53 protein-coding genes, 1 tRNA gene and 1 rRNA gene (1 of these 55 running past the window's edge) are annotated in these 57,671 nt (G+C 43.4%); 47 read left to right on the top strand and 8 right to left on the bottom strand.

Going from position 1 to position 57,671, the window contains the following annotated elements; translation table 11 throughout:
* Positions 1 to 259, top strand: partial view of a 16S rRNA (cytidine(1402)-2'-O)-methyltransferase gene (rsmI, locus tag BLR82_RS20025; RefSeq protein WP_074601202.1) — the 3' end only. The gene continues 611 nt to the left of window position 1, outside the view; 259 of the gene's 870 nt are visible here — the last part of the coding sequence; the start codon falls outside the window, past its left edge; its stop codon occupies positions 257 to 259.
* Positions 260 to 297: 38 nt separating this feature from the next.
* Here the strand turns inward: rsmI and BLR82_RS20020 are convergent, their stop codons facing one another.
* Positions 298 to 576, bottom strand: a complete 279-nt coding sequence (locus tag BLR82_RS20020; protein WP_026568967.1) for a transition state genes transcriptional regulator AbrB — start codon at positions 574 to 576, stop codon at positions 298 to 300.
* A 462-nt stretch (positions 577 to 1,038) separates the two neighbouring features.
* On the opposite strand from BLR82_RS20020, the gene metG reads away from it, so the two are divergent.
* The 14 genes from metG to BLR82_RS19945 all read left to right on the top strand — a co-directional run bounded on the left by metG (position 1,039) and on the right by BLR82_RS19945 (position 15,169).
* Positions 1,039 to 2,994, top strand: coding sequence for a methionine--tRNA ligase (gene metG / locus BLR82_RS20015; protein WP_074601201.1), 1,956 nt, complete (start codon positions 1,039 to 1,041; stop codon positions 2,992 to 2,994).
* 111 nt (positions 2,995 to 3,105) lie between these two features.
* Positions 3,106 to 3,876: a TatD family hydrolase gene (locus BLR82_RS20010; protein ID WP_074601200.1), complete on the top strand. Its 771-nt coding sequence runs from the start codon at positions 3,106 to 3,108 to the stop codon at positions 3,874 to 3,876.
* 485 nt (positions 3,877 to 4,361) lie between these two features.
* Positions 4,362 to 5,597, top strand: a complete 1,236-nt coding sequence (locus BLR82_RS21530; protein WP_074601198.1) for a resuscitation-promoting factor — start codon at positions 4,362 to 4,364, stop codon at positions 5,595 to 5,597.
* Positions 5,598 to 6,001: 404 nt separating this feature from the next.
* A complete protein-coding gene (gene rnmV / locus BLR82_RS19995; RefSeq protein WP_074601197.1) occupies positions 6,002 to 6,571 on the top strand; it encodes a ribonuclease M5 in 570 nt (189 codons plus the stop codon).
* Entirely contained in the window at positions 6,564 to 7,454 is an 891-nt protein-coding gene (gene rsmA / locus BLR82_RS19990; protein WP_074601196.1) for a 16S rRNA (adenine(1518)-N(6)/adenine(1519)-N(6))-dimethyltransferase RsmA, read from the top strand. The genes rnmV and rsmA overlap by 8 nt, the downstream gene beginning before the upstream one ends.
* A 92-nt stretch (positions 7,455 to 7,546) precedes the next feature.
* Positions 7,547 to 8,422 (top strand): sporulation peptidase YabG, encoded by an 876-nt coding sequence (gene yabG, locus BLR82_RS19985; RefSeq protein ID WP_074601195.1) that lies wholly within the window; start codon positions 7,547 to 7,549, stop codon positions 8,420 to 8,422.
* 204 nt (positions 8,423 to 8,626) lie between these two features.
* Positions 8,627 to 8,893 (top strand): biofilm formation stimulator Veg, encoded by a 267-nt coding sequence (veg, locus tag BLR82_RS19980; protein ID WP_026568974.1) that lies wholly within the window; start codon positions 8,627 to 8,629, stop codon positions 8,891 to 8,893.
* A 260-nt stretch (positions 8,894 to 9,153) separates the two neighbouring features.
* Entirely contained in the window at positions 9,154 to 9,333 is a 180-nt protein-coding gene (locus BLR82_RS19975; RefSeq protein ID WP_074601194.1) for a small, acid-soluble spore protein, alpha/beta type, read from the top strand.
* A 119-nt stretch (positions 9,334 to 9,452) separates the two neighbouring features.
* Complete coding sequence (gene ispE, locus BLR82_RS19970) at positions 9,453 to 10,322, top strand: 4-(cytidine 5'-diphospho)-2-C-methyl-D-erythritol kinase (protein ID WP_074601193.1); 870 nt, start codon at positions 9,453 to 9,455, stop codon at positions 10,320 to 10,322.
* Positions 10,323 to 10,376: 54 nt separating this feature from the next.
* Positions 10,377 to 11,195 carry a pur operon repressor gene (gene purR, locus BLR82_RS19965; protein ID WP_074601192.1) on the top strand — a complete coding sequence of 273 codons (819 nt, stop codon included), beginning with the start codon at positions 10,377 to 10,379 and terminating at the stop codon, positions 11,193 to 11,195.
* Between the two features lie 149 nt (positions 11,196 to 11,344).
* Positions 11,345 to 11,635 carry a septation regulator SpoVG gene (gene spoVG / locus BLR82_RS19960; RefSeq protein ID WP_026568978.1) on the top strand — a complete coding sequence of 97 codons (291 nt, stop codon included), beginning with the start codon at positions 11,345 to 11,347 and terminating at the stop codon, positions 11,633 to 11,635.
* A 347-nt stretch (positions 11,636 to 11,982) separates the two neighbouring features.
* Positions 11,983 to 13,362, top strand: coding sequence for a bifunctional UDP-N-acetylglucosamine diphosphorylase/glucosamine-1-phosphate N-acetyltransferase GlmU (gene glmU / locus BLR82_RS19955; RefSeq protein WP_074601191.1), 1,380 nt, complete (start codon positions 11,983 to 11,985; stop codon positions 13,360 to 13,362).
* 15 nt (positions 13,363 to 13,377) lie between these two features.
* Positions 13,378 to 14,331, top strand: coding sequence for a ribose-phosphate diphosphokinase (locus BLR82_RS19950; protein ID WP_026568980.1), 954 nt, complete (start codon positions 13,378 to 13,380; stop codon positions 14,329 to 14,331).
* Between the two features lie 205 nt (positions 14,332 to 14,536).
* Positions 14,537 to 15,169 (top strand): 50S ribosomal protein L25/general stress protein Ctc, encoded by a 633-nt coding sequence (locus BLR82_RS19945; protein ID WP_074601190.1) that lies wholly within the window; start codon positions 14,537 to 14,539, stop codon positions 15,167 to 15,169.
* A gap of 50 nt (positions 15,170 to 15,219) precedes the next feature.
* Here BLR82_RS19945 and BLR82_RS19940 read toward each other — a convergent pair whose 3' ends face one another.
* Complete coding sequence (locus BLR82_RS19940) at positions 15,220 to 15,759, bottom strand: transcription repressor NadR (RefSeq protein WP_074601189.1); 540 nt, start codon at positions 15,757 to 15,759, stop codon at positions 15,220 to 15,222.
* Between the two features lie 37 nt (positions 15,760 to 15,796).
* Positions 15,797 to 16,936: an IscS subfamily cysteine desulfurase gene (locus BLR82_RS19935; protein ID WP_074601188.1), complete on the bottom strand. Its 1,140-nt coding sequence runs from the start codon at positions 16,934 to 16,936 to the stop codon at positions 15,797 to 15,799.
* Between the two features lie 551 nt (positions 16,937 to 17,487).
* Here BLR82_RS19935 and nadB point away from each other — a divergent pair.
* From nadB to BLR82_RS19875, 12 genes are all read left to right on the top strand, one after another.
* On the top strand, positions 17,488 to 19,017 hold the full coding sequence (gene nadB / locus BLR82_RS19930; protein WP_074601187.1) for an L-aspartate oxidase: 1,530 nt from the start codon (positions 17,488 to 17,490) through the stop codon (positions 19,015 to 19,017).
* Between the two features lie 14 nt (positions 19,018 to 19,031).
* Positions 19,032 to 19,943 (top strand): carboxylating nicotinate-nucleotide diphosphorylase, encoded by a 912-nt coding sequence (nadC, locus tag BLR82_RS19925; protein ID WP_083334963.1) that lies wholly within the window; start codon positions 19,032 to 19,034, stop codon positions 19,941 to 19,943.
* Entirely contained in the window at positions 19,894 to 20,991 is a 1,098-nt protein-coding gene (gene nadA, locus BLR82_RS19920; protein ID WP_074601213.1) for a quinolinate synthase NadA, read from the top strand. The genes nadC and nadA overlap by 50 nt, the downstream gene beginning before the upstream one ends.
* A gap of 199 nt (positions 20,992 to 21,190) precedes the next feature.
* On the top strand, positions 21,191 to 21,751 hold the full coding sequence (pth, locus tag BLR82_RS19915) for an aminoacyl-tRNA hydrolase (RefSeq protein WP_074601212.1): 561 nt from the start codon (positions 21,191 to 21,193) through the stop codon (positions 21,749 to 21,751).
* Between the two features lie 93 nt (positions 21,752 to 21,844).
* A complete protein-coding gene (gene fin / locus BLR82_RS19910; RefSeq protein ID WP_074601186.1) occupies positions 21,845 to 22,075 on the top strand; it encodes an anti-sigma-F factor Fin in 231 nt (76 codons plus the stop codon).
* 184 nt (positions 22,076 to 22,259) lie between these two features.
* The gene (mfd, locus tag BLR82_RS19905; protein WP_074601185.1) at positions 22,260 to 25,784 is read left to right on the top strand and encodes a transcription-repair coupling factor; all 3,525 of its coding nucleotides are present in this window, start codon (positions 22,260 to 22,262) and stop codon (positions 25,782 to 25,784) included.
* A gap of 159 nt (positions 25,785 to 25,943) precedes the next feature.
* The gene (gene spoVT / locus BLR82_RS19900; protein ID WP_074601184.1) at positions 25,944 to 26,477 is read left to right on the top strand and encodes a stage V sporulation protein T; all 534 of its coding nucleotides are present in this window, start codon (positions 25,944 to 25,946) and stop codon (positions 26,475 to 26,477) included.
* Between the two features lie 190 nt (positions 26,478 to 26,667).
* Positions 26,668 to 27,507, top strand: coding sequence for a glucose PTS transporter transcription antiterminator GlcT (gene glcT, locus BLR82_RS19895; protein ID WP_074601183.1), 840 nt, complete (start codon positions 26,668 to 26,670; stop codon positions 27,505 to 27,507).
* Positions 27,508 to 27,687: 180 nt separating this feature from the next.
* Positions 27,688 to 29,730, top strand: coding sequence for a glucose-specific PTS transporter subunit IIBC (gene ptsG / locus BLR82_RS19890; RefSeq protein ID WP_074601182.1), 2,043 nt, complete (start codon positions 27,688 to 27,690; stop codon positions 29,728 to 29,730).
* A gap of 210 nt (positions 29,731 to 29,940) precedes the next feature.
* Positions 29,941 to 31,551 carry a putative polysaccharide biosynthesis protein gene (locus tag BLR82_RS19885; protein WP_074601181.1) on the top strand — a complete coding sequence of 537 codons (1,611 nt, stop codon included), beginning with the start codon at positions 29,941 to 29,943 and terminating at the stop codon, positions 31,549 to 31,551.
* The gene (gene yabN, locus BLR82_RS19880; RefSeq protein WP_074601180.1) at positions 31,535 to 32,980 is read left to right on the top strand and encodes a bifunctional methyltransferase/pyrophosphohydrolase YabN; all 1,446 of its coding nucleotides are present in this window, start codon (positions 31,535 to 31,537) and stop codon (positions 32,978 to 32,980) included. Before BLR82_RS19885 ends, yabN begins: the two co-directional genes overlap by 17 nt.
* A 29-nt stretch (positions 32,981 to 33,009) precedes the next feature.
* Positions 33,010 to 33,267: an RNA-binding S4 domain-containing protein gene (locus tag BLR82_RS19875; protein WP_074601179.1), complete on the top strand. Its 258-nt coding sequence runs from the start codon at positions 33,010 to 33,012 to the stop codon at positions 33,265 to 33,267.
* Positions 33,268 to 33,318: 51 nt separating this feature from the next.
* Here BLR82_RS19875 and BLR82_RS19870 read toward each other — a convergent pair whose 3' ends face one another.
* Positions 33,319 to 33,978 carry a type 1 glutamine amidotransferase domain-containing protein gene (locus BLR82_RS19870; protein WP_074601178.1) on the bottom strand — a complete coding sequence of 220 codons (660 nt, stop codon included), beginning with the start codon at positions 33,976 to 33,978 and terminating at the stop codon, positions 33,319 to 33,321.
* 272 nt (positions 33,979 to 34,250) lie between these two features.
* Here BLR82_RS19870 and rsgA point away from each other — a divergent pair, with 272 nt between their 5' ends.
* The gene (gene rsgA / locus BLR82_RS19865; protein ID WP_139187018.1) at positions 34,251 to 35,297 is read left to right on the top strand and encodes a ribosome small subunit-dependent GTPase A; all 1,047 of its coding nucleotides are present in this window, start codon (positions 34,251 to 34,253) and stop codon (positions 35,295 to 35,297) included.
* A gap of 376 nt (positions 35,298 to 35,673) precedes the next feature.
* Here the strand turns inward: rsgA and BLR82_RS19860 are convergent, their stop codons facing one another.
* Complete coding sequence (locus BLR82_RS19860; protein WP_074601177.1) at positions 35,674 to 36,228, bottom strand: DUF4871 domain-containing protein; 555 nt, start codon at positions 36,226 to 36,228, stop codon at positions 35,674 to 35,676.
* A 285-nt stretch (positions 36,229 to 36,513) separates the two neighbouring features.
* On the opposite strand from BLR82_RS19860, the gene yabP reads away from it, so the two are divergent.
* From yabP to BLR82_RS19840, 4 genes are all read left to right on the top strand, one after another.
* Positions 36,514 to 36,816 carry a sporulation protein YabP gene (yabP, locus tag BLR82_RS19855; RefSeq protein WP_074601176.1) on the top strand — a complete coding sequence of 101 codons (303 nt, stop codon included), beginning with the start codon at positions 36,514 to 36,516 and terminating at the stop codon, positions 36,814 to 36,816.
* Positions 36,813 to 37,412 (top strand): spore cortex biosynthesis protein YabQ, encoded by a 600-nt coding sequence (gene yabQ / locus BLR82_RS19850; protein ID WP_074601175.1) that lies wholly within the window; start codon positions 36,813 to 36,815, stop codon positions 37,410 to 37,412. Before yabP ends, yabQ begins: the two co-directional genes overlap by 4 nt.
* 8 nt (positions 37,413 to 37,420) lie before the next feature.
* Positions 37,421 to 37,801, top strand: a complete 381-nt coding sequence (locus BLR82_RS19845) for an FtsB family cell division protein (RefSeq protein WP_074601174.1) — start codon at positions 37,421 to 37,423, stop codon at positions 37,799 to 37,801.
* Positions 37,802 to 37,873: 72 nt separating this feature from the next.
* The gene (locus BLR82_RS19840) at positions 37,874 to 38,278 is read left to right on the top strand and encodes a S1 domain-containing RNA-binding protein (protein WP_074601173.1); all 405 of its coding nucleotides are present in this window, start codon (positions 37,874 to 37,876) and stop codon (positions 38,276 to 38,278) included.
* Between the two features lie 280 nt (positions 38,279 to 38,558).
* Here BLR82_RS19840 and BLR82_RS19835 read toward each other — a convergent pair.
* Positions 38,559 to 38,632: transfer RNA gene (locus BLR82_RS19835), tRNA-Met, on the bottom strand.
* Between the two features lie 158 nt (positions 38,633 to 38,790).
* Here BLR82_RS19835 and BLR82_RS19830 point away from each other — a divergent pair.
* The gene (locus BLR82_RS19830; RefSeq protein ID WP_074601172.1) at positions 38,791 to 39,369 is read left to right on the top strand and encodes a histidine phosphatase family protein; all 579 of its coding nucleotides are present in this window, start codon (positions 38,791 to 38,793) and stop codon (positions 39,367 to 39,369) included.
* 420 nt (positions 39,370 to 39,789) lie between these two features.
* Here BLR82_RS19830 and BLR82_RS19825 read toward each other — a convergent pair whose 3' ends face one another.
* Entirely contained in the window at positions 39,790 to 41,310 is a 1,521-nt protein-coding gene (locus BLR82_RS19825; RefSeq protein ID WP_083334962.1) for a DHA2 family efflux MFS transporter permease subunit, read from the bottom strand.
* Positions 41,311 to 41,312: 2 nt separating this feature from the next.
* Entirely contained in the window at positions 41,313 to 41,753 is a 441-nt protein-coding gene (locus tag BLR82_RS19820) for a MarR family winged helix-turn-helix transcriptional regulator (RefSeq protein ID WP_074601170.1), read from the bottom strand.
* Between the two features lie 414 nt (positions 41,754 to 42,167).
* On the opposite strand from BLR82_RS19820, the gene spoIIE reads away from it, so the two are divergent.
* The 14 genes from spoIIE to BLR82_RS19750 form a co-directional block, all read left to right on the top strand.
* Positions 42,168 to 44,612, top strand: coding sequence for a stage II sporulation protein E (spoIIE, locus tag BLR82_RS19815; RefSeq protein ID WP_074601169.1), 2,445 nt, complete (start codon positions 42,168 to 42,170; stop codon positions 44,610 to 44,612).
* Positions 44,613 to 44,745: 133 nt separating this feature from the next.
* Positions 44,746 to 45,480 (top strand): VWA domain-containing protein, encoded by a 735-nt coding sequence (locus BLR82_RS19810; protein WP_074601168.1) that lies wholly within the window; start codon positions 44,746 to 44,748, stop codon positions 45,478 to 45,480.
* Complete coding sequence (locus BLR82_RS19805; RefSeq protein ID WP_074601167.1) at positions 45,449 to 46,402, top strand: protein kinase domain-containing protein; 954 nt, start codon at positions 45,449 to 45,451, stop codon at positions 46,400 to 46,402. Before BLR82_RS19810 ends, BLR82_RS19805 begins: the two co-directional genes overlap by 32 nt.
* 127 nt (positions 46,403 to 46,529) lie before the next feature.
* The gene (gene tilS, locus BLR82_RS19800; protein ID WP_074601166.1) at positions 46,530 to 47,921 is read left to right on the top strand and encodes a tRNA lysidine(34) synthetase TilS; all 1,392 of its coding nucleotides are present in this window, start codon (positions 46,530 to 46,532) and stop codon (positions 47,919 to 47,921) included.
* Positions 47,922 to 47,932: 11 nt separating this feature from the next.
* Positions 47,933 to 48,475: a hypoxanthine phosphoribosyltransferase gene (gene hpt, locus BLR82_RS19795; RefSeq protein WP_074601165.1), complete on the top strand. Its 543-nt coding sequence runs from the start codon at positions 47,933 to 47,935 to the stop codon at positions 48,473 to 48,475.
* A gap of 125 nt (positions 48,476 to 48,600) precedes the next feature.
* Positions 48,601 to 50,574, top strand: coding sequence for an ATP-dependent zinc metalloprotease FtsH (gene ftsH, locus BLR82_RS19790; RefSeq protein ID WP_074601164.1), 1,974 nt, complete (start codon positions 48,601 to 48,603; stop codon positions 50,572 to 50,574).
* Positions 50,575 to 50,997: 423 nt separating this feature from the next.
* Positions 50,998 to 51,873 carry an Hsp33 family molecular chaperone HslO gene (hslO, locus tag BLR82_RS19785; protein WP_074601163.1) on the top strand — a complete coding sequence of 292 codons (876 nt, stop codon included), beginning with the start codon at positions 50,998 to 51,000 and terminating at the stop codon, positions 51,871 to 51,873.
* Between the two features lie 310 nt (positions 51,874 to 52,183).
* Positions 52,184 to 53,113: a cysteine synthase A gene (gene cysK, locus BLR82_RS19780; RefSeq protein ID WP_074601162.1), complete on the top strand. Its 930-nt coding sequence runs from the start codon at positions 52,184 to 52,186 to the stop codon at positions 53,111 to 53,113.
* A 139-nt stretch (positions 53,114 to 53,252) separates the two neighbouring features.
* On the top strand, positions 53,253 to 54,092 hold the full coding sequence (folP, locus tag BLR82_RS19775; RefSeq protein ID WP_074601161.1) for a dihydropteroate synthase: 840 nt from the start codon (positions 53,253 to 53,255) through the stop codon (positions 54,090 to 54,092).
* Positions 54,085 to 54,447, top strand: a complete 363-nt coding sequence (folB, locus tag BLR82_RS19770; RefSeq protein WP_074601160.1) for a dihydroneopterin aldolase — start codon at positions 54,085 to 54,087, stop codon at positions 54,445 to 54,447. Before folP ends, folB begins: the two co-directional genes overlap by 8 nt.
* The gene (folK, locus tag BLR82_RS19765) at positions 54,444 to 54,959 is read left to right on the top strand and encodes a 2-amino-4-hydroxy-6-hydroxymethyldihydropteridine diphosphokinase (RefSeq protein ID WP_425440916.1); all 516 of its coding nucleotides are present in this window, start codon (positions 54,444 to 54,446) and stop codon (positions 54,957 to 54,959) included. Before folB ends, folK begins: the two co-directional genes overlap by 4 nt.
* Positions 54,929 to 55,177, top strand: a complete 249-nt coding sequence (locus tag BLR82_RS19760; protein ID WP_074601158.1) for a helix-turn-helix domain-containing protein — start codon at positions 54,929 to 54,931, stop codon at positions 55,175 to 55,177. The genes folK and BLR82_RS19760 overlap by 31 nt, the downstream gene beginning before the upstream one ends.
* A 346-nt stretch (positions 55,178 to 55,523) precedes the next feature.
* A complete protein-coding gene (lysS, locus tag BLR82_RS19755) occupies positions 55,524 to 57,008 on the top strand; it encodes a lysine--tRNA ligase (protein WP_074601157.1) in 1,485 nt (494 codons plus the stop codon).
* A gap of 405 nt (positions 57,009 to 57,413) precedes the next feature.
* Positions 57,414 to 57,671: ribosomal RNA gene (locus tag BLR82_RS19750) — 16S ribosomal RNA — on the top strand; the annotation flags it as partial.

Genomic DNA, 57,671 nt, shown 5'->3' with positions numbered 1-57,671 from the left:
AGAATATATTCGAGGGACAGCTCAGGAAGTGTTGCAATGGGCAGAAGAAAAACAAATAAAGGGAGAATTTTGTATTGTGGTCGAAGGTGGCACAGAAACTGCCCAGGCAGACAATGATTGGTGGGAGGACTGGACGCTTAAGGAGCATGTGGCTTATTACATGGAGCAAGGAGAAAGCAGCAAGGATGCAATCAAACAAACAGCAATCGACAGGAAAATGCCGAAACGGGACGTTTATCAGGCTTTTCATGTGGAATAAAAAAAGGCCTCTATGCAAAGATAGGGGCCTTGGATCTATTACTTATCCAGACGGGATTGTATCTCTTTCAATAACTCCTGTGCACCTTCAGGGCTCAGGACTAACTTGCCGTTGGCCAATGAAAGATTATCATCAGAGATTTCTCCAGTGATATGGCATGTCATATTTGGCTTGTACTTCTTCAAGATAATTCGATCATCATCCACATAAATCTCCAAAGCATCTTTTTCATTGATTCCAAGGGTACGACGAAGCTCAATTGGAATAACAACGCGACCTAACTCATCCACCTTACGGACAATTCCAGTAGATTTCATAAATTTTTCTCCCCTCATTTCGTCAGAATTCGACAACTGTTTAGCAATAGCGTACCAGTCATTTACATAAGTGTCAATTAATTTTTTCTAGAAAATGACTATTTTGTCCAAACACTAATATATTCCCCTTTTTAGAGGGATGGATATAGGTGATTGGACCGATAAAAAAACCATAATTTACATACAGAATGGACCAGATAGCTTGCTTTTTACGACATTTTTCGACATTAATTGTTCACAGATTCGACAAATTGGTGTGCAGATTTTTAATGGATGAAATTATAACGGCAGGCCACTACTTGCCTGAACGATGTTCAGAATGGAAAAAATCCTGTAAAATAGTCTACAATGTAAACATATTGGTTTTTATTCATCAATTCGGTAATACCTCGAGCGTTATGTAGGTTCGAAGGGAATACCGGTGAAAATAATGAAGAAAGCTTGAAAGAGGAGGTTCCCCGGATGACAAGGGAAAAGAAGACTTTTTACATCACAACGCCGATCTACTACCCAAGCGGAAACTTACACATAGGGCATGCTTATACGACAGTGGCAGGAGATGCGATGGCCCGCTACAAGCGGTTGCGTGGTTATGATGTCATGTATTTGACTGGGACAGATGAACACGGCCAGAAAATCCAGAAGAAAGCCGATGAAAAAGGGGTTTCCCCTCAGGTCTATGTCGATGAAATCGTCAGCGGCATCAAAGATCTATGGAAACGACTTGATATCTCGTATGTTGATTTTATTCGGACTACCGAAGAACGCCACAAACAAACAGTGGAGAAGATTTTTGCTCGTTTGCTGGAGCAGGGTGACATTTACTTAGATGAATACGAAGGATGGTATTGTACTTCCTGCGAGTCTTTCTTTACAGAACGTCAATTGGAAGACGGACATTGCCCGGACTGTGGCGGACCGGTGGAAAAAGTAAAAGAAGAATCCTATTTCTTCAAAATGAGTAAGTACGTTGACCGGCTGTTGGCGTACTATGAAGAAAATCCAGACTTTATCCAGCCTGCGAGCCGTAAAAATGAAATGATTAACAATTTTATTAAACCAGGCTTGGAAGATTTGGCTGTATCCAGGACTACTTTCGACTGGGGAATCAAGGTACCGGGAGATCCAAAACACGTCATTTACGTTTGGATCGACGCATTATCGAATTATATTACCGCGCTAGGATATGGAACAGATGAGGACGAGCGGTATCAGAAATACTGGCCGGCAGATGTTCACTTGATGAGTAAGGAGATTGTTCGTTTTCATACGATTTATTGGCCGATTATGCTGATGGCACTCGATTTGCCTCTTCCAAAAAAGGTATTTGCGCACGGCTGGATCCTCATGAAGGACGGAAAGATGTCGAAGTCCAAAGGGAATGTCGTGGATCCTATCCAATTAACGGAACGTTACGGCTTGGATGCTCTGCGTTATTATCTTCTGCGTGAAGTTCCTTTTGGTTCAGACGGGGTGTTTACGCCTGAAGGGTTCGTCGAAAGAACGAACTATGATTTAGCGAATGATTTAGGCAATTTGCTGAACCGGACCGTAGCCATGGTCGATAAATACTTTGATGGGGTACTTCCTGCTTATAAAGCTGGTGAGGACCAATTCGATGTCCAGTTGGAGAATTTGGCTGGGGAGACAGTCGAAAGAGTAGAAGAGGCGATGGAAAACATGGAGTTTTCGGTAGCATTGTCGACTATCTGGCAGTTTATCAGCCGTACCAACAAATATATCGATGAAACACAGCCATGGATTTTAGCAAAGGATGAGGCGAAAAAGCAACGTCTTGGAAATGTCATGGCCCATTTGGCAGAATCATTGCGCAAGGCTTCGGTACTGTTAAGACCTTTCTTGACAGAGACACCTGATAGTATTTTCAGCCAACTGGGAATTCAGGAACAATCGCTAAAAGAATGGGACAGCTTAAAACAGAATGGTCTGATTCAAGCAGGGACGAAAGTGCAGAAACAGGATCCGATTTTCCCTCGTCTCGATGCTGAAAAAGAAGTACAAGTTATCAAGGATATGATGAAAAAGCCGGAAGTGAAGGAAGAGAAAAAGGAAGCCCAAAACACAGAGGCAGACGAAATCACGTATGATGACTTCATGAAGCTGGACTTGCGTGTTGCTGAGGTAGTTCGTGCGGAAAAAATGGAGAAGGCGGACAAGCTACTGAAACTGCAACTTGATCTCGGGACGGAACGTCGTCAAGTCGTTTCGGGCATAGCTGAGCATTACCTTGCAGAAGATCTGGTTGGCCGGAAAGTGATTTGTGTCACGAACCTCAAGCCGGTCAAGTTGAGAGGCGAAATGTCACAGGGAATGATTTTGTCAGGTGAGGACGAAAGTGGGAAGCTTTCCCTCGCAACTGTCGGAGATGATCTTCCAAATGGTTCAAAAGTGAAGTAATGCTGAATCTTTTCATAAAGGGAAAAAACGCTTATCATGTAAATGGATAGGCGTTTTTTCTTTGATGAAGATGAAAAAATCGGAGAAAGTATTACCAGGAGGTAGATTACCGTGTTGTTTGATACACATGTACATGTAAACATCGACCAATTTGATGAAGACCGGGAAGAAGTATTGCAACGTGCTAAAGAAGCAGGTGTCGAGTATATGGTAGTTGTCGGTTTTGACAGGGAAACCATTCCCAAAGCATTGGAATTGGCTGAAAAAAATCCTGCTATTTATGCGGCCGTAGGTTGGCATCCAGTAGATGCCATTGATATGGAAGATAAAGATTTAGAGTGGATAGAAGAATTGGCTAGCCATCCAAAGGTCGTCGCTATCGGAGAAATGGGTTTGGACTATCATTGGGATAAGTCGCCAAAAGAAACCCAAAAAGAAGTGCTTCGCAAACAAATTCATCTGGCGAAACGTGTCGGGTTACCGATTATAATCCATAACCGGGAAGCAACCGGGGATATTATTGAAATATTGAGGGAAGAGAATGCCGCGGAGGTTGGCGGAATCATGCATTGTTATAATGATTCAGCTGATTTTGTCCAGGAATGTTTGGATATGAACTTTTACATTTCTCTAGGTGGGCCGGTTACCTTCAAAAATGCCACGGACCCTAAGGAAGTAGCCAAAATTGTCCCGCTTGATCGGCTGCTGGTGGAAACAGACTGTCCGTTTTTGGCGCCACACCCAAACCGCGGAAAACGAAACGAGCCCGCTTATGTTAAATTAGTCGCCGAAAAAATTGCCGAACTGAAAGAAATTTCGTTCGAGGAAGTTAGCGATGCAACTACAAATAATGCCTTTAAATTATTTAAAATAAATTCGTAGCAGGACATGCTTCCGGGAGGATTGACGCTACATGCCATTGCTTGTATGGATATGTCGCAATTTTTGAGTTTAAATCTGGATAAGCAGCGTTCATAATGAGAGAGCCAGTACTAGTCTGGTTCTCTTTTTTCGCTTCGAGATGAACACAGCAAAAATCAACGCTGTATCGAGGAGCATGGCTGACTATGGCTATACCTGCGCAGGTTCTAAAAAGTCAGAAGAAGGAAGGGGAAATGCCAAGTTTTCCGTAAAATGGGACATGGCATAATCAGTCTGGGAAAGGACAGCATTATCATACATTACAAATTGATTAAATGCCGTCCACCTCTGTAACTTACTTTTAATATATTTGAAACATTGCTGGTTCATGCATCCTTTGTTGTTGTAACAGCAAGGATTAGGGGACTTTTGCACCTTGACTGGACGGTTTGACAGGGAAAAACGTTGTTTATATAATACTACGGGTATAAAGGAGGCAAGCGAGCATGAAATTATTTTCACAGCTATTGTCCGCTTTTAGAACGAAGCCAGTCATTTATGCAGCCAGCATTGCAGTACTGTTTCTAGCGGGTATTTTTACATTTCAAGTAACGAAAGCCCAAGTCACTGTGAGTGCAGACGGAGAAACAACGACCGTTCGCACACATGCTGATACTGTAGGCGACGTTTTGGAAGAACTAAACATCGAATTGGGAGAACACGATAAGATCTCTCATGACCCAGAAGAAAAACTTACATCGGGAATGAAAATCAATTACACAAAGGCTATCGAAGTAGTAGTGACTACTGATGGAGACGATAAAACATATTATACAACTGCTGACACCGTCGGAGAAGTTTTGGAAGAAAACAACATCGACATCAGCGAACATGATCAAGTAGCTCCCGCCCCATCTGAGTCGGTATCAGAAGGATTGCAGGTAAACATTGATAAAGCTTTTCAAGTAACGGTCAATGACGGCGGCGAGAAAGAAAAGTATTGGACAGTCGGTGCCACCGTGGAAGATTTATTGAAGCAGGAAGAAATAGAACTAGGCAAGCTGGACCGAATCAACCTGAAAATGGAGGATGAAGTCAGCAAGGATGCACCAATCGAAATCACACGTGTGGAAAAGGTAACTGACATCGTCAAAGAAAAAACCGATTATTCTGTTGTGACCAGACAGGATGACGACCTTGAAAAAGGAAAGGAAGAGGTTGTTTCTCCTGGCGAAGAGGGGATTGTTGCCAAACATTTCGAAGTCACTCTTGAGAACGGAGAAGAGGTCGACCGGAAATTGGTAAAAGAAGAAGTAGAGAAAGAAAGCGAGAAACGAATTGTAGCAGTTGGAACAAAAGTCGAAAGGCAGGAGTCAAAACCGGTCGTGACGACTACCGCTGCAAATTCGTCCGCTGAAACGGTCTCCCGAGGCGGGGATGGAAAAGAATCCTCCAAAACGTATTACATGCATACTACGGCGTATTCGGCCAGCTGCAGTGGCTGTTCGGGCGTCACGGCGACCGGAATTAACTTGAAGGATAATCCCAATGCCAAGGTGATTGCTGTTGATCCAAATGTGATTCCACTGGGAAGCAAAGTATGGGTGGAAGGCTATGGAACGGCGATTGCCGGTGATACTGGCGGGAATGTATCCGGCAACCGGATCGACGTCCATGTGTCTTCCCCAAGTGAAGCACACCGATTCGGCAGTAAAAAAGTAAAAGTAAAAGTACTCGATTAATTAAAAAGCAGGGCTTGTCTCCCTATTAGAGGCAGGTTCTGCTTTTTTTAAATGGATTCTGGACGGTGTGAAGGCTTTTCCTGACATCGCCCTTATTTTCATACTGCAACTCTTTCGGTCGTGCTGTTTGTGGTTCCTCCTCCTCTTTCGTTCATTACATAATGAAAAGCAATAATAATCGAGGAACATAAAAAAATTCCTTTGAGAGCTCGAATACACGCAGACTGTGTATTCAGGCTTCAGCCATTGGAACGATCAGTTTCCAGGGAGAAATTACGATTTAGTACCAAAATGCTGATAAGCTGTGTGAGAAAGCAAAGATGCACAGGCTTGGCTTTATTCGGGAAACAAATTAAGATAGAGTAGTTATAGACATAAACCGTTCAGGTAAGCGGAGGATGAAGATGAAAAAGTTAAAAGTTAAGGAAATCATTGTGGTGGAAGGAAAAGATGACACAGCAAAAATAAAACAATCGGTGGATGCAGATACCATTGAAACGAATGGATCGGCAGTCAACCAGTCGATCATTGAACAAGTCAGACATGCCCAGTCAAAGCGGGGCGTTATTATATTTACGGATCCAGACTATCCCGGGGAAAGAATTAGACACATCGTCTCGAAGGCCGTACCAGGCTGCAAGCATGCATTTTTGACACGGGCCGAAGCAAAAGCCAAGCACGATAAGGGGTTGGGGATAGAACACGCTTCAAAAGATGCGATACGTCAGGCCTTGGCAAACGTGTACGAAATAGAAGAAGTCAGCGAGAGTGACATTGATAAATCCGATTTATTCCAATATGGACTTCTCGGTGGCAGCAGAGCGAAAGAGCGTCGGGAAAAGTTAGGAGCAGTCCTGAAAATTGGTTATGCTAATGGGAAACAACTATTAAAACGACTGCACATGTTTCAAATATCCAGGCAAACGTTCGTTGACAGCATGGAAAAAATCTTGAAGGAGGAAGAAGATGAATAACCAAAAAGCAATCGCAACTCCTCTGAAAACAAAAGAAATCCTGGCGAAGTATGGTTTTTCTTTTAAAAAAAGCCTGGGGCAAAATTTTCTAATCGATGTGAATATATTGGAGCGGATTATCGCTTATGCAGGTATCGATAAACAGACTGGCACGATAGAAATAGGCCCGGGGATGGGTGCACTGACCGAGCAACTGGCCATCCATTCGAACCAAGTGGTAGCTTTTGAAATCGATCAGCGGCTCGTGCCGATACTAACAGAAACGCTCGGCAATTATGATAATGTTACCATCATCAATCAAGACATTTTACAGGCGGACATTACCCGAGTGATTGAAGAAAACTTTCAACAAGGACAAAAAATCAAAGTAGCGGCTAATCTCCCTTATTATATTACGACGCCCATTCTGATGAAACTGCTGATGGAGAAATTGCCTGTTGAAAGCTTTACCGTCATGATTCAGAAAGAGGTAGCCGACCGTATGGCAGCCAAGCCGAATACCAAAAGCTATGGCTCGTTGACGATAGCCGTCCAGTACTATACAGAGGCCAGGATTGCGATGACAGTACCTAAAACCGTATTCATGCCGCAGCCAAATGTGGAATCTGCTGTTCTTCATTTGACAGTCAGGGGTGAGCCGCCTGTTGAAGTACAAAACGAGGCCTTTTTCTTTGATTTGGTACAGGCCTCCTTTGGTCAGAGACGAAAGACGTTAAGAAACAATCTAGCCCGACATTTTGCTGCCGAGTTGACAAAAGAAACGATTGAAACGCTCTTAGCTCAGGCGGAAATAGATGGGACAAGACGCGGTGAATCACTGACAATGGAGGAATTTGCCCGTTTGGCCAATACGTTTTATCCGAAAGCTGGACAGGCGAAATAGTCATCTGGAGGGTGTTAGACACATCTTTTTGTTCCTCACATAGGCTAGTTAGTAACGAATGGTTACCTATACGGCTATGATGAGGTGAAAGCATGAATGTTACCATAGGAGAGTTAGTTACTCGTAACTCCTATCATAACGATATACTGTTTCGGGTCATCCATACTACTGAGGATCATGTCCTTCTTCATGGAGAGGATGTACGATTGGCGGCAGATGCCGATCCAGCGGACTTGCAAATCGTAGAAAAAAGAGACCTGGAGCGCTATAGAAAAAAGGAAAAGGAAAAAGAGGATTATTCCTATCGATTATTTCGTCAGGACTATCAGTTGATGAAAGAAAAGAGAGAATATGAATCGACAGAGGGATACCATCAGGATTCCAGTTATTTTCAAATTCCTGCCCGTGTTTTGCATTTAGACGGAGACCGTCTTTATTTGAAAAAATGCATTGATGTGTACCAACGTATTGGTCTTCAAGTTCACGGTGTCCATCTAAGTGAAAAAGACATGCCATTGGAAATCGCTGGTCTGGTAAGGAAAATTCAGCCGGATATCATCATTATTACCGGACATGATGCCTATTCAAGGAATAAAGGAATGAAAAGCGATATTTCCGCATACCGGCATTCTAAGTTTTTCGCGGAAACGGTGCGGGAAGCTAGACAGGTAGTTCCCCATTTGGACCAACTGGTTATTTTCGCCGGAGCGTGCCAATCGCATTTTGAGTCATTGATCAGAGCTGGAGCCAATTTTGCAAGCTCTCCTTCCCGAATCAATATCCATGCTCTTGATCCTGTCTATATTGCTGCTAAAATTGCTTATACACCGTTCATGGAAAAGGTCAGTGTCTGGGAAGCCCTCCGAAACACCATGACAGGCGCAAAGGGGCTCGGAGGAGTGGAGACCCGGGGATTGTTACGAACAGGTATGCCTTACTTAAAGGAAGAGGAAACAGAAGAGTATTGAGCATGTAAAAAACACTTCTACACATTTGTGGTAAGAAGTGTTTTTTATTTACATAATTTATCGGTAACTAGATAAAATAAAAAGTAATTAAGGAAAAAGCGATTTTTCTTGTTGACAGTAATTTTATTATGCTGTTATAATATAAGATTTTATTTGACTTAAGAACAAGCTTATGGTATAGTAAAAACAGTGAGGTGGAGTGCATTGGCTAAAACATTGGTGGAAATTAAACAAGGTTTAGACGGGCAAATTGGTAAACGCCTGAAGCTGAAAGCAAATGGCGGAAGGAGAAAAACCATTGAACGGTTTGGTACTCTGGCTGAAACGTATCCCTCGGTGTTTATTGTCGAGTTGGATCAGGACGAGAATGCGTTTGAGCGAGTGTCTTACAGCTACGCAGATGTATTAACGGAAACTGTAGAATTGAATTTCATCGATGATATGAGCAAAATGGTTGTTGGGGAGCAGTAAACATTCGTTTACTGCTTTTTTATGTCAACTTTTGCTGCTGCTATACAAAAGACAGCCTGATGCGGCATCATCTCGGAAGGTTCTCCAGTTGCGGGAGGCTCATCAAATGCCCGCGAAAAATCCACGTTTCCGGTGTCTCCGCAAACACCGCTTTTAAAAAAATTTCCATTTTTGTGTACAAAAAAACAGGGTAGGCCGTTGCTATAAGGTTACAATATAAATGTCGTAAAAATGCTTACTTTGAAAGGGGCTGTTCTTTCATGGGCAGGCGTAGAGGAATCATGTCAGACCAATTGAAAGAGGAAATTGCAAAGGAATTAGGTTTTTACGACACAGTGCAACAAGAAGGCTGGGGAGGAATCAAGGCGCGTGATGCCGGAAATATGGTCAAGCGCGCAGTTGAGATGGCCGAACAGCAGCTTCAAAGGGACAAATCCTGAAACAAAGGGGTTTGTCCCCTTTTTATCCTAAACCTTAACTAGACGTCGGTATCTTGGTGATAAAGCACTATGGTATGATACTATTTATAAAATAAATATCAACAAAAGCAGGTGGTACGATGCAATTACTTGAAAAAGCACCGGCGAAAATTAACTTGAGCCTGGATGTTCTTTATAAACGGCCAGATAATTACCATGAAATCGAAATGGTGATGACCACGATCGATTTAGCAGACCGGATAGGACTGACGGAACTCCCATCCGATAAAATAATCATCGATTCAGAAAACCAGTTTGTCCCGAATGATGAACGGAATCTAGCTTATCGGGCAGCGAAATTGATGAAGGATACATACGATGTAAAGAAAGGGATCAATATTTTTATCGAAAAGAACATTCCGGTTGCCGCTGGACTGGCAGGAGGCAGCAGTGATGCTGCAGCAGTGATCCGTGGCTTGAACAGGTTGTGGCGTCTAGGCATGTCCGTAAGGGAAATGGCGGAATTAGGAGCGAAGATAGGTTCGGATGTATCATTTTGTGTTTATAATACAACTGCTTTGGCTAAAGGGAGAGGGGAGTTAATCGAAGAACTGCCTGCACCGCCGTCCTGCTGGGTCGTATTGGCAAAACCAGCGATCGGTGTTTCGACTCAAACCATTTACCAAAACTTCTCGCCGGATGGCGTAGAACACCCAGACACACAGGGAATGATCAGGGCGCTTCAGACCGAGGATTTTGAGGCTATGTGCGGGAAAGTGGGGAACGTTCTTGAATCCGTCACATTGCCGATGTATCCGGAGGTAAGACAAATTAAACGACAGATGGAACTTGCAGGGGCAGATGCTGTATTAATGAGTGGAAGTGGTCCGACTGTCTTCTCCCTGGCCCATCAGGAATCACGTGCATATCGCATCTATAACAGTCTTAGAGGCTTTTGCGACGAAGTCTATGTAGTAAGGATGCTTGGTTATCACCAGTTACTTGATTGAACACGTACATAAGTGTTATATTTAATGAAAATATTCGGCTTTTGAGGTGCAAACATGAAAAGAAGTGACCGTTTGGTGGCAATGACAAATTATTTGGTGGAACATCCGTCCCAACTTGTCTCCCTCCCGTTTTTTTCTGCGGAGTTTGATTCTGCTAAATCTTCCATCAGTGAGGATTTAGCAATTATAAACCAGAACCTTCAAAACTTGGGAATTGGTTATTTGGAATCCGTTTCCGGTGCAGCGGGAGGAGTAAAATACATCCCGGAATATTCCCAGGAAAACAGTGAAAGGTTCGTCGATGAACTGTGTGAGGAGCTGGAAGATCCGAATCGACTGCTTCCAGGTGGGTATTTATACATGAGTGATATCCTGGGAGAGCCTTCCAAGGTAAGAAACATTGGCAGGTTGTTTGCCAGTGCATTCGCCAGTGCAGAAATCGATGTAGTCGTCACTGTGGCCACCAAGGGAATTCCGCTTGCCTATGCAGTTGCCTCCTTTTTGAATGTTCCGGTAGTAATCGTCCGCCGTGATCCTAAGGTGACAGAAGGATCGACCGTGAGCATTAATTACGTTTCTGGTTCTTCAAGGAAAATCCAAACAATGGTGCTTTCGAAGCGAAGTCTTCAGGAGGGTTCCAGAGTTTGTATTATCGATGACTTTATGAAAGCCGGCGGAACGGTCAATGGGATGAAAGACTTGATGGAGGAGTTCCGGGCTGAAGTCGCGGCAATCGGTGTTCTGGCCGAGGCGGAAGATGAGGATGAGGAAAGAGTCATTACAGAATATACATCACTAATCCAAATCACCAATGTCGACGTGAAAAACAGACAGATTGAGGTCCACCGTGGTAACTTGTTTCTTCAAGAATGAACTGAAGCACAACTACGCCTTTTTCCCTATTTTATCTTTTCCACAAAATAAACATCTTTTTTGAAAAAATTTTTAAAACAGGCAGGATTTCTTCTTATTTTGTTGAATTTATGGTAATAAGTTCTATAGGGAAAAGGTGGTGAAACATAATGGAAGTAACAGACGTCAGATTACGCCGCGTTAATACCGAGGGAAGAATGCGAGCAATTGCTTCTATTACGTTGGATCAGGAGTTTGTTGTCCATGACATTCGCGTCATTGACGGCAACAACGGGTTATTCGTAGCAATGCCTTCTAAACGTACTCCTGATGGGGAATTTCGCGATATCGCGCATCCGATTAATTCTAATACCAGAGGTAAAATTCAAGACGCTGTATTAGAAGAGTATCACCGTGCCGGAGAAGTGGAAGTAGAATATGAAGAAGCGGGTGCTTCTTAAAGCTTGGAAGCAGCAGGGGGTCTAATCTTCTTAGATTAGGCTTCTTTTTATGCTTGATTTCGATCGTTTAAGAAAGGCTCTTCCTGGAAAAGACCGGGGAAATTTTTCTTAAACAGATTGAAGCAGAATAATGAATGTTCCTGATCAAGGACCGACTTTGGATACAACAGCCTGAATGCAGGGGCTCTCTATTGAAATGCCTAGTGTTTTAAGATATATTCATAACTGGATAAATTATATCAGAAGAGAAGCGAATCGATAGCCGTCAGGAAGAATATTCCTGGATTTCCGGCCGTTTTTTTTCGCACCTGCAGATAAAAAACAGGGATGAAAATGGAGGTTTCTACATGACCAAAAGGTATGCCGTTGTGCTGGCAGCTGGGCAAGGAACAAGGATGAAGTCGAAGCTTTACAAAGTATTGCATCCTGTGATGGGACGCCCGATGGTACAACATGTTGTGGATCAATTAAATAAGCTCGAGTTGGAAAAACTAATAACAGTAGTAGGATTCGGGGCTGAAAAAGTACAAGAACAGCTTGGCGAGGCAGTAGAGTTTGTTATCCAGGAAGAACAATTGGGAACCGGACATGCAGTTCTTCAAGCGGAGGATTTACTTCAAGACAAAGAAGGAACCACAATAGTTGTCAGTGGTGACACACCCTTACTGACCAATCATACATTGGAAGCTTTGATGAACCATCATGACAGCGAAGGTGCGAAGGCCACGATTTTAACTGCAGAAGCCCCTGATCCAACGGGATATGGACGTGTGATTCGTAATGAAAATAACACGGTGGAAAAAGTAGTGGAGCATAAAGATGCTTCAGCACAGGAGCTTGCAATCAGTGAAATAAATACCGGTACATACTGCTTTGATAATCAGGCCCTTTTCACCGCCTTAAAGCAGGTATCGAACGAGAATGCTCAAGGTGAGTACTATTTGCCAGATGTACTGGAAATCTTGAAGAAGAGTGGGGAGAAAGTCGGTGCATTTCAAACCGGTACTTTTGATGAAACGCTTGGCGTAAATGACAGAGTGGCACTCTCGCAGGCAGAGAAACTGATGAAAAAACGGATTAATGAGCAGCATATGAGAAATGGGGTTACCATTACTGATCCGGAAAACACGTATATTGCTCCAGAGGTAGTCATTGAACAAGATGTGGTGATTTATCCTGGCACCATCTTGAATGGAAAAACAGTAATCAAAAGCGATGCAGTTATCGGACCCAATTCCGAGATTGAAAACTGTACGGTAGGAGTTGGAACGGTAATCCGTCAAAGCGTCGCAAAAGACAGCGAAATCGGAGAACGCGTCCAAGTTGGCCCCTTTGCCCATATTCGTCCACAAAGTTCGCTCGGTGACCAGGTGAAAATCGGTAATTTTGTTGAAGTGAAAAAGGCGGCCGTAGAAGAAAATAGCAAGGTTTCCCATTTAAGCTATATAGGCGATGCAGAAATCGGTAAGGGCGTAAATATTGGTTGCGGTACGATTACAGTCAATTATGACGGGGAGAACAAGCATTTGACCAAAATAGAGGATGATGCGTTTATCGGATGTAATTCCAATCTGATTGCACCGGTTACTGTCGGCAAGGGTGCTTATGTTGCCGCCGGTTCAACTATTAACCAAAATGTTCCGGAAGAAGCACTCTCTATCGCCCGGGCCAGACAGACAAATAAAGAAGACTATGCCAAGAAAATAAAAAAACCGAAAAAAGATTAATGGAGGGCTTATCAGATGGCAACTGGATATAAAGACTCATCACTGCGGGTATTCACATTAAATTCCAATCCGCATCTGGCGGAACAAATAGCTGCCCATATTGGAACGGAATTAGGTAAATGTTCGGTCTCGACCTTTAGTGATGGCGAGGTGCAAATCAATATTGAGGAGAGTATTCGCGGATGCGATGTCTATGTCGTTCAATCAACGAGTGAACCGGTCAACCAACACCTAATGGAATTGTTGATTATGATCGATGCATTAAAACGGGCTTCTGCGAAGTCCATTAATATTGTCATCCCATACTATGGATATGCTAGACAAGATCGTAAAGCACGGGCAAGGGAACCGATCACAGCCAAGCTCGTTGCTGATTTATTGCAAACTGCAGGCGCTTCCCGGGTCATTACGTTAGATTTACATGCTCCGCAAATCCAAGGGTTTTTCAATATTCCGGTCGATCAACTGGTTGGTGTGCCAATCCTGTCCGATTACTTCCAGGAAATGAACTTGGATGATCTAGTGATCGTGTCTCCAGACCACGGAGGGGTAACTAGAGCACGTCAAATGGCTGATCGTTTGAAGGCGCCAATAGCCATCATCGATAAGCGCAGACCTCGCCCAAATGTGTCAGAAGTAATGAATATTGTCGGTAATATTGAAGGGAAGACCGCCATTCTGATTGATGACATTATCGACACAGCCGGGACCATTACGCTTGCCGCCAATGCTTTAATTGAAAATGGTGCCAAAGAAGTGTATGCTTGTTGTACACACCCAGTTCTTTCTGGCCCCGCTATAGAAAGAATTGATCAATCGAAAATCAAAGAACTAATTGTAACCAATACCATACCACTAAAAGAAGAAAAACAAATCGAAAAAATATCACAGCTATCCGTTGCTCCATTAATCAGTGAAGCAATCATTCGCGTACATGAACTACAATCTGTTAGCATCTTGTTCGATTGATAGTATTGCTTAACTAGTCCTGCCTGTATATGAGGCAATAGAAATTATTGAGGACACCGGTCTTCTTCCATAGAGCAAGCAGCCGAGAATAGAGCCCCAGGAAGTAATCAACTTGTTTGCCCAATGTTTATAATGTTTAAGTATGCCGGTTAGCGGGAAATAATGACAATTAGATTGTTTTTAATTTCAATGGAGGGTGATTAACTTGGCAGTAACTCTTAAGGCAGAAAAACGGGAAGATTTAAAAAAATCACATACAAGATTGATTAGACAGCAAGGATTAGTTCCTGCTGTTGTATATGGGAAAGGAAAAGAGCCAAAAACTGTGGCTGTAAATAGTATAGAACTACTTAAAACGGTCCGTGACGAAGGACGTAATGCAATTATTTCCTTAACGGTGGACGGTGAATCAGTGGATGTTATGCTGCATGACTATCAAGTCGAACCACTAAGGGACGAGCTGATCCATGCGGACTTCTATGCAGTTAATATGTCTCAGGAAATAGATGTGGAAGTACCAATCCATTTGGACGGTGAGGCCCAAGGCTCTAAAGATGGTGGAGTGTTGCAACAACCTCTTTACAATTTGGCTATCCGCGCCAAACCTGGTAATATTCCGGAAGAAATAGTTGTAGATGTCGCAAATCTGCAGGTAGGCGAAAGCATTACCGTTGCAGACTTATCCAAGAGCGGGGATTATGAAATCACCGAGGATGAGGGTACCACCATCGTCTCGATTTTGACTCCTGATTCCGGTACGGTTGAGGAAGAGTCCGATGAAGAACAAACAGAACCGGAATTAGTCGATGCAGAAAAAAATGAAAATGAAGAAAGCTAATAGAATGAAAGGTACAGTCATTGGACTGTACCTTTTTGCTGTAGACATAGTCAAGTATGAATAAGGATATCCGCTTTCTCCAGTGCTGTACAAGCGGCATCCAATTTTTCCTCTGTGTCTGCTTCTAACGTATGCAGATGGGTTCCATCTGTAAGCTGAGAAAGATAGGCGGCGTTTGTTGATTGGATTTTCTCCAGGAATTGGTTCACTTCATGTCGGCTGCTTACCATAATGGAAGCAGTCAAATCGCCGTAGACCGGATGTTCTATACGAACATCTTTTACCGTCACCCCATGGTCTACCAACAGATACAACTCTTCTTTTGTTTGTTCCGGCCGATGTGTGCAGGCGATCACCCGTTTATGCAAGAACTCTTCAGGTGTTTCGCGAATATATAAATACCCTTGGCTTGTTGCCATAATCGGCTCATTTTTTGCTTTTAACAAGGAGATATCCTGGACAATAACTTGTCTGCTGACGTTTGTTTTTTCAGCGAGTTCACCACCGGTAATCGGTTTTTGAGCGTCTTTCAGCCACTGCAAAATCGTCACCCGTCTTTTTTCCCCTGTCAGCTTTTGATTATTTCCCATCGTACACACTCCTTCTCGATACGCTACTAATCTGTCCTTATTGTGTAACAAAGAACTTGGCCAGTAAAGTATTAAGTATACTTGCCGCCTCGGTAATTTCTGCATCTGTTGTTTCCCGGCCAAATGAAAAACGGACAAACTCCGAGGCTTGTTCATCGGTTCTGCCAATAGCTTTGATTGTCTTTGAGGGGTTTTGCTGTCCACTGCTGCAGGCAGAGCCAGTGGAGATGGCCAGACCGTTCCGATTACATTCCAGCATGACGTACTGTCCCTGTACTCCTGGGAATCGGACTCCGAGAATATGGGGGAGATGTTCCACAGCTCTGCCTTCTATTACTACATTGAAGGACATATCCGAAAGTAAGTCGATAAACGTGGAGCGAAGCTGTTTATATCGCTCTTGATTGGCGGCCATTTCTTCATGAAGGAGTTCTGCGGCCGTAACAAAGGCCGCAATACCAGGTACATTGACAGTTCCAGGGCGAAAACCCTTTTCATGCGTGGTGTTTGGCAGTACAGCTTTATAGGGTACAGACGGATTGATGTAAACGGCGCCAACTCCCTTGGGTCCATATACCTTATGACTCGAGACAGAGATACTATCGATTGGAAGATCTGCGAGAGCTAAGGGCTGTTTGCAAAAAGTTTGGACACAATCGCTATGGAACAATACACCTTTTGAATGCAGCATTCCGCCAATTTCTCTAATTGCCTGAATTGTACCTAATTCCCCATTTCCATGCTGGATTGATGCTAAGATGGTTTCTTCGCGGATTGCCTCTTTCAACCCTTCCAAGTTGATCAATCCATTTGCATCCACTGGCAAATAGGTCACCTCATAGCCAAGTGTTTCCATTCGGGCAAAGAAATGCAGAACGGAGGAATGCTCGATACGTGTAGTGATTAAGTGATTTCCTTTATGGGTATTTGCTTCTATCAAGGATTGGAGGGCGAGAACATTCGATTCACTTCCTCCACTTGTAAGATAGATGCCGTCCTTATCGGCGTTTAGAAGGCTTCCCATTTGGTATCGGCAACTTTCCAACAACTGGTGTGCTTGTGTGCCGATATCATGTAAACTGCTTGAATTGCCATAAATATTTTTTGATACTTCTACATACATTTGTAACGCTTCTTCACGTGGTGGGGTGGTGGCGGCGTGGTCCATGTATATCATTTTTTTCTCCTTTCTTATTAAGGAAGTTCTAAAATGCGGGAAAAATGACGCGTCGAATCTCTGCGTTAGCTCCCTTTTCCGGTACTCACGTATAAAAAACATACGCTCCGTTCCTCATGTATCAAGGGCATACACTGCCGTACTCCCCCTGATGAGCCAAGGAGATTTGACCCTAATGCAATTTATTCACCGCTTATACAAGTAGAGTGTCAGTACAATGCTGCGGAAATATATTACGCTCTTTCCGCGGGCGGCCAGTGTCTACGTATGTCCCCTTCTCTGAGCGTCCGCTTGCTGTTTTTCACTATAAATCCACTTAAATATTTCCATAAGGTTTATTTAGCGTATCACACTTCTGTCCCCCTATTTAAGCACTCAACCTTGTTGTTTTTTCATACAAAAGCAATAATCTTTTTTGAAAACTATTTTAAATAAGATAAACAAAGCTCTTGTCATTCATTAAATAATATGTAAATATAGGTGTCAAGACACATAGATATACATTTTTTCATAGCAGTTATCGGAAGACTTTAAATAGGGGAGGCGCGACGATGCCTTGCACGGATGTAATAATCATCGGCGGCGGCTTGTCAGCATTAGTGGCTGCCAAGAAGTTAAGTAAGCATAAAAATGTGATTATTTTCACAAAATCCACGAAGACCTCAAGTAACTCCTACATGGCCCAAGGCGGAGTAGCGGCAGCAATTGGGAAGGATGATGACTGGTCTAGTCACTTCAAGGATACAATGGCTGCAGGTTGTCATTATAATTTAAGCGACCAAGTTAGGACACTCGTACAGCAAGGCCCGGCTCAAATTAAGCAGCTGATGAAAGAGGGACTGGAATTTGATCAGGAGACAGGAGGCAGTATCGCTTTAGGGAAAGAGGGAGCCCATTCCCGGCGTCGCATCCTTCATGCTGGCGGTGATGCAACTGGAAAAGCGATGACCACATTTTTGCTCCATCAAATTTCAGACAATGTCACGATTATTGAACAAGAGATGGCTGTAGACTTGATTACGGAGCGGGGACGGTGCCGAGGAATAAAGTCAATCGATAAAAATGGATCGGTTCGTCACCATTTTGCAGAACATACTGTCATCGCGACTGGAGGGGTCGGCAGCCTCTACAAATTTACATCAAACCATTCCTCAGTGATAGGAGATGGAATCGCGATGGCTTACCGCGCGGGTGTTGAACTGGTTGATCTGGAATTTATTCAGTTCCATCCAACGATGCTGTATCAACATGGAGAAGTGCTCGGCCTTGTTTCCGAAGCTGTAAGAGGCGAAGGAGCCTTTTTGGTAGATGAACACGGTAGAAAGATTATGGATAATGTCCATCCGCTGGGAGATTTAGCGCCGCGCGATGTGGTTGCCAGAGAGATTTATAACCAAATACAACAAGGCATCGATGTTTTTCTGGATATTTCGCCGGTAAGTAATTTCTCAAAACGGTTTCCAACGATTCACCGGCTTTGTCAGGAACACGACCTGAATGGGTCCCCCTTACTCCCTGTCATTCCCGGTTCCCATTTTTTAATGGGCGGAATCAAAACAGGGAAAGGAGGGGAAACATCGCTGCCAGGATTATATGCTGTGGGAGAAGCAGCCTGGACCGGTGTTCATGGAGCAAACCGCATCGCCAGTAATTCGTTATTGGAGGGAATTGTATTTGGGGATTTGACAGCAGAAAATATTTTATCAAAAGCGCCGTCTTTATTAGTAAATCATCCTGTCTTTTCTAATGCTCAAACATTCAAAGGTACACTTCCAGAGAAGGATGCTATCCGCTGGATGATGGCGGAGTACGCAGGAGTAGTGCGGAATCAGCAAGGGCTGACAAAATTGAAAAAGTGGCTGGAAGAATTCTTCGACCCTCATGGACCGATTACGATTGACAACAGAGAGACAGCAGAGAAGGTGAATATGCTGACTGTAGCCTGGCTGATTACAACATCAGCCTTAGCCAGAAGGGAAAGCAGAGGTGGTCATTACCGAACCGATTTTCCCGTTTCCAGCACAGAATGGAAAAACAAGAGGATAACCCGCCAATTGCAAAAGCAAGCAGCGGTGATATAGGAGGAACCCAAAACGTGAACAATCTTAAATTACAGGAGCTGCTCCGGCAATTCTATTTGGAGGATATCGGTGATCAGGACTTGACGAGTACTGCCATTTTTCCCATCCATCAAACAGGTACGGGAACATTTATTGCAAAGCAACGGGGGATACTGGCAGGCCTGTCGATCATTGCAGAGGCATACCGGTTGTTTGATCCATCAATCCGCGTCAAACTCCTGAAACGAGATGGCCAATCTGTTCTGCCCGGGGAGAAAATCGCCGAGGTGGAGGGACCTGTTCGTCATCTTCTCACTGGAGAAAGAGTCATTTTGAATTTGTTGCAACGAATGAGTGGTATTGCGACGAAAACAAGGCAAAGCGTCGATGCATTAGGAAGCAGGCATACAAAAATTTGTGATACTAGGAAAACGACTCCAGGCTTACGGATGCTGGAGAAGTATGCCGTAAGCTGTGGAGGAGGAAAAAATCACCGGTTTGGTTTATACGACGGAATCATGATCAAAGATAACCACATTGCGTTTTGTGGATCGATTACCAAGGCGGTGCAGGCAGCTAGGAGTCATTCAGGACACATGGTGAAATTAGAAGTAGAGACAGAAAACGAGGAACAGGTGATAGAGGCAGTGGAAGCGGGAGTGGATGTGATTATGTTTGACAATCGTTCTCCTGAGGAAGTGGCAGCGTTTGTCCAGTACGTGCCCAAAGGAATTGTAACTGAAGCCTCTGGCGGCATTACGGAGGATCGGCTGGCTGCATACCGGGACACAGGAGTTGATTACATTTCGCTCGGTTATTTAACCCATTCGATCCATGCTTTAGATATCAGTATGATAGTGAAAAATCAATCGATAGGGGGAAGCATCGATGAAAATGATGGATGTACTTCAGCACACCCAAAAGCAAGTGTTGCCCGAAATATATAAGGACTTGTCAGAGATAGAAATGGTTGAAAGGGTAAAAAAAATAAAGGAAAAGTTTGGCGCTAGATTATTTATCCCTGGTCATCATTATCAAAAGGACGAAGTAATGCAATTTGCAGATGCAACCGGTGATTCTTTACAGCTTGCTCAGTTGTCTGCAGCAAACTCGGCTGAATATATCGTGTTCTGTGGTGTACACTTCATGGCGGAAACAGCGGATATTCTCACAGAGGAATATCAGCAAGTAATTCTACCAGATATGCGGGCGGGTTGTTCGATGGCCGATATGGCCGATATCCATCAAACCGAAAGAGGCTGGAAGATCATGCAGGATACTTTCGGTGATAGCATAATTCCCTTGACCTACGTTAACTCAACCGCCGCAATAAAAGCGTTTGTCGGCGAAAATGGAGGGGCTACCGTTACCTCTTCCAATGCCAAACATATGCTCGAGTGGGCTTTTACTCAAAAGGAACGAATCCTGTTTCTGCCTGATCAGCATTTGGGGAGGAATACAGCATATGATCTGGGTGTTCCATTGGAAAACATGGCTGTATGGAATCCGATTCTAGACCGATTAGAATACGAAGGGGATGCCGAAAATATACAAGTTATCTTGTGGAAGGGGCATTGTTCCGTTCATGAAAACTTTCGGGTTCCAAACGTAGAGTATATACGAGAAACACGACCCGATATGAAGGTAATCGTCCATCCTGAATGCAGTCGCGAGGTCGTCGAGTGTTCTGATTATGCAGGTTCCACTAAATATATCATTGATACCATTTCCGAAGCACCGGCAGGTAGTAAATGGGCAATCGGAACGGAAATGAACCTGGTCAAACGGTTGATGCAACAGCATCCTGATAAAGAGATTATTTCCTTGAACCCTCACATGTGTCCGTGTTTAACAATGAATCGAATCGATCTTCCCCACCTCTTGTGGGTGCTTGAATCCTTAGAGAAGGGAACGATTGAGAATCAAATAAAAGTAGAAGCCACTATTGCAGATGGGGCGAAACTTGCCTTAGACCGAATGCTGGCTAGAGCATGAAGAGAGCTGTTGATAAGGCGCCAAAAGGATGATGGTCTTTTTGGCGCCATTTTTTATAAAAGAAAAATCTGTTGGGATGTCGTGCTTAACTGGAGGGAGCAAGACACCTGCACTTTTCTTTATTGCTTTATTTTTGTGGGTAAACTAAGTACAATAAGAAGGTATCGACGTTAATCATGGATAGAAAGACGTGAATGCAATGAAATGTATAGTAGGACTGGGAAACCCAGGAAAAAAATTCGAGCAAACACGCCACAATATAGGATTTATGATTATTGATGAACTTGCCAGAAGGCATCAAATTAAGTTAAAGAAGAAAAAGTTCAATGGCCTTTATGCACTGGAATCGATTAATGGTGAGAAGGTCGTGCTGCTCGAGCCGCAGACTTATATGAATTTATCCGGCGAGGCGATCAGGCCGCTTGTTGATTACTATGAACTGGATATAAGCGATATAGTGGTTATTTACGATGAACTGGATTTACCCCAGGGAAAAATCCGTCTGCGTGAAAAAGGCGGCCATGGGGGGCATAATGGCATCCGTTCTATTATCGATCATTTAGGGACGAAGGAATTCAAGCGAATTCGCGTAGGGATCGGGCGTCCTTCCACCCCGATGCCGGTTCCGGACTATGTGCTTGGAACATTCAGCAAACAGGAGCAACAAACAATGGATAAAGTGGTGGAAAAAGCAGCAGATGCTTGTGAAGCTTGGCTGGATAAGCCTTTCTTGGAAGTAATGAATGAATTTAATCGCTAATTCATAGACTGAATTAACATAGGTATAGAAACCTTCCCTACGGAAAAACTGAAAGTGTACGCACAACACTTTTTTCCAGAGGAGGTTTTTCGTATGTCGCTTGTTTATCAGTGCAAGCATTGCGGAAATGAAGTTGGCAAGCTGAATCAGCAAGTGCTTGATGAGCAGCAATTAGGTTTTCACACGCTTAGTCAGGATGAGAAGAGGGAAATGATTCAATATCAGGCTAATGGAGATGTCCATATCCAAACGATATGTGAAAATTGCCAGGCATCCTTGGAGCAGCATCCTCATTATCATGAATTGGATCATTTTTTGCAGTAATGAGTTTGTTGGTTTTATATAAATGGTACAGGTTTCCCCTCGTATTATCAGAGGGGAAGCTGTTCACTTAATAAAAAATATGTCATATTGGTTAAAAGTAATAAGCTTTGGTTTTCGCCAAGGCATTTTTGTACTTATCCGTAAAATTTTCTTAACTGGGTAATGAAAAGTAGGGGGAGGCACCATGGAAGGATTAAAACAATATTTAAAGACACAAGATGATATAAAGTCCGTATTGTCCGGTGTCGAGGCGGGGCTTAAGGAGCAGCTCGTTTCCGGATTGACAGGATCGGCAAGAGGTATGCTGGCCTCATTGATCAATGAAGCTGCCAAAAAGCCGATTCTACTAGTGACGCACCAATTGATGCAGGCTCAACAGCTTTATGAGGATTTGCTGGAAATGTCAGACCGGGAGTCTGTCCATCTTTATCCGGTCAATGAATTGATTGCTTCGGAGATTGCTATTGCCAGCCCTGAATTGAAGAGTCAGCGAATTGAAGCATTGAACCAGTGGATGAACCGGGAGTCTGGTATTTTAATTGCACCGGTAGCCGCCTTAAAACGGATTTTGCCTCCGGCATCATACTGGAAAGACTACCAGTTGCATTTTCAGCTAGAAACAGAAATTGATATCGAGAACTATTTGACTTCCCTGGTCGAAATGGGATATGAACGTGTCGATATGGTCTCCACTCCAGGAGAGTTCAGTTTGCGTGGCGGAATTATTGATATCTATCCAATTACAGAGGCAAACCCCATCCGTGTGGAATTATTCGATGAGGAAGTCGATTCCATCCGCTTTTTTGACGCAGAGACCCAGCGGTCGTTGGAAAAAGCTGAGCAAGTGGTCGTAGGACCTGCTACAGAGATGCTGTTGCGACCGGAAGATATCGCTACAGGAGCAGACAAGCTTGAAGAGGAACTGTCTATATCGTTGAAAAAGCTAAAAAAAGCAGAGGACAAGGAAAAATTAGCGGAAGCGGTTAATCATGATTTGGATCGGTTAAGGCAGCAGGAACGATTTCAAGAAATGTATAAATATATTGGTTATTTTTATCAGGAGCCTGGTAGTTTATTAGATTATCTCCCAGAGAATGGATTGATTATTTTAGATGAAATGAGCAGAATCCAAGAGACGGCCAACCGGCTGGATGAAGAGGAAGCTGAATGGCATCAGAGCTTGTTGGAACACCGTCAAATGGTGCATAACCTGTCAATTTCCTTTGATTGGCACGATACCTGGGCGAAAATGAAACAACCTCGCCTTTATATGTCTGTATTTCTGCGTCACATTCCTAATACCAATCCGCAAAATCTGGTGAACGTATCCTGTCGTGCCATGCAGCAGTTCCATGGTCAAATGAACTTATTGAAAAATGAATTTACCCGCTGGCAAAATAATGACTTTTCCGTCATCATCTTTGCTCCAAATGAACAGCGCGCAGAAAAAATCGAGGCGGTTCTTTTCGATTATGACATGGAGGCTGTCCGAGTATCCGGAGACATCCAGTTACCACAGTCCAAGCCGCTGATCATGGTCGATAATATAAGCAGCGGATTTGAATTGCCGATGCATAAAGTGGCTATTTTGACAGAGAGTGAATTATTCAAGAAGCGAACCAGCAGACCGAAAAGAAGGCAGAAGATATCCAATGCCGAGCGTATTAAAAACTATCAGGAACTGAAGGTGGGAGACTACGTCGTCCATGCCAATCATGGGATTGGCCGGTACCTGGGTATTGAAACGCTTGAAGTAAACGGGCTTCATAAAGACTTTATGCTGCTTAAGTATATGGGAGATGACAAGCTTTTCGTCCCGATCGATCAAATCGATCTGGTTCAAAAATACGTTGGTTCGGAAGGCAAAGAACCGAAGCTGTACAAACTTGGTGGAAGTGAATGGAAAAAAGTAAAAAGCAAAGTCCAGTCCTCCGTCGAAGACATCGCCGACGATTTAATAAAGCTCTACGCCGAAAGAGAGGCAACCAAGGGCTATGCTTTCTCTGAAGATTCCCTAATGCAGCGGGAATTTGAGGATGCCTTTCCCTATCAGGAAACAGAGGATCAGCTCCGTTGTATTGAAGAAATCAAAAAAGACATGGAACGACCGCGACCAATGGATCGTTTGCTTTGTGGAGATGTGGGTTATGGGAAAACCGAAGTTGCTATAAGAGCGGCGTTTAAGGCAATTGCCGATGGAAAACAGGTAGCCATTCTTGTACCAACGACTATTCTTGCACAGCAGCATTATGAAACAATCAGAGAGCGTTTTCAAGGACATGCTGTCAACATCGGACTGTTGAGCAGATTCAGAACGAGGAAACAGCAGAAGGAAACTTTAGATGGATTGAAAAAAGGGTTAGTCGATATTGTCATCGGCACCCATCGATTGCTTTCCAAGGATGTGGAGTATAAAAGTATCGGTTTGCTGATCGTCGACGAAGAACAACGATTCGGCGTAAAGCATAAGGAAAAGATCAAACGGTTGAAAACCAACGTCGATGTCCTGACGCTTACGGCAACCCCTATTCCGCGGACGCTTCATATGTCGATGCTTGGGGTGCGGGATTTATCGGTAATCGAGACGCCGCCAGAGAATCGTTTTCCAATACAAACCTACGTAATGGAGTATAATCCTGTCTTTATCAGGGAAGCGATTGAAAGGGAAATGTCTCGCGGTGGACAAGTGTTCTTCTTATACAATCGTGTCGATAATATTGAACGAATGGCGGAAGAGATCTCAGCCCTGGTAGATGATGCCCGGGTTGCATTTGCGCATGGTCAAATGAATGAAGCGGAATTGGAAAATGTCATGTTTTCCTTCCTGGAAGGAGAATCAGATGTCCTCGTCAGTACGACAATTATCGAGACAGGCGTAGATATTCCTAATGTAAATACACTGATTGTAAATGATGCGGACAAAATGGGACTTAGTCAGCTTTATCAGCTTCGTGGAAGAGTAGGTAGGTCCAATCGGGTAGCCTATTCTTACTTTACCTACCAACAGGATAAGGTATTGACAGAAGTGGCCGAAAAAAGACTGCAGGCGATCAAAGAATTTACAGAACTAGGTTCCGGATTCAAGATTGCCATGCGCGATTTATCAATTCGCGGAGCAGGAAATCTGCTTGGTGCTCAACAGCATGGTTTCATCGATTCAGTTGGGTTCGACATGTATTCCCAGATGCTGAAAGAAGCAGTCGATGCCAGAAAAGCAGGGAAAACTGTGGAAGAAGCAAAGCCGTTTGAAGTGGAACTGGATTTGGACTTGGACGCTTATATTCCTGACAGCTATATTGATGATGAGAAACAAAAAATCGATATGTATAAACGATTCCAAGCCATTGATTCCCAGGAAGCTATTTTTGACTTGCGAGAAGAACTGATAGATCGGTTTGGTGACTATCCCGAAGAGGTTTCCAATCTTTTTCACGTTGCATCGATAAAAAGCAGTGCCAAGCAGCAGCGCGTTCAATCAGTCAGTGAAAAGAAAAGCAAAATCGAATTGTTGGTAGAGGAAGACACCAGCCAGCAGATTGATGGAGCAAAGCTATTTGAATTTGCCAACAACTATGGCCGGATGGTCCAACTCGGTACGGAAAACCGTAACCTGAAGATAGTAGTACAATGGGATCGAGAAACCAAACACCGACGCTACGAAATCGTCCAAGAACTAATCAGCGGCCTGAAAAACACAAAAAGAGAATGAACGGAAGAAACGCTGTTTAAAGGCAAAATGTAGATAATTTATGTATAGTTATTGACTGGTGAATCATACTAAAGCCACAACTGGTTATTTCTGCTTAATGTTACCGATGGTGGAAAGAAAACCAGAAAGATCATCAAAGAAAGTGAGGCTACACAGCAGATGAAAGCAACAGGAATTGTGCGTCGAATTGATGATTTAGGCAGAGTAGTGATTCCAAAAGAAATTAGAAGAACGTTAAGAATTCGAGAAGGGGATCCGTTAGAGATATTTGTTGACCGGGATGGAGAGGTTATTCTTAAAAAGTATTCCCCAATCAGCGAGTTGGGTGACTTTGCAAAAGAATATGCGGATGCTCTGTTTGATTCTCTAGGATCTCCCGTACTTATATGTGATCGTGATGAATTCATAGCCGTTGCCGGTGAGTCCAAAAAAGAGTATTTAAGTAAAAATATCGGTTCGCAAATGGAGAAGGCAATGGATGAGCGTAACCTGGTTACAGAAAAAGATGCGTCTGTCGAACTCGTAGAGGGAAGAGAGGAAAATATCGCTTCCTATGTACTAAGTCCGATAATCGCAAATGGCGATCCAATTGGATGTGTCATGGTCATGTCGAAAACAAAAGATGATTTAGGCCCTGTAGAACAAAAAGCTATAGAAACTGCTGCCGGATTTCTGGCAAGGCAAATGGAATAGCGGAATTGCTCATAGGGTATTGTGTGTAAGGTGGACTGGCATAAGGGGGTATTCCTTGTGCCAGTCCTTTTTTTGAGGGAAAATGAACCTGGTAAGGATGTGTATAAATAAATACACTTGTAAAAAGATTTACATAGCATTACGATAGACAAAGATTAAGGGAGTTTCAGGAAAACAGGGAGAGAAAAGTATGGAGCAGTTAATGATCGATAAAGTCTTGAATAATAATGTGGTGATCGCAGAACACGAAACCTACAAAGAGGTTGTATTGATCGGAAAAGGAATCGGTTTCAATCGGAAACCAGGGGATCGTATTTCGGTTGATAAGGCGGATAAAACCTTCTTATTGAAGGATGAAAAGGAAAAGGAACAATACGTTAATCTGCTCCCTTATATTGATAAAGCGTTACTGGATTTTATGAATGATGTCATGTTGTTTATTGAAGAAAGAATGGGGAAACAACTTAATGAACATATTCACGTAGCGCTAACAGACCATATTGCTTTTGCAGTCAACCGGGCAAAAAAAGATATGAACTTTTCTAATCCATTTTTATTTGAAATCGAGGCCCTCTATCCAAAAGAGTATCAGGTAGCAGTGGAAGTAGTGGAGAAATTGAAGAGGCAGACAAACGTCGATTTTCCGGAAGGGGAAATAGGTTTTGTCGCTTTGCATATCCATAGTGCTGTGACGGATAAGTCATTGCGGGATATTAATCAATATCACCAGTTGATCACCACCATGATTGAATTGATCGAAGACAATTTGGTAATAAAGCTTGAAAAGCAGGACGTCAATTACTTCCGTCTGATTCAACATCTTCACCGGGCCATTGACCGTGTCCATAAGGGAGAGGCCTTGGGAAGAGAAAAGAAGTTGGCAGACATGTTGAAAAATGAATACCCTGTATGCTATAATCTTGCTTGGAAGTTAGTCAAAGTCATGCAAAAACAATTACATCGATCCGTGGATGAATCGGAAGTGCTTTATTTAACGATTCATTTACAGCGCTTAACCAATAAATCCTAATCATTACGTGTAACTGATTCGATCAGGCATGAGTATGAAGAGATTTTCAGGTTATCTTAAGGGATAAGTATATCCTTTTAACCTGAATCTTGAATACTCATGCCTTTTTTATTTTTCTTCTTGAAAACGTTTTAGGATAGATTGGTTAGCAAAAATCAAAATACTTAGGAGGGTATTATTATGTTCAAAAATGCTTTTGGCACGTTGCAAAAAGTCGGTAAAGCACTAATGCTGCCGGTAGCATTGCTTCCAGCGGCAGGTATTTTGCTTGCCTTTGGTACAAGCTTTGCCCAGGATACTTTTGTAGATAAGGTTCCTTTCTTCGGCACGCCGTGGGTTCAGGAAATTTTGGCCGTAATGGCTGAAGCAGGTGGTGTCGTTTTTGACAACCTCCCGTTACTGTTTGCGGTTGGTGTAGCCATCGGACTTGCCGGTGGTGACGGAGTTGCCGGACTAGCGGCAATCATTGGTTACTTAATCATGAATGTCACCATGGGGGTCTTTGGAGATATAACACAGAAGATGGCAGAGGATAATCCTGCGTATGCCATGGTGCTCGGTACGCCGACTCTCCAGACCGGTGTGTTTGGCGGGATAATAGTAGGTTTATTAGCCTCCTATATGTATAGGAAATTTTTCGATATTCAGCTTCCCCAGTTTTTGGGCTTCTTTGCCGGGAAGCGATTTGTACCGATTATTACCGCTTTTTCAGCTTTGATTCTAGGAATTATCATGTTATTCATATGGCCATATGCCCAAAGCGGACTTAATGCATTGTCACACTTTATGCTGGAAACAAACAGAACGTTGTCTGCATTCGTGTTTGGTGTAATTGAAAGGGCATTAATTCCATTCGGTCTGCACCATATATTCTACTCGCCATTCTGGTTCGAATTCGGTTCTTATACCAATGCAGCCGGTGAAATTGTCCGTGGTGACCAGACTATATTCTTCGAGCAGTTAAAAGACGGTGTCGACGAATTTACAGCAGGAACATTTATGGTTGGTAAATTCCCGTTCATGATGTTCGGACTTCCGGCAGCTGCCCTGGCGATTTATCATACTGCTAAGCCGGAGCGTAAGAAGGTAGTAGCCGGTATTATGGGATCTGCGGCTTTGACGTCTTTCCTTACAGGTATTACAGAACCTTTAGAGTTCTCTTTCTTGTTCGTAGCACCAGTATTATTCGGCATCCATACAATATTTGCCGGACTATCGTTCATGACGATGCAACTACTGAATGTGAAAATTGGAATGACCTTTTCCGGTGGATTGATCGACTTCATCTTATTCGGGGTCATGCAAAATAAAACCCCATGGTGGTGGGTTATCATCGTCGGTCTGGTTCTTGCGGTCATCTATTACTTTGGATTCCGCTGGGCCATCCTTAAATTCAACCTGGCAACACCAGGACGTGAAGATGAGGCGGCTGACGAGGACGATGGAGAAGAAATCGGAGACCTGCCGTATGAAATTCTTTCTGCGATGGGTGGTAAAGAAAACATTACCCACCTGGATGCTTGTATTACCCGTTTGCGCGTCAGTGTTGATGATAAAAATGAAGTGGATAAAAACAGGTTGAAGAAGTTAGGCGCCTCTGGCGTGATGGAAGTAGGTAATAATATTCAAGCCATCTTCGGACCCGTTTCCGACAGTTTGCGCGGTCAGATGCAGGATATTATAGACGGTAAAACACCGAGATCAAAAGAAGATGTTTCACAAATCATCGATAAAGCAAAAGATGCCGAAGAGGCACCTGTCGATTTGAGCAATCTTGAATTTGCCAGCCCGTTGAGCGGAGAAATTCTTTCCATTACGGATGTACCTGATCAAGTATTCTCGGGGAAAATGATGGGCGATGGTTTTGCTATCAAGCCTGATCAGGGTACCATTGTATCACCGGTGAACGGGAAAATACTAAATGTCTTCCCAACCAAACATGCGATTGGCTTGCAGGCCGATAATGGAACAGAAATCCTGATCCATATCGGGATAGATACTGTAAAGCTAAAAGGAGAAGGATTTGATGCCAAAGTTGAAGAAGGCGACTTTGTTGAACAAGGTCAGCCGTTGATGGAAGTCGATTTGGACTATATTGCAGAACATGCAGAATCCACCATTACGCCAGTCGTATTTACGAATTTGGAAGAAGGCCAGGAAGTTACCTTGAAGGCTTCTGGTCAAGTGAGCGCAAAAGATAAAGATATCGTGAGGATTCAATAAGGAATAGAAAGAAAGGCTCCACCACGGTAACCGGGGTGGGGCCTTTCTTTTCCACTTATAGTTTCTGCGACAGAATTTCTTCATAGGACATAAGGGAGATATGGTAATTTCCATCTCCATGGATATGGGAAAGGATACCGCTGTGCTATAATAGCAGAAGAATTTCTAATATGGGCAAGCGCCATACTATATGATACAAAGGACGAAATAATGGAAGAAATACAACCTACTAAGCAAATGTTCAAAGGAGCTCTCCTGCTCACTGCTGCGGGATTGATCAGTAAAATATTGAGTGCCGGTTACCGTATCCCCTTACAAAACATAACCGGGGATGTCGGTTTCTATATTTATCAGCAAATTTATCCTTTTTTAGGAATGGCTTTAATGTTGTCTTTGTATGGTTTTCCAGCGGCAATTTCCAAGTTGGTGGCGGAAGAACGAGAGCGTGGTTTCCCGCTTTCCTTCCGTTCTTTTTATGGTCCGGTCATGGTTTTGTTAGTCACCATCAACCTGCTGCTGTTTGGAGCGCTGTTTGCATTAGCCCCTCAAATCGCAATGGCGATGGGGGACAGCCAGTTAACAGAACCGTTGCGGGTCGCCGCCCTTCCGTTTTTAGTTGTACCGTTCTCCTCTATTGGCAGAGGGGTGTTCCAAGGGCTGAATGATATGAAGCCAACAGCTGTCTCTCAGGTTGTAGAACAGGTAGTAAGGGTAGCTGTCATTTTAGTAGTTGCATTCATCCTGGTAAATCAAGGACGTAATTTGTACGCTATTGGTTCCGGAACAGCTGCTGGTTCATTGATGGGTGCCTGTGCAGCTGTTCTGGTATTGTCTGTTCTATTCATCCGACAACGCCCTTGGCAAATACCACAGTCCTATTTTTCCGTTCCGTGGCGGAAATATATACGGACGATTCTCCTCTATGGCATGTTTATCTGTTTAAACTATATGATGTTTTTGTTAATCCAGTTCGCTGATGCTTTCACCCTTGTTCCGAATTTACTTGAATATGGGATGACGCGTCAGCAGGCGATGGAATGGAAAGGTGTTTTTGACAGGGGGCAGCCGTTAGTTCAACTGGGAACAGTGCTGGGTTCGTCGCTGGCACTGGCACTAGTACCCACGGTAACAAAAAAACAACTCCGAGAACGGCCTGGTGAATTATCCGATCACGTCAAAAGTGCCTGGAATTTCAGTGTATTCATAGCAGCTGGAGCGGCCGCAGGACTGGTTACGATATTTCCTTATGCGAATATTCTTTTGTTTGAAGATACTGCCGGGACAGGCAGTCTGCAAATCTTAGCACTGTCCATCTTATTTACTTCGCTCGCCCTGACGCTGTCCTCTATCCTGCAGGGACTGGGTGATATCCGACTAACAGCCGGTATTGTCTTGCTCGGTGTAGCTTGCAAATGGTTGTTGAATGAACTGCTGGTGCCGGCGTGGGGGATTGGTGGAAGTGCCGTTGCAACCGTATTGGCGGTAAGCATCATCCTGCTTCTGAATTTGTTCCGGTTAAAGCGTAGACTTCCGGATGTACGTCTAATGCACTTCAGGTGGAGTGCACTTGTCCTCTCGCTTGCCGGAATGGTTTTATTTCTTTATGGGTTGGACAGAAGCCTGGGTAATTTGATCGCTGGGGGTCCACGAATCGATTATGTAGCATACACACTTATAGCCTGCTTAGGGGGCGCCGCTATCTATATCATTTTGCTGATCAGGCTGCATGCATTTAACGAAAAAGAACTGGAAGCATTGCCATTTGGCAGGTATTTAATCGGCTTAACTAAAGGAGGAACTAAACATGGCAAACAACGTTGAAATCATTGGTTTGGGGGCAGGTGATATTAATCAGCTCCCTTTGGGGATCTATCGTAAACTGATAGGCCACAAGGAGCAAATCTATGTTCGGACGCTTGATCACCCGGTGATCGAGCACTTGAAACAAGAGGGTATTACATTTACTTCTTTTGATGAAATATACGAAAAAAATCAGGAATTTTCTTCCGTGTATGAGGAAATTGCAGCTCTTCTTGCTGATGCAGCCGTTGAACATGATGTCATCTATGCGGTTCCCGGGCACCCGATGCTGGCGGAAAAGACAGTACAATTACTATTGGAAAATGATAAACTCCATGTCAATGTCACTGGAGGGCAAAGTTACTTGGATGCTCTTTTTACTACGTTACGTATTGATCCCATTGAAGGGTTTCAGTTTGTTGATGCAACCTCCTTTAAGCGTAATGAACTGGAATATCGTCACCATCTGGTTTTTTGTCAGGTGTATGATGCGTTTATTGCATCTGAAGTAAAATTGACCTTGTTGGAGGATCTTTCTCCGGAGCACCCTGTTACAATTGTGGAGGCTGCCGGCAGCAGCCAGGAAAAAGTGGTGACCATACCGTTGGTAGAACTGGATCAGTCAGCCCGTTTGAGCAACCTGACCAGTGTTTATGTAGCTCCAGTAGCGGATACAGAATTAAACCATCACTTTTCCCGATTAAGAGAAGTGATTGCGCAACTAAGGGGACCAAATGGATGCCCGTGGGATAAGAAACAAACCCATGAATCCTTACGACAGTACTTATTGGAAGAGGCCTATGAGTTCATTGAAGCGGTAAATGCCGAAGATGATGAGGCAATGGTCGAGGAGATCGGGGATGTCCTGCTGCAAGTGATGCTGCACAGTCAAATTGGCGAAGATGAAGGATTTTTCACCATTGATGACGTAATTAGTACATTGACCAATAAAATGATTCGCCGCCATCCTCATGTATTCGGAGAGACTACTGCCGATACAGCGGAAGAAGTGATGGATAACTGGCAGAAAATCAAAGCGGAAGAGAAACAGGCTGCGCCATCCTTGTTAAGTGGAGTTCCTTTAGAGTTACCTCAGCTAACTGCTGCCGAGGAACTGCAAAAGAAAGCGGCAAAGGTGGGATTCGATTGGGGAAATGCCGAGCCGATTTGGGAGAAGCTTCATGAAGAGCTCGAAGAATGGCGCGAGGCCATCAAGGAGAAACAGCACGAGGAAATCGAGAAGGAGTTCGGAGATTTCTTATTTGCTATTGTGAATCTGGCCCGCTATTATAAAATCAACCCGGAACTTTCTTTAAACCGGACGAATACCAAGTTTCGCAAAAGATTTGCCTATATAGAGGAACAAACAGCTTTAAGCGGTAAGGATATGACCGATATGACTCTCGAGGAACTAGATCATTATTGGAATGAAGCAAAGAAAATGGAATAACAATATATAAAAGGAAGTGACGAAGCTAGATGCGATTAGATAAGTTTCTTAAAATATCCAGGTTGATTAAACGCCGGACATTAGCTAAGGAGGTCGCTGATCAAGGACGAATCACGATTAACGGCAACCAGGCTAAAGCATCTTCGAATGTAGCAGTAGGAGACGAATTGACGATTCAATTCGGGCAGAAGTTATTGACCATTCAAATTGATTCCTTACGTGAAGTCGTAAGGAAAGACGAAGCTGCTTCTCTGTACACCGTGAAAAAAGAGGAAGCAGTAAATTAAAAAACAGCAGCTCTCCGGATAACCGGGGCTGCTGTTTTTTTTGCATTGAAGTTAGCCTTCCAATGCTTCAACCACCTTTTCGGCGGTGCTTTTGCTTGATTGCGGGTTTTGACCTGTCACTAAATTACCATCACGCACAGAGTGATCTGACCAGTTTTCTGCTGCTTCAAATAGTGCGCCATTTTCTCGAAGTTTTGACTCGAGTAAGAAAGGCATGTGCTGGTCTAATTGCATTTCCTTTTCTTCAGCGTCGGTAAATGCGGAAACCCTTTTTCCTTTAACAAGCGGAGTACCATCTTTGTAAGTGGCATTCACCAATCCGGCCGGGCCGTGGCATACAGATCCAATAATATTACCTTGTTCTGCAAACTGCTGTAAGACATACAAAAGTGTGTCGTTGTTTGGAAAGTCAAACATCGTGCCGTGGCCGCCTGGAAGGAAAATTGCATCAAAACCTTCAGCATCTTCTTTGCTGAGTTTTACGGTATCCTTTAATGCCTCTTCAGCTTCCGCCCAATCAGGGCTTTTTTCATCAATGCTGTTCGGATCCAGGGCCACTTCTCCACCAGATATACTGGTGACTTTGACTTCATATCCTTTTTCTTTAAATACCAAGTATGGGACTGCGAACTCCTCCAGCCACAGCCCGGTTTTATGATCATCCGTGATCGTTGTGTGATTCGTTACAACCATTAGAACCTTTTTCGTCATCCAGCTAACCTCCTAATACACTTACTTTTTCTAAAACAGGTTTATCTTATACGATGGAATCCTTTTCATCCAAATTATTTGCTCTCTCCATTTTTCGGGCCAGGGACGGAGGTTTTATCCCCCCTTTTGTGGTAGACTATCAACAACTAACAGAAGGAGCGTGATGTTTTATGAGCATGGTATGTAACCAAATGACCAAAACAATCAGCCAAACAACCAAGGAGGATGTTGCTGGTTAGCAGGCAATCCTCCGTATAACAGGAGGAAATTATTTGTACAATTTACAAGCACTTGGGTATAATGAATTTTTTGCAGGACAGCAAAACAACAAGCAAGGGAAAGTCGGCAGGATCGCCACTGCTTCCAATGGTATCTATAAACTGTTTACCAAGAACAGTGAACTTCGGGCACAATTGAGTGGCAGGTTTCATCACCTCGCAGAGCATACAAGGGATTATCCTTGTGTCGGAGATTGGGTATTATTCCAAGCGATCGACGGAGAAGACAAGGGAATTATCCATGAAGTGCTGCAAAGGAGCAGTCTGTTATCAAGACATGCTGCCGGACCAAAACAAGAAGAGCAGTTGATGGCCGCAAATGTCGATACGGTTTTCCTGGTCAATGCGCTGAATCAGGACTTCAATTTACGAAGAATGGAACGGTATCTCATGCAAGTTTATGAAAGTGGCGCCTCCCCTGTATTTGTCCTGACAAAAAAGGATTTGTGCCAGGATAAGGAAATCGATGAAAAGGTTCAGGCTGTAGAAGAAATCGCATTTGGAGCGCCTGTGCTTGCGATTGATGCGTTGCATGAAGAAGGCTTGACATCCTTAAAGGAATATCTTCATGAGGGGAAGACTGTTTCTCTGCTTGGTTCATCCGGTGTCGGAAAATCAACGTTGATTAATCGGCTGCTGGGCCAGGAAGTGCAGGAAACCCAGGCGATTAGAGGAGAAGATGCGAAAGGGCGTCATACAACGACCCATCGGGAACTATTCCTGCTTCCAGAAGGAGGCGTGATTATCGATACGCCTGGTATGCGGGAGCTGCAGCTTTGGTCCGGAGAAGAGGCCGCCGGTGAAACCTTCCAGGATGTCGAACGACTGGCTGGACAATGCAAATTTCGGGACTGTCGGCATGAGCAGGAACCAGGATGTGCGATTCAAAACGCTATTGCATCTGGCGAGCTTTCGGATGACCGCTACAAGAGTTACGTGAAATTACAGCGTGAAGCCAAATTCCTGGATTTGAAGGAAAAGTACGGAGCACACCGTGCATCCAGAATGCAGGTGGAAGAATTGAAAAAAGGGACATGGTAAGCAATATTTACGTGGAGGTAAAAAACTCTATAACAGAATGCATGCAAGTATTAAAACTAGAAAATGAATACTAAGCTACAATAATAGAGGTCAGTATAAATCCGTCTCCAATTCAATGTTAGATTATATTATTATTAAAATGACATTTATTAATTGTAAATCCGAACTGCTTCGAATTTAGAAGTGAAATTCGAATGACAGTTCGGATTTTTTTGTACTTAATTTTTAAAGTGAATTATTAGCAATAATCATCAATTACTGTTGCTATTGGATATGCTAAAACAGCTTAGCCTAAAGGCCCCACAACCAATCGAGGTCCACGGCCTGGTTATACCAAGTGCCAAACAAGTTAAAGAACAGAGAAGTGCGACATTTTCTATACAGCCTCTACAACGATTTTTTCATAAAGTTGCCCGTCAATATATACGAGAATTTTCCATACCCCCGTCGATGGAAATGTTAAATTGGAGGGCATATTCACACTCCCAGGGCTTACCGCCGCATCTTCAAAAAAGGTACTTGGACCAGAAACGATATTAACAGGCTTCTTAGTCCCCTTTTTTATGGCCTTTACTTCGACTGGTTTGTTGTAGATGTTTTCTTTTCCGAAATAAAACCAAAAATATTTCTGGTCATCTTTAGCTATAATGGGAAATGGTCCAGTAAAGCCAACCGTGTCTTTGTTTCCCACAATCTCATAAGAACCTTCTTCCCCATTTTTATATTCAACCGAATAGTTGAAAGTTGAAGACAAGTCCCAGTTATCTTCAGCCATTGCCTTCTCAATCTCATTAGTGCTTTCTTGTACTTCTCTTTCTTCCTTTGATACTTTCCAATCATTCGGGGCCTCATTATGGTTAGAAGTACAAGCGGCTAACGGTCCTACTGTCAGAAGCAGAGATAAAACATAAACCAGGTTACGCTTCTTCAAACAGAACACACCCTTCCATAAGTAAGGCTAGCACATTAAGAAGCCATTTCTTATTGCTTTTTCAACGGTCCCGTTTCATTTATTCAATAATAATAAACGATAGTCTCCAATGCTAACATCTCCTTTCGGCACTTTTTTTTAATTCTAATGTTAGTGTTCTTCTTTTTAAATGACTAGTTTAGCCCGGTAAGCAGGTATTTGTTTATTAGAAGGTAATTTGTCTGAACATGTTCTATGCCTGTCCCTCTCTTCATACACATATAACGATAAAGGGAGGGCTGTACAATGAATTATTATGAAAAAGATCCTTCAGTTCGTGCTCCTCAGGCAGAACACCATATCAAAATGAATAATAGAAGGAATTTGGAAATATCGGGTGTCAAGGAAGTCGACAGCTTCGACAACGAAGAATTTCTTTTACAGACAGTCATGGGCTACTTGATCGTCCGCGGAGAAAACCTGCAGATGAAAAACCTGGATGTCGGAGAAGGGAATGTATCAATCAAAGGGAAAATATTCGAGCTTTCTTATTTGGACGAACACCATGGAGAGAAGGCTAAAGGTTTCTTTAGCAAGCTGTTCAAATGACTCTATCTGTTCAATTTGCAGCGATCTTACTCATGATGGCGGGAGGAGTGTACATCGGTGCTGCTATCGACACCTTCCGCCGGTTTGAAAGAAGCTGGAAACATCGTGTTTTATTTTCTTATGGAATGGAAATCAGTTTTTGGCTGCTCCAGACCTTGATCCTATTTTATTTATTATACAAAGTAAACCAGGGAGAATTACGTTTTTATATTTTTTTAGCGCTCTTGTGTGGCTTTGCAGCCTACAAGGCACTATTCGAAAACCTGTACCGACGCTTACTGGAAAAACTGATCCGCTTCATCATTGCGCTTTATCGCTTCTTCGCCCGTTTATTCAAAGGGTTGATCATCCAGCCTATTGTTTGGCTTTTCCGCTTGCTGCTTATGCTCTTGACCGGAATCGGGACAGTTTTAATATGGCTGCTAACGGTAATAGGGAAAGTGTGTGTGTTTCCTTTCCGGCTCCTTTTAAAATTGATATGGATGCTGCTTCCGAAGACAATAAAAAAATACTTACACAAACTTGCAGGATTTTATAGTAGAATAAAGAATATGTTAAGAAATTGGCGGCAGTTTATGCACAAAAAAAGGAGGTAGCTGAGTAAGTGGCAAGAAGAGCAAAGTCCGTGGCAAAAATTGATTCTCCCTATATTAAGCAATACGATGCTCAAGTAGAAAGACAAAAGAAAAAAAAGAAGCGTCTTTTCCGCCGATTGCTGCTATTCTCTATCGTGGTAGTTGTCGTTGTAGGCGGATTGGTTGTCTATCAGGTTAAACAACGCTCTTTACATGCAGAAAAGCAGGAGCAGTATCAGAAGCTCGAAAGGAAAATGACTTCTCTTAAAGAAGATGAAAAAGACCTCCAGGAGGAAATCCGGTTACTTCAAGATGAAGATTACGTGTTGGAAATCGCCAGGACGAACTACTTTTTCTCAAATAAAGGAGAAATTATTTTTGAACTCCCGGAGGAGGAGCCATCTTATTGACACGCATTTTACAGCTTATATATAATATATAAGTAGGATACTTTTAAAATTCTAAGGAGGAGCATTTTTTTTATGTCAATCGAAGTAGGCAGCAAGTTGCAGGGTAAGGTAACAGGGATCACTAATTTTGGGGCTTTCGTTGAACTGCCTGGTGGTTCAACCGGCTTGGTTCATATTAGTGAGGTTGCCGATAACTATGTTAAAGATATTAATGAACATTTGACGGTTGGAGATGAAGTAACGGTTAAAGTCATTAATGTCGAGAAGGATGGCAAAATTGGATTGTCGATCAAGAAAGCAAAAGATAATCCGAATGCCGGGCGCCGCAGAAATAATCAAAAAAGTAATAATAACCGCGACCGCACGGAAAATTTTGAATCCAAAATGAACCGTTTCTTGAAAGATTCAGAAGACCGGTTGGCTTCTATCAGAAAGAATACCGAGTCTAAACGCGGAGGTCGAGGTGCAAAAAGATAAAACTTGCTGTCTATCGAGAGAGCTGTTAAATGAACTCTGTTACTAATATAAAAAACGGATGCCATGCATATATGCATGGCATCCGTTTTTATTATGATTAGGTTTCTTGTCTAATATCTTGTTGCTTGTTAGTCGTCGCGACAAAACCGGAGTGTGATTCTTAACACCTTAAACAGATTAAGGAGGACTACGGCGCTGCGGAAATGCCCTTCGCTTTTCGCGGGCGGCTGCCTTATTATACATAAAAAAAGGCGACCCAAGGGCCACCTTTTCTGCTTGATAGCGGCGGAGGGGATCGAACCCCCGACCTCACGGGTATGAACCGTACGCTCTAGCCAGCTGAGCTACACCGCCATGAAAGTAGAAAAAACAATTTGTCCTCTGTTGTTGAGGCACAAGTGATATAATACAATAGCATTACGAGACTGTCAATAAAAAAATGATAAATGTGTTATTAAAAGAATGATTGAACAAAAAAGGGTTGCACATAAAGGGAACGGGGGAACCGATGGATGATTTGCTTAGTAAGACACGGGGAGACAGATTGGAACTTACAAGGGCGGCTACAAGGAGAAACAAATATCCCGTTAAATGAAACAGGGATCCAGCAGGCAAAGGAATGCAGAGATTATTTTAAGGACATGCACATGGACAGGATTATAACCACCCCTTTGGTCAGGGCGCAGAAGACCGCAGAAATCATCAATGAAAACTGGCAGAAACCGATAGAAATCATGGATGCTTTCAAAGAAAGGTCGTTTGGAGAAGCAGAGGGAATGCCTATGGAAGAACGGAACAAGCGATATCCTCACCGCAACTATCCTGGGCAAGAGCCTTTTGATGCATTTCGGGAACGGGTCATGCAGGGAGTCGAAGAAGTCTCTAAAAAGTATTTCGAAGAAGAATTATTGCTGGTAGCACACGGTGGAGTGATCAATGTAATTTTATCCACGATCTCGAATGGAGAAATCGGTACTGGGAAAACCAAATTGATCAATGCGTGCATTAGTAATATTGAGTTATTGAAAGAAGGGTGGAAGGTACACAATTATAATCAAATAGACCATCTCTCCAAGTACACACGTAAATAACGGCTTCCTTTTCCTTTCTAATAAGAAGCAGGGACACTAAATGCTATACGAGCTCGTTCGTTTTTTGCTTTGTCTCCCTGTTATCCTATTGTTTTGATGATTGGATTGTATCGCGAGGACATAATACACGTTCCACTGGCACGGCTTCAACTTCCTCAAAAAGCACCAACCGCTTTCTTGCGGGATTTTCAGTTTGTCCTGTTCCCGTTGGAGTCTCTGTATCTTGCCTTCGCTATGTTTTTGTGTTCTGATTACAACGCCAGGATGACTATAACCATTTACTTTTATTGGCTGAAAGGCGCTAAAAATACTTCCAAAATACAGTGGCAGCCTCATTTTGACGAATTTGCTTAATCAAAAAAAACCGAACGATTGGTTCGGTTTTTTTTTGGTCATTATGCTTTTGTGAGAGCCCGATTCTTACTTTTGCGGAGCCGGAGCTTGATCAGCCGCGATGGCCGATTGGATTGACTCCTTATTTTGTTCTGCTTCCATTTCGTCTGCCGGACGTACTTGCTTTAAGAAAAAGGACAAAGCGAAGCCGACTACAGCAAATACTGTTGCAACCATGAAAGAATCATTAATCCCTTCGATTGTAGCGTGTTGGAATGCGTACATTTGCTGGTTCGCCGCATCGTTTGGCAAGAAATCTCCCATGTGGGCTGTACGCTGATTACTCATAACCGTTACAAGAAATGCTGTACCGATTGCTCCGGAGACTTGCCGCAACGTGTTCGCCATAGCCGTTCCGTGGGAGTAAAAACGTCTTGGCAACTGGTTCAGTCCTGCCGTCATGATCGGCATCATGATCATGGAAATCCCAATCATCCGCGCACTGTAAATAATCATCATGTGCATATAGGATGTAGAATCAGTCAAATCGGTGAAAAAGAATGTCATGACTGCCGTGATAGACAAGCCGACCAATGCTAGCGGGCGCGCTCCGATTTTATCAAAAAGTTTCCCGGTGATCGGTGACATAATCCCTGAGATAATCGCCCCCGGAAGCAAAAGAAGCCCCGATTCCAGCGGTGTAAAGCCGCGGACAATTTGTAAATATAAAGGAACAAGAATCATGGAAGCGAACATTGCCATGGTCACCACCACATTGATAATCGTGGTGAGTGTGAACATGTTATATTTAAACACCCGGAATTCAAGCATCGGATTCGACAACCGAAGCTGACGGACCACGAAAATTATCATCGCCACACCGCCTACTGCAAGGGAAGCAATCACTTCTGTTTCTCCCCAGCCGTTATTTCCAGCTGTACTAAAGCCATATAACAAACCGCCAAAGGCGAAAGTGGACAGGATGATCGAGGAAATATCCACTTTGGGATTGCTCAGCTTCGTAACATTACGTAACAAGAAGAAAGCCAAAATTACATCAATCACTGCGATTGGTAATACGATAAAAAATAGTACCCGCCAAGAATAGTTTTGCACAATCCAGCCTGATAGCGTTGGACCAATCGCCGGCGCAAACATCATCGCCAGACCGATAAGACCCATGGCACTTCCACGTTTTTCTAACGGGAACAGGCTCAGAATGACATTTGTCAGAAGCGGCATCATAATACCGGCGCCTGCCGCCTGGACGACACGTCCAATCAAAATTAAAAAGAAACTAGGTGATATACCACAAATCAAGGTACCCAGCGCAAACAAACTCATTGCTGTCAGGAATAATTTACGGGTACTGAATTTCTCCATTAAAAAAGCCGTAATTGGAATAAGAATACCATTGACCAGCATGAACACAGTAGTTAACCATTGGGCTGTATTCTCCGTAATATCCAAGTCTACCATCATGACAGGCAGGGCAATGTTCATTAATGTCTGGTTAAGAATAGCCACGAATGCTCCAAGCACCATAATAAAGATAATTGGACCTTTCGCAACCTGTGATGCTTCAATAAAAGCTGTTCTATCTTTCACTTTCATTCATCTCCGTTATCTGAAATATTATTTAAAATAAGGCTGTGCAGCTCGACGAGTTTTTGGACGTCCTGGTCGTTTATTTCTTTTAGACCTTGCATCCTTTCAAGATAGCTCTTGTAAGCTTCCTTTTTCTTTTTTGCACCTGCATCGGTAAGCGTCAAAACAATGGCGCGGCGATCTTCTTCTGATCGGGTCCGTTCCACGTAACCAGCTTTCACCAATCGTTCGACAGTGCCGCTGATCGTGCTTTTGCTGTTGTTCAATTTATTTGCTATTTCGACAAGACCTAGTTCAGGCTGTTTCTCTAACAGCTTCAAAATCTGCAGCTGGAGAGTGGTAACCCCTAAATCATTGGCATTGTGCCACATTTGTTTATAGAAAGCTTTACTGACTTCCCGGAAAGAAGTAATGATGCTTTCTATTTTTTTATTATCTTGCAAAACAACCTCTCCTTTACGCTGTTCCTTGGTTAGGGTGCATGGCTATCCATATAATTAGTTCACATACGAACAATTAGCACGAGAACTATTATAGTCCTTTTGAAGAAAAAAGCAAGAGAAAAATAGCAAAAACAAAAGTAAACGCCTACCCGACGGCGTTTACAAAGTGGTGAAAAATGTTTTTCCCTTGTGTATGTGCTTGTCCATCCCTGCCGTGCAGGAAAATCAGTTTCCATCTCGTCAACTACCAGACGGATAAATCGACAGCACGGTGAGAGCTTGTTTTGGTTTTATGTTGAAAATCGCTCCCATCACTTGAATAGCGTCGAAGACTTTTTTGTATTTGACCCGTTGTTTTGACAAAAAAAAGAAACGAGATGTGTTTAAATAAACAACACGAAGGAGTGGTGTTTAATGATGGAGACGGCTGAAAGACAGCAAACGAAGCCAATATCATATAAGAAGGCTTTGGAAAACGCAAAGCGTAAGATGGGAGATAAGACGAAATTATTGCTATTGGAAAAAGGATGGCTGCTTTTGTTTGTCGGTTTCTTGCTAGGACGAGCTATTGTGTTATCTACTATGTCGCCCTTTGCCCTTTCTTTCCTTGCTTCCGTGTGGTTTGTCAGAAAGGACAAGTCCTTTCCTGTCATGCTGGCAGTCCTGGCTGGAGCGTTCAGTTTAGAATGGCAGCATGGATTATTCACCCTCACGGCAATGGCAATGTTCATTTTCACCGCAGCAGTATTTAAAAACATCAAGCATCAACAAAAGCTGCTGCCGCTGCTAGTGTTTGTATCCAGTATGATGCCCCGGGTATTCAGCTTTTCCTTGTTAGACCAACTGACTGCTTATGAATGGATGCTGGCCGTGGTGGAAGGGATCCTTACCGCTGTCCTTGTCCTTATATTTATGCAAAGTGTGCCTTTGTTATCACCAAAAAGGTACAAACCTGCTTTAAAAAATGAAGAAATTGTCTGCATGATCATTTTACTCGCTTCGATTTTGACCGGTACCATCGGTTGGGAAATTCAAGGGGCGTCCATCGAACAAATAACTTCCCGTTACTTGGTGCTGTTGCTTGCATTTGTCGGAGGTGCTGCAATCGGTTCAACAGTGGGGGTGGTTGCAGGGTTGATTTTAAGCCTGGCCAACGTTGCGAGTCTTTACCAGATGAGCTTGCTTGCCTTTTCGGGTCTGCTTGGAGGACTGCTGAAGGATGGGAAAAAGGTAGGCGTCAGTATTGGATTGATTGTCGGTACATTGCTTATCGGCATCTATGGAAAGGGGGTCGAGGCGCTGCTTCCTTCCTTGTTGGAGACGTTCATCGCCGTGCTTCTGTTTATCTGTACGCCGCAAAGTTGGGTGAAAAGACTTTCCCGCTACATACCCGGAACAATGGAACATTCGAAAGAACAAGAGCAGTATATGCAAAAAGTACGTGATGTTACGGCCAATCGAGTGGAGCAATTTTCCAATGTTTTTCAGGCGCTGTCGCGAAGTTTTGTCCAACAGCAGCAGACGCCTCCAGAAGAAGAGTACTTGAAAGAAACAGACTATTTTTTGAGCAACGTTACGGAAAAGACCTGCCAATCCTGTTTTAAAAAGGATCGCTGCTGGGCGGCAAACTTTGATAAAACTTATGGGCTGCTAACGGAAGTGAAAAATGATATGGAGGCAGGTGGTGGGCCTAATAAAATACTGCAACGAAACCTGGAAGATCACTGTGTCAAATCGCAAAAAGTAATAGAGACGATGCGTCATGAACTTTCCTTTTATGAGGCAAACCAAAAACTAAAAAAACAAGTGAGCGAAAGCAGACGGTTTGTGGCCGATCAACTGTTGGGTGTATCGGAGGTAATGGACGACTTTGCCAAGGAAATCATGAAAGAGCGGGAGAACCATGAACAGCAGGAAATGGAGATAGCCGCATCTCTTAAACAAATAGGTATGGAAATTGAAAAACTAGACATTTTCAGCGTGGAGAAAGGCAACATCGATATCGAAATGCATCTTACTTTCACACAATATCACGGCGAGGGACCAAAGCTGATTGCTCCAATGCTGTCTGATATCCTACAGGAGACTGTGGTGGTCAAGGAAGAAGACATTTCCCCCTTTCCTAATGGAGAATGCTTCCTGGCGTTCGGATCTGCCAGAAAGTATGCAGTGGAAACAGGCGTGGCTCATGCTGCCAAAGGTGGGGGATTAGTCTCAGGGGACAGTTACTCCACAATTGAACTAGGAGCGGGGAAGTATGCGATGGCGATTAGCGACGGTATGGGGAATGGGGAACGGGCCCATGAAGAAAGTACCGAAACACTGCGCTTGCTTCAACAGATACTGCAATCTGGAATACAAGAACAAATTGCAATTAAATCCATTAATTCTATTCTTTCACTTCGGACGAGCGAAGAAATATTCTCCACATTGGATTTGGCAGTCATTGATTTGCATGATGCAGCGGTACGGTTTTTAAAAATCGGGTCGACCCCCAGCTTTATAAAACGAGGTCATACAATGCACAAAATCGAAGCGAGTAATCTGCCGATAGGCATCATTCGCGAATTTGATGTAGAGGTAGTCACGGAACAATTAAAGCCAGGTGATGTTTTGATCATGATGAGTGACGGGATATTTGAAGGGCCAAAGCATGTGGAAAACGTGGATGTTTGGCTAAAAAGAAAAATTAAAGAAATGGAGACGGATAACCCGCAGGAAATTGCTGATTTGTTGTTGGAGGAGGTAGTTCGCAACCGTGCTGGTGTTATAGAGGATGATATGACGGTTTTAGTGACAAAGGTCGATATCAATAAGCCAAAATGGGCGGCATTTCCTGCTTATCGGCAGCATGCGTGAGCGGTTTACTTCTTTCTCACAGGTATAAAATTCCTCCGCAACGTCGAAAATGGTGATAATGAATGCAATGAACCCGGCCCACATCAGTACCAAACATATACTAGTAGGATGGATATTCGAGGAGGAATAGTCTATGAAAAAAGGAACGTTAAAGCAAATTTTGCTGATCACTGATGGGTGTTCTAACAAAGGTGAGAATCCGTCGGCAGTGGCGGCATTGGCTTATGAACAAGGTATCACGGTGAATGTGATCGGCGTAATGGAAGATAATCAGACGGAAAACGACGGAGGACTGCAAGAAGTGGAGGATATCGCACTTTCCGGTGGAGGTGTCAGCCAAATCGTCTACCAACAAGTATTGTCAAAAACAGTACAGGCCGTTACCAAGCAAGCCATGACACAGACACTTCAAGGAGTAGTTAATCAGGAGCTGAAACAAATACTTGGCCCCAATCAAAGTTTGGAAGATTTGCCGCCGGAACAAAGGGGGGAAGTAATGGAGGTTGTCGAGGACCTTGGCGAGACATGTGACCTGGAGGTGCTTGTCCTGGTGGATACGAGTGCAAGCATGACCGACAAGCTTCCGACGGTCCAGGAAGCGTTATTCGATTTATCAGTCAGCTTGAATGCAAGGATTGGCAGGAATCGATTCTCAATCTATGCTTTTCCTGGCAAAAAGGCTGCGATAAACAAAGTTTTGGATTGGTCACCGCGCCTTGATTCTATTTCCTCTGTTTTCCCTAAGCTTACTAGTGGTGGAATCACACCGACAGGGCCTGCTTTGAAAGAGGCGATGTATCAGTTTGGCAAGAAGAGCTTGCTAAGGAGCTTTAGAAATGAAAATCGATCCGACGTCGAAGAAGCGTGAGCACTATCTCCTTCCAGGAACGATTATCTCTGGAAAGTGGCATAAAAACCAATATAAAATTGTCAAAAAGCTGGGAAACGGAGCGGTAGGCACCGTTTACCTTTGCGATCATCAAGGAAATCGGGCTGCATTAAAAATAAGTTCCAGTGGTTCTTCCATTACAACCGAAGTGAATGTGTTGAAAACCTTAAAAAAGGTCCAGGGAAACGGCAGCCTTGGACCTTCTTTGTTGGATGTCGATGATTGGCTCCATCCCTCCGGTACCAGATACTCTTTTTATGTAATGGAATATGTAAATGGTCAGGGGCTAAGCAGCTTCATCCGTTCACATGGAGATGAATGGCTTGGCACTTTCATGATTCAGCTGTTAGGAGACTTAGAGCAATTGCACCGGTCTGGGTGGGTGTTCGGCGATTTAAAGACAGAGAACCTGCTGGTTGCATCTTCTCCACCGAGAGTCAGGTGGATCGATGTAGGCGGAACGACACAAGTCGGTAGATCGATCAAGGAATATACCGAGTTTTATGATCGGGGTTATTGGAACATGGGCAGCCGAAAGGCAGAACCCTCTTATGATTTGTTTGCTTTAGCCATGGTGATGCTACACGTTTATCATCCAGGGAGATTTGACAAAGGTAGTCATCCCGAAAAAACTTTAATAAATAAACTAGGCTCAACCAGGCAATTGAAAAAATTTCATACTCCGCTGAAAAAAGCGCTTAAAGGCTCTTATACCTCCAGCAGCCAAATGAAACAAGAGATTGCATCCTTGCTTATGTACCGGCCGCAAACTGTCTCGAAACCGACAAGGACAGCTGCCAGAAAAGCGGCAACAACCAATCGGGATCATTCGCTGTTAGAAAGTATCGGTATTTTAATAGCTGCTGGTTTGTTTTACTTTTTTCATATTTTGTTAATCTAACCTATACCGCCACTTTTGCAGTAGAAAAACGGAAGTGATAGGATTAAAGTGGTTTGGATGAACAAAAGCGGAAGCGACCGGTTAATGGCACCAAAATTAAAGGTTAGCCGGTGATGGAGTGGGGAATATGGAAACAAAAGTTAAAGACTTTATTAAAAGAGAGAAGCTGCTTCACGGCGGGGCTACTGTGCTGATAGGTGTTTCAGGCGGACCGGATTCCCTTGCGTTGCTTCACATTTTAGCTTCAATGAAGGATGAATGGAACCTTCGGCCAATCGCATTGACTGTTGATCACGGATTAAGAGGTGAGGAATCAAAACAGGATGTCGAGTATGTAAAAAGAATATGTAGTTTGTGGAATATCGAAATCGTTGAAACCTTTTTGGATGTGCCGGCGTATAAGAGGCAGGAAGGTACAGGCACACAGCTTTCAGCAAGGAATCTGCGGTATCAGTTTTTTGCTGAACAGATGGAAAAGTTCGGGGCTGGATATCTTGCATTAGGCCATCATGCCGATGACCAGGCAGAGTCTGTTCTGATGGGTTTGACCCGAGGGGCAAATATTTCGGCATTGCAGGGGATTCCATGTAAAAGACCTTTTGCCGGCGGAATGATCGTACGTCCATTTATGAGCTCATCCAGGGAGGAAATCGAGGACTATTGCAAGAAGTATGGGATTGTGCCGAGAAGGGATCCTTCTAATGACGAGGACAATTATACAAGGAATTATTTTCGATTACACGTCCTCCCGCTTCTTAAGGCAAAAAATCCAAACTTTTTACACACTATTCGCAGGTTGAGTGATGCTGCAAGGAGCGATGAAACTTATTTGACGGAGCAGGCCGAAAAACTGGTTCTTCCCCATGCAGAGTTTACTGACGACAATAAGCAGGCAGCATTTCAGATAGAAAGCTTTGCCAAGTTCCCCATTGCTTTACAAAGACGGGCCTTTCATCTAATATTGAGTTATCTATATGATTCGACTTCACCTGACCTTTCATATGCCCATGAAGATCGATTCTTCAGCCTGATTTCAAGCAGTAAAGCAAACGCATCGGTAGATTTGCCATTAGGATTGAAGATCATCAAGGAATACCAATCAATCACGTTTTCTTTTGCGGCCGAATTCGGCGGCAGCTATTACATAGTTTTGCAAGGCCCTGGCAGTGTCGAACTGCCTGACGGATCCATCCTGTCTGCTTCAGTTGTCTGTGAACCCTTGGAAGATTCCCGCTTTGCTATTACATATGATTTAGCCGGAATAAACTGGCCGTTGTCCATCCGTTCTCGAAAACCTGGTGATAAAATGACGGTTAAAGGAATGAAAGGAACAAAAAAGATCAAAGATATCCTTATTGATGAGAAAATACCGATTGGTTTAAGAGAGGGTTGGCCGATAGTCGAAGATGGAAAAGGCAATATATTATGGCTGGCCGGATTAAGAAGAGCGGATTTTCAATCCGGTGGCCATGACGGCAAATTTCTACGATTGCATTACGACAAGAACAGTAACATCTAGGAGGATCAGGAATGAATAACGATATCGAGAAAGTTCTAATTTCTGAAGAAGAAATCAAGCAAAAATGTCAGGAATTAGGGGCACGTTTAACAAAAGAATATGAAGGGAAGTTTCCATTGGCAGTCGGTGTTTTAAAGGGCGCAATGCCGTTTATGTCAGATATACTCCGAGCAATGGATACCCACTTGGAGATGGACTTCATGGATGTTTCCAGTTACGGTGGGGAAACCAGGTCATCCGGGGAAGTGAAAATCGTCAAGGATTTAGACACAAAGGTAGAGGGAAGAGATTTACTGATCATTGAGGATATCATCGACAGTGGATTGACGCTCAGCTACCTGGTTGATTTGTTCAAATACCGGAAGGCTAATTCCATTAAAATTGTTACATTGTTGGACAAACCTGAAGGCAGGAAGGTTGATATCAAGGCGGATGTTGTCGGATTCCATGTGCCGAATGAATTTGTGGTAGGCTATGGATTGGATTACAAGGAGAAGTATCGCAACCTGCCTTATGTAGGAGTATTAAAGCCAAAGATTTATGGCGGAGAATAATCTTGTTGGATTGGCAGGTATGACTGTCAAAATATTGACATATCTTAAAAGGGTAATTAGTTGTATTGGTCCTTTTTCATATGGTACTATTTACTATAGTTTTCTCGCTTGGGAGGAGGTAGGCAATGAACCGAATTTTTCGTAATGTCATTTTTTATTTCCTGATATTCCTGGTGGTAATTGGAATTGTCGGAGTATTTAATGGACAAAACAATCAAGAAACTGAATATAATGTAAACGAGTTTATGCAGGCATTGAATAATGGTGAAATTTCAGATATGACCATGCAGCCATCTAATGGTGTTTATCGTATAACTGGAGAATTAACCGGCGAAGAAAACGAAACATTCATCACTAATGTTCCAGATAACCCTGACATCGTTGCCAGTATTACTGACACAGCAACCGACCAGGGCATACTGAATGTTGAAGAAGAGGAACAACCAAGCGGATGGGTAACATTCCTTACCACGATGATTCCGTTTGTTATTATATTTATCTTATTCTTCTTCCTGTTAAATCAGGCACAGGGCGGCGGAAGCCGAGTTATGAACTTCGGTAAAAGCAAAGCCAAACTGTATAGCGAAGAGAAGAAGAAGGTCAGATTTAAAGATGTTGCCGGAGCTGATGAAGAGAAGCAAGAATTGGTAGAGGTTGTGGACTTCTTAAAAGACCCACGCAAGTTTGCCAATATTGGGGCAAGAATTCCAAAAGGGGTTCTATTAGTCGGCCCTCCAGGTACAGGTAAAACCTTGCTTGCGCAGGCTGTTGCTGGAGAAGCTGGAGTTCCTTTCTTTTCCATCAGTGGTTCCGACTTTGTGGAAATGTTCGTAGGTGTCGGTGCTTCCCGTGTTCGTGATTTGTTTGAGAACGCCAAAAAGAATGCACCGTGTATTATTTTTATTGATGAAATAGATGCAGTCGGCAGACAGCGTGGAGCTGGTGTCGGTGGCGGTCACGATGAACGGGAACAAACATTGAACCAACTACTTGTCGAAATGGATGGTTTCGGTGAAAACGAAGGTATTATTATAATCGCCGCGACAAACCGACCGGACATTCTTGACCCAGCCCTATTGCGGCCAGGACGGTTTGACCGGCAAATCACTGTTGACCGACCGGATCTTAAAGGCAGAGAAGAAGTACTTAAGGTTCATGCCAGAAACAAACCGCTGGATGATTCTGTTGACCTTAAAACCATTGCCATGCGGACACCTGGATTTTCCGGTGCCGATTTGGAGAATCTGCTTAACGAGGCTGCGCTTGTGGCCGCGAGAAGCGACAAACAGAAAATTGATATGCTTTCCGTAGATGAAGCGATTGACCGTGTTATTGCAGGACCTGCCAAGAAGAGCAGAGTTATTTCCGAGAAGGAACGAAACATTGTTGCCTACCATGAGAGTGGTCATACGATTATTGGAATGGTACTCGATGATGCTGACATGGTCCATAAAGTAACAATCGTACCACGCGGCCAAGCTGGTGGATATGCGGTCATGCTGCCGAGGGAAGATCGTTACTTCATGACCAAACCGGAATTGTTGGACAAAATCACCGGACTGCTTGGTGGACGGGTTTCGGAAGAAATTATCTTCGGCGAGGTCAGTACCGGAGCTCATAATGACTTTCAGCGTGCCACTAGTATAGCCCGTAAGATGGTTACCGAGTATGGCATGAGCGATAAAATTGGACCGCTGCAATTCGGCAGCTCGGGCGGACAGGTGTTCCTGGGAAGAGATATGCAGAACGAACCAACTTACAGTGATGCAATCGCTTATGAAATCGACCAGGAAGTACAGAATTTCATCAACCAGTGCTATGCACGGGCAAAAGAGATTCTTACCGAAAATAAATCCAAGCTTGAATTGGTAGCTAAAACCTTGCTGGAAGTGGAAACACTTGATGCGAGCGAGATAAAGTCGTTGTTTGAGGATGGAAAAATGCCTGATAAAGTTGTTTCTGAGCAAGATGGAAATGTACAAGATCAGGGAGATAATTCCGAAACGAAGGATATGAAAGTGAATATCCAAACAAAATCAGAAGATGAGGCTTCTCATGATGAAGACGATGCTTCTGATCAAAATAAAAATAACGAATAATAATTACGCCCTCTTTGCAGTGAGACAAAGAGGGCGTTTTTCTATATAAAATGTAAAAGGCTTAGTTGATTCTGCACATGAATCAAATGATGTGTATATGTCCGCAAAATGGATTATAGTAAATAGGGTACATGAAGTTCTCTGCAGGATTTTGATTTTTGTTTTAAATGTGGGGAATACAAATAACGTACTGGTTTTAATGATAATGAAAACTTACTTATCGACGGTATAATAAAAATATAACAGACAGGCGACTGGCCCCACTTACGGCCAGTCGCCTGGTGAATGAGTACGAGGTCTAGTTCCGTCTGCGAACGGAGTCAGTGGTGGCTGACGATTTCAACCAATCCATAAGGACCTTTATTTCATTTGATTTATTAACCGAACGCAAATAATTTAAGCTTTAAAGGAGAATGATGCAAGATGGGTGACTATTTAATCAAAGCAACAGCTTTTAACGGGACAGTGAGGGCCTATGCGATTCAATCCACGGAAACAGTTGAAGAGGCAAGAAGGCGCCATGATACATGGGCGACAGCTTCTGCGGCGTTGGGGAGAACCATTACCGTTACCTCGATGATGGGAGCGATGATGAAAGGAAATGATAAACTGACAGTCAAACTCGAAGGCGACGGCCCCGTTGGCCCGATTATTGCTGATGGAAATGGACAAGGAGAAGTCCGAGGATACATTACCAATCCCCATGTCGATTTCGATTTGAATGAAAAAGGAAAACTGGATGTGGCGAGAGCTGTCGGAACGCAAGGAAGCTTGAGTGTAGTCAAAGACCTTGGACTGAAGGAGCACTTCACAGGCCAGGTTCCGATTATTTCTGGAGAAGTGAGTGAAGATTTTACTTATTACTTTGTAAATTCCGAGCAAATCCCATCCGCTGTAGGAGCGGGTGTTTTAGTTAACCCGGACCATACCATCCTTGCTTCCGGGGGATTTATCCTTCAAGTAATGCCGGGAGCTGATGACGGCACAATCGATCAGTTAGAACAACGAATCAATAGTATCCCGCCTATTTCCAGTCTTGTCAGGGATGGAAATACACCGGAAGAAATTTTAGAGAAATTAATTGGGGCAGAGAACCTTAAAATTCATGAAAGTCTGCCAGTCCAGTTTAAATGTGAATGTTCAAAAGAAAGAGTAGAGAACGCGCTCAAAAGCTTAGGTGAGGAAGAAATCAATCAAATGATCAAGGAAGACGGCGGGGCAGAAGCTACGTGCCACTTCTGTAACGAACAGTACCACTTTTCAGCAGAGGATCTAGAGGCATTAAAAGCAGAAGATTAACGAGGAAAAGGGAGGGGCAGGAAAGTCTGCTCCTTCTTTTTTTATAGTGGTTCGTTACTGGCAGGCATGACAAGAGCCGTTCAGAAAGTATATTTCAGCTATCCATGCAGGATTGCTCCTGCAGATAACAGGGAGAAAAGATCCTGTCCGGTTTCCTAGGTGCTTTTATGGAAGACTGGTATAAGACTTGCCTAACGTGAATAGTGTTAATTATCTGTCTATAGATGGCGAATTAGTTGACTTTTACCAGTGGATTCATTACATTGAGTATAAATCCAACAAATACAGTGGGAATTGGGAGTGGTAAAGAATGAAGGTAGCGCAATCGATAGCAGAATTAATCGGCAATACCCCGATTGTAAAATTGAATCGGACAGCAGATGAAGAGAGCGCAGAAATATATGCCAAACTGGAATTCATGAATCCCGGAAGCTCTGTTAAGGACAGAATTGCCCTTGCGATGATAGAAGCGGCAGAGGAAGAAGGCCATTTAAAAGAGGGAAATACAATTATTGAGCCTACGAGCGGCAATACGGGAATTGGGTTGGCGCTCGTCGCTGCAATCAAAGGCTACAAGGCCGTCCTGGTAATGCCGGATACGATGAGTATGGAGCGGCGTAACCTTTTGCGTGCTTATGGAGCGGAATTAGTGCTTACTCCTGGCGCAGAGGGAATGAAAGGTGCTATTAAAAAGGCAGAAGAACTTCAAGAAGCGAACGGTTACTTCATGCCGCAACAATTTAATAATGTGGCAAATCCCGCCGTTCACGCTCGTACTACCGGAAAAGAGATTGTCCAGCAAATGGGTGATCAGCTAGATGCCTTTATTTCAGGTATAGGAACAGGCGGTACGATTACCGGCGCTGGGAAAGTACTAAGGGAAAAATATCAAGACATTAAGATTTATGCGGTCGAGCCAGAAGCTTCCCCGGTACTTTCTGGCGGAAAGCCTGGTCCGCATAAAATACAAGGAATCGGTGCAGGGTTTGTTCCCGAGGTCTTGGATACGGATGTATACGATGAAGTTATCCAGGTTAGCAACGATGACGCATACGCTACTGCAAGGGAAGCTGCTAAAAAGGACGGTTTGCTTGGCGGGGTTTCCTCTGGAGCAGCTATCTTTGCGGCAAAAAAGGTTGCTAAAGAACTTGGAAAAGGGAAAAAAGTTCTTGCGGTTATCCCTAGTAACGGGGAAAGATATCTTTCTACACCGCTTTATCAATTTGAAGAAAACGAATAAACAAGCTGGGAGCACCTCCGTAGGTTAATGCGGAGGTGCTTTTATATTGTTGACACTGCTCTTTACAGCATGAAGAATTTCCTCATTTAAGGTAGAATAGAGGTAGATACTGTCAGTCCGTGAGAAAGAAGGAATACTTATGTCTTTTATATTAAATACCAAAGTAAAGCGATATAACTTGAGCGAGCAAACAGTAGTAATGGGGATTTTGAATGTAACGCCTGATTCTTTTTCCGATGGGGGAAAGTACAATGAAGTTTCCGCTGCTGTGAAACAAGCAGTTTTAATGGAAAAAGAGGGAGCGGATATCATCGATATTGGCGGGGAGTCGACCAGGCCTGGATATACCCCTGTATCTGTTCAGAACGAAATTGAACGAGTGATACCGATTATTCAAGCTGTAAAAGAAGCAGTTACCATTCCGATTTCTATCGATACGTACAAAGCAGAGACCGCAAAACAAGCTTTGAAAGCGGGGGCTTCGATACTAAATGATATTTGGGGGGCCAAAAGGGATCCCGAAATGGCGAAGGTCGCCGCTGCTTACGATGTACCGATTATTCTCATGCATAATCGTGAAACAAGGGATTACAGCGATTTAATCGAGGATATGAAAAAGGACTTGCAGGAAAGCATTACTGTTGCCTTGGAAGCGGGAGTGAAAAAAGAAAATATAATTCTCGATCCGGGTATCGGATTTGCCAAAACGCCGGATGACAATTTAGTGGTTTTGCGTCACCTCGACCAATTCAAAGAGTTAGGATTTCCATTGCTGTTGGGGACATCTCGTAAATCAATGATTGGTAAAGTACTGGATGTCCCTGCGTCGGAAAGGGATGCAGGAACGGGAGCCACTGTTTGCTACGGCGTTAGTAAAGGGGCTGCAAATATTGTCCGAGTTCATAATGTCAAAATGATAAAAGATATGACGAAAATGATGGATGCTATGATGGGGAAAGGAGACAATGGGAATGGATAAGATATTTTTGAATAAGATGGAGTTTTATGGCTATCACGGCCTTTTTCCGGAGGAAAGAAAATTAGGGCAACGTTTTTACGTCGATTTAACACTGGAAATCGATTTAAAGGCAGCCGGCCAAACAGATAATATGGAAGAGTCCATTGATTACGGGCAGATTTATCAAGTGACCAAAGCAGTTGTCGAAGGAGAAGCAAAACAACTGATAGAAAGTGTCGGCGAAAAAATTGCTGAAGCGCTGCTTAGAAAATTCCCCCGATTACAAGCCTGCAAGGTGAAAGTCATAAAACCCGACCCGCCTATTCCGGGTCATTATGATTCGGTAGCAATCGAAATTTACCGGGAGCGCTCGTGATGAATACGGCGTATGTGGGTTTGGGTTCCAACATCCCGCCAAGGGAAAACTATTTGACTGAAGCCATTCAAGCATTAGAAGAACATGAGCGGATTTTGGTGACGAATAAGTCGTTCATTTATGAGACTTTACCAGTAGGCTACAAAAATCAGGATAATTTTTTGAATATGGTGGTGGAGATCGATACAAACATTTCTGCCATTGAATTATTGGAGTATTGCCAGTTTATCGAAGCGGACAAGGGAAGAAAAAGGGAAGTGCGATGGGGACCACGCACATTAGACCTTGACATTTTGCTTTTTAATCAAGAAAATATTAAAACAGACCAATTATCTGTACCTCATCCAAGAATGCACGAACGAGCTTTTGTACTTATACCTTTGCAGGATGTAAATCCCGACGCAATTATTCCTACGCAAAACAAAAGTGTTTCAGCGATTCTTGATGGGCTGCCGACAACAGAGAAAAAGGGAGTTACGCGATGGCTGGGAAAGAATGGGGAAGAAGGGTAAAGGCTTATCGAAAATTGAAAGGATATACACAGGTTCAGTTTGCCCGAGAGCTTGGTATTTCAGTATCCGTTATAGGGGAAGTAGAGCGGGGAACCCGCAGACTGAATGATGAATTACTTCACCAAATCACGAATGTGCTGGGTGTCTCGGCTGAGGAGCTGGCACCTGAACGGGATAAACATAAGTACCAAAATCCAAAAGAAGATATCCATGTTTAACAGGGTGAGTCGCTAAAAAAAGCAACTAATGGGGAAGACCACGCCGACTGGGGGACTTTCCAGCCATTAAAACAAACAGCAGACAATGCTGTAATGTTACTGCTGGGACTGACTCCACGCGCGTAATCCAGCAGGAAAAATAAAAATTTCGTAAAAGTGTTCCAACGTTGACACTTTGCAGCACCTTTTCTATACTGAAAATAAAGTAAAAATGCTGCCAGTGCTTTGCTGGCAGTTTTTTCATTATCGTTAAAATACAAAAGAATGTTGGCTTCTACTGTATGGCAGTAAGACAGCCGGGTTATGAATGAGAAATAGAGGATAAAAAATAAATGGAGTGAGACCAATGACAGAAGAGTTGAATGACCAGCTGCAGGTACGCAGGGAAAAATTGCAGCATTTACAAGAACAGGGACTGGATCCATTTGGTACTAAGTTTGAACGGACCCACCTTGCTGAGGAAATTAAACAAGCGTATGATGGCTTTTCCAAAGAAGAACTGGAGGAGAAAGAAGCAGAAGCCACCATCGCCGGGCGGATTATGACAAAGCGAGGGAAAGGAAAAGCTGGTTTTACTCACATTCAGGATCTCAGCGGCCAGATCCAGCTGTACATCAGGAAAGATAAAGTTGGCGAGGAAGCATATGAGTTATTCACGACTGCTGATATCGGCGATATTATCGGCGTAACAGGTACTGTTTTTAAAACCAAAGTGGGAGAGTTATCTGTTAAAGCAAGTGAGTTCCAAATGTTGACCAAGTCTCTGCGTCCTCTTCCAGATAAATTTCATGGGTTAAAAGATGTGGAACAACGTTATCGTCAACGTTACTTAGACCTTATTACCAATCCGGAAAGCAAGGAAACCTTCCTTACTCGTAGTAAAATCATTCAATCTATGCGCAGATACCTGGACAGTAATGGCTTTTTAGAGGTAGAAACACCAATGATGCATGGCATAGCCGGCGGAGCTTCCGCACGTCCGTTTATCACGCACCATAACGCTTTGGATATTCCCTTATATATGAGAATCGCAATAGAGCTGCATCTGAAACGGCTAATTGTCGGCGGCATGGAAAAAGTATATGAAATCGGAAGAGTGTTCCGAAATGAGGGTGTTTCAACCAGACATAATCCAGAGTTTACGATGCTGGAGTTATACGAGGCATATGCTGATTTCCATGATGTGATGTCGTTGGTTGAAAACATGGTAGCGCATATAGCAAAAGAAGTATTAGGATCTACAACCGTAAAATATGGAGATAATGACGTGAATCTGGAGCCTGAGTGGACAAGACTCCATATGGTGGATGCTGTTAAGGAATATACAGGAGTGGACTTCTGGAAGAAAATGAGCGATGAAGAAGCTAGGTCGCTAGCAAAAGAGCATGGGATCGATATTAAGGACACCATGACTTTTGGACACATTGTCAACGAGTTCTTCGAGCAAAGGGTGGAAGAGAAGTTAATCCAACCTACCTTTGTCTATGGTCACCCGGTAGAAATCTCTCCGCTTGCAAAGAAAAACCCTGAGGACGACCGTTTCACCGATCGATTTGAGTTATTTATTGTAGGTCGGGAACACGCAAATGCTTTTTCTGAGCTCAATGATCCAATAGATCAAAGAGAACGATTTGAAGCTCAAGTAAAGGAAAAAGAACAAGGTAATGATGAAGCGCACGAAATGGACGAGGATTTCTTAGAAGCACTGGAATATGGCATGCCTCCAACAGGTGGATTGGGAATCGGCATCGATCGGCTGGTTATGCTGCTTACAAACGCGCCATCTATCCGTGACGTTCTCTTGTTCCCTCAAATGAGAAATAGAGAGTAGTTCCAAAAGGCAGGTTGTCTGTGGCAGCCTGCCTTTTCTATACTTGTTTATCCATTGAGGTGTTTCCATTAAATTCCTTGTATTCTCCCCTTGATTAACGCGAACAATCATGGTAAATTATTAAACGTTGCGTTATTCGCTAACTTGTTTACCCAAAAGACAAAAAGATAGTTGTTGACTTTTTTCGTGAGAGTTGTTAAACTATATAAGTTGCCGTTTTGATTGAACAGCAACGAAGTCAACCGGGCATTATAAAAAGACCTTGACTTGCGAGAGTTAAAGTGATATAATGTTTAAGCTGCATATGACGCAGATATAATTTGATCTTTGAAAACTGAACAAAACAACCAGTATGTCAAGCAAGATATACAAGCTAGTTTTTTGAACGAGCAAGCAAGCTCAACTTTTATGGAGAGTTTGATCTTGGCTCAGGACGAACGCTGGCGGCGTGCCTAATACATGCAAGTCGAGCGCGGGAAGCAGGCGGATCCCTTCGGGGTGAAGCCTGTGGAACGAGCGGCGGACGGGTGAGTAACACGTGGGCAACCTGCCTGTAAGATCGGGATAACTCCGGGAAACCGGGGCTAATACCGGGTAATACCTTCCTCCGCATGGAGGAAGGTTGAAAGGCGGCCTTTTGGCTGTCACTTACAGATGGGCCCG

The sequence above is a fragment of the Sediminibacillus halophilus genome (assembly GCF_900103695.1).
GTDB lineage: Bacteria > Bacillota > Bacilli > Bacillales > Amphibacillaceae > Sediminibacillus > Sediminibacillus halophilus.
The sequence above is the reverse complement of the archived record's forward strand: the minus strand, read 5'-3'. Positions and strand labels throughout refer to the sequence as shown.

Bases quoted from the DNA above. Each gene is read 5' to 3' on its own strand.
- BLR82_RS20020 (WP_026568967.1), bottom strand. From the start codon at position 576: ATGAAATCTACTGGAATTGTCCGTAAGGTGGATGAGTTAGGTCGCGTT.
- metG (WP_074601201.1), top strand. From the start codon at position 1,039: ATGACAAGGGAAAAGAAGACTTTTTACATCACAACGCCGATCTACTAC.
- BLR82_RS21530 (WP_074601198.1), top strand. From the start codon at position 4,362: ATGAAATTATTTTCACAGCTATTGTCCGCTTTTAGAACGAAGCCAGTC.
- rnmV (WP_074601197.1), top strand. From the start codon at position 6,002: ATGAAAAAGTTAAAAGTTAAGGAAATCATTGTGGTGGAAGGAAAAGAT.
- rsmA (WP_074601196.1), top strand. From the start codon at position 6,564: ATGAATAACCAAAAAGCAATCGCAACTCCTCTGAAAACAAAAGAAATC.
- yabG (WP_074601195.1), top strand. From the start codon at position 7,547: ATGAATGTTACCATAGGAGAGTTAGTTACTCGTAACTCCTATCATAAC.
- BLR82_RS19975 (WP_074601194.1), top strand. From the start codon at position 9,154: ATGGGCAGGCGTAGAGGAATCATGTCAGACCAATTGAAAGAGGAAATT.
- ispE (WP_074601193.1), top strand. From the start codon at position 9,453: ATGCAATTACTTGAAAAAGCACCGGCGAAAATTAACTTGAGCCTGGAT.
- purR (WP_074601192.1), top strand. From the start codon at position 10,377: ATGAAAAGAAGTGACCGTTTGGTGGCAATGACAAATTATTTGGTGGAA.
- spoVG (WP_026568978.1), top strand. From the start codon at position 11,345: ATGGAAGTAACAGACGTCAGATTACGCCGCGTTAATACCGAGGGAAGA.
- glmU (WP_074601191.1), top strand. From the start codon at position 11,983: ATGACCAAAAGGTATGCCGTTGTGCTGGCAGCTGGGCAAGGAACAAGG.
- BLR82_RS19950 (WP_026568980.1), top strand. From the start codon at position 13,378: ATGGCAACTGGATATAAAGACTCATCACTGCGGGTATTCACATTAAAT.
- BLR82_RS19940 (WP_074601189.1), bottom strand. From the start codon at position 15,759: ATGGGAAATAATCAAAAGCTGACAGGGGAAAAAAGACGGGTGACGATT.
- BLR82_RS19935 (WP_074601188.1), bottom strand. From the start codon at position 16,936: ATGATATACATGGACCACGCCGCCACCACCCCACCACGTGAAGAAGCG.
- nadB (WP_074601187.1), top strand. From the start codon at position 17,488: ATGCCTTGCACGGATGTAATAATCATCGGCGGCGGCTTGTCAGCATTA.
- nadA (WP_074601213.1), top strand. From the start codon at position 19,894: ATGGATGTACTTCAGCACACCCAAAAGCAAGTGTTGCCCGAAATATAT.
- pth (WP_074601212.1), top strand. From the start codon at position 21,191: ATGAAATGTATAGTAGGACTGGGAAACCCAGGAAAAAAATTCGAGCAA.
- fin (WP_074601186.1), top strand. From the start codon at position 21,845: ATGTCGCTTGTTTATCAGTGCAAGCATTGCGGAAATGAAGTTGGCAAG.
- mfd (WP_074601185.1), top strand. From the start codon at position 22,260: ATGGAAGGATTAAAACAATATTTAAAGACACAAGATGATATAAAGTCC.
- spoVT (WP_074601184.1), top strand. From the start codon at position 25,944: ATGAAAGCAACAGGAATTGTGCGTCGAATTGATGATTTAGGCAGAGTA.
- glcT (WP_074601183.1), top strand. From the start codon at position 26,668: ATGGAGCAGTTAATGATCGATAAAGTCTTGAATAATAATGTGGTGATC.
- ptsG (WP_074601182.1), top strand. From the start codon at position 27,688: ATGTTCAAAAATGCTTTTGGCACGTTGCAAAAAGTCGGTAAAGCACTA.
- BLR82_RS19885 (WP_074601181.1), top strand. From the start codon at position 29,941: ATGGAAGAAATACAACCTACTAAGCAAATGTTCAAAGGAGCTCTCCTG.
- yabN (WP_074601180.1), top strand. From the start codon at position 31,535: ATGGCAAACAACGTTGAAATCATTGGTTTGGGGGCAGGTGATATTAAT.
- BLR82_RS19875 (WP_074601179.1), top strand. From the start codon at position 33,010: ATGCGATTAGATAAGTTTCTTAAAATATCCAGGTTGATTAAACGCCGG.
- BLR82_RS19870 (WP_074601178.1), bottom strand. From the start codon at position 33,978: ATGACGAAAAAGGTTCTAATGGTTGTAACGAATCACACAACGATCACG.
- yabP (WP_074601176.1), top strand. From the start codon at position 36,514: ATGAATTATTATGAAAAAGATCCTTCAGTTCGTGCTCCTCAGGCAGAA.
- yabQ (WP_074601175.1), top strand. From the start codon at position 36,813: ATGACTCTATCTGTTCAATTTGCAGCGATCTTACTCATGATGGCGGGA.
- BLR82_RS19840 (WP_074601173.1), top strand. From the start codon at position 37,874: ATGTCAATCGAAGTAGGCAGCAAGTTGCAGGGTAAGGTAACAGGGATC.
- BLR82_RS19830 (WP_074601172.1), top strand. From the start codon at position 38,791: ATGATTTGCTTAGTAAGACACGGGGAGACAGATTGGAACTTACAAGGG.
- spoIIE (WP_074601169.1), top strand. From the start codon at position 42,168: ATGATGGAGACGGCTGAAAGACAGCAAACGAAGCCAATATCATATAAG.
- BLR82_RS19810 (WP_074601168.1), top strand. From the start codon at position 44,746: ATGAAAAAAGGAACGTTAAAGCAAATTTTGCTGATCACTGATGGGTGT.
- BLR82_RS19805 (WP_074601167.1), top strand. From the start codon at position 45,449: ATGAAAATCGATCCGACGTCGAAGAAGCGTGAGCACTATCTCCTTCCA.
- tilS (WP_074601166.1), top strand. From the start codon at position 46,530: ATGGAAACAAAAGTTAAAGACTTTATTAAAAGAGAGAAGCTGCTTCAC.
- hpt (WP_074601165.1), top strand. From the start codon at position 47,933: ATGAATAACGATATCGAGAAAGTTCTAATTTCTGAAGAAGAAATCAAG.
- ftsH (WP_074601164.1), top strand. From the start codon at position 48,601: ATGAACCGAATTTTTCGTAATGTCATTTTTTATTTCCTGATATTCCTG.
- hslO (WP_074601163.1), top strand. From the start codon at position 50,998: ATGGGTGACTATTTAATCAAAGCAACAGCTTTTAACGGGACAGTGAGG.
- cysK (WP_074601162.1), top strand. From the start codon at position 52,184: ATGAAGGTAGCGCAATCGATAGCAGAATTAATCGGCAATACCCCGATT.
- folP (WP_074601161.1), top strand. From the start codon at position 53,253: ATGTCTTTTATATTAAATACCAAAGTAAAGCGATATAACTTGAGCGAG.
- folB (WP_074601160.1), top strand. From the start codon at position 54,085: ATGGATAAGATATTTTTGAATAAGATGGAGTTTTATGGCTATCACGGC.
- BLR82_RS19760 (WP_074601158.1), top strand. From the start codon at position 54,929: ATGGCTGGGAAAGAATGGGGAAGAAGGGTAAAGGCTTATCGAAAATTG.
- lysS (WP_074601157.1), top strand. From the start codon at position 55,524: ATGACAGAAGAGTTGAATGACCAGCTGCAGGTACGCAGGGAAAAATTG.